Origin of the sequence: Pantoea sp. SOD02 (genome assembly GCF_024707505.1) — a bacterium.
Lineage (GTDB): Bacteria > Pseudomonadota > Gammaproteobacteria > Enterobacterales > Enterobacteriaceae > Pantoea > Pantoea symbiotica.
Map to the genome: position 1 here is coordinate 230,687 of NZ_CP102604.1, position 57,671 is coordinate 288,357.

Consider the following 57,671-nt stretch of genomic DNA (forward strand, 5'->3'; position numbering starts at 1 on the left):
TGGGCAGCGTCGGTGCGATGCCGTTTATCTTCGCCGAGCAGCCACATCTTTCAGTTACTGATGCGTTCTTTGAATCCTTCTCTGGCCTCACAACCACCGGAGCCACCACGCTGGTGGGACTGGATACGCTGCCGAAAGCGATTCTGTTCTATCGTCAGATGCTGCAGTGGCTCGGCGGGATGGGAATCATTGTGCTGGCGGTGGCGATTCTGCCGATTCTGGGCGTGGGTGGCATGCAGCTCTATCGCGCTGAAATGCCGGGTCCGCTGAAAGATAACAAGATGCGCCCGCGTATTGCGGAAACAGCGAAAACGCTGTGGCTGATCTATGTGTTGCTCACCGTCGCATGCGCGGTGGCGCTGTGGCTGGCGGGCATGCCGATGTTTGATGCTATCGGCCATAGCTTCTCGACTATCGCGATTGGCGGGTTTTCAACCCATGATGCCAGCATCGGCTACTTTAATAGCCCAACCATCAATACCATCGTCGCGGTATTTCTGCTGATATCGGGCTGTAACTATGGCCTGCACTTCTCTTTATTAAGTGGTCGCAACCTGAAAGTGTACTGGCGCGATCCCGAATTCCGCATGTTTATTGGTGTACAACTGACCTTAGTGCTGATCTGTACCATCGTGCTGTGGTTCCACAATGTGTACGCCAGCGGCTGGCAAACGTTGAATCAGGCGTTTTTCCAGGTGGTTTCGATGGCGACCACGGCCGGTTTCACCACCGACAGCATTGCACGCTGGCCGCTGTTCCTGCCGGTGCTGCTGCTGTGTTCGGCCTTTATCGGCGGCATGGCGGGTTCTACGGGCGGCGGATTGAAGGTGATCCGCATTCTGCTGCTTTTCAAACAGGGTTCGCGTGAGCTGAAGCGTTTGGTGCACCCGAATGCGGTTTACACCATCAAACTGGGTAACCGCGCGTTGCCGGAACGTATCCTCGAAGCGGTGTGGGGTTTCTTCTCAGCTTATGCGCTGGTGTTCCTGCTCAGTATGCTGGCCATCATCGCCACCGGCGTGGATGACTTCTCTGCTTTTGCTGCCGTGGCCGCGACTCTGAATAACCTCGGGCCCGGTTTGGGTGTCGTGGCAGACAACTTCACTTCAATGAATGATGTCGCGAAATGGATTTTGATTTTGACCATGCTGTTTGGACGCCTTGAAGTGTTCACGCTGCTGGTGCTGTTCACACCGACCTTCTGGCGCGAATAATAAAATAGGATTGAGTAATGAAAGCGTTGATTCTGTATTCCAGCCGCGATGGGCAAACCCGTGACATTGCCGCGCGCATTGCGCAGACGTTAGTGCCGCATCAACTGTGTGACGTGATCGATCTACTGGAGGCAAACCAGATTGATTGGTTGCAGTACGATCGCGTGCTGATTGGTGCTTCGATCCGCTACGGTCATTTCAATCCGGCTTTGCTTAAGTTTGTTACGCAGCATAAAGCTCAGTTGCAGCAGCGCGTAAGCGGCTTCTTTAGTGTCAACCTGACGGCGCGCAAAGCCGATAAGTGCACGCCAGAGACCAATGCCTATACGCGCAAGTTCCTGGAGCAGTCACCGTGGCAACCCGATTGCTGTGTGGTTTTCGCCGGGGCGTTGCGTTATCCGCGTTATCGCTGGTTTGATCGCGTCATGATTCAATTCATTATGCGTATGACCGGCGGCGAAACCGATGCATCGAAAGAAGTTGAATACACTGATTGGAATAAAGTGGCGCTTTTTGCCCAGGATTTTGCGCAGTTACCAGGCAAATCGTTGTGAAATACAGCGTTGTGGCGAAATTTAGGTCGAACAGTAATTTATTTGCAATAAACCCTTGTCACCTCCGAATAACTCCCTATAATGCGCCACCACTGAGACGGCAAAGCGGCAACGCAGACGGCTCAGCAGGGAGTGAAGAAATTCATCCCGCCGGATGAAAACGCTGAAAAAAGTGTTTGACTCCGAAGGAGAGTAGCGTAGTATACGCCACCTCGCGACAGACGGTTCAGCCGCTGCTCGCAACGCTCTTTAACAATTTATCAGACAATCTGTGTGGGCACTCGCAGGATTGATATCAGCGTCTCCGGACGTAAAAAATATCAAAGCCTCACGAGTGAACACATAATGAAATTCATTATGACGTTTTACAGATGAGCATCGCTGAACTTGTTTCAGCAAATCAAACTTAAATTGAAGAGTTTGATCATGGCTCAGATTGAACGCTGGCGGCAGGCCTAACACATGCAAGTCGAACGGTAGCACAGAGAGCTTGCTCTCGGGTGACGAGTGGCGGACGGGTGAGTAATGTCTGGGAAACTGCCCGATGGAGGGGGATAACTACTGGAAACGGTAGCTAATACCGCATAACGTCGCAAGACCAAAGTGGGGGACCTTCGGGCCTCACACCATCGGATGTGCCCAGATGGGATTAGCTAGTAGGTGGGGTAATGGCTCACCTAGGCGACGATCCCTAGCTGGTCTGAGAGGATGACCAGCCACACTGGAACTGAGACACGGTCCAGACTCCTACGGGAGGCAGCAGTGGGGAATATTGCACAATGGGCGCAAGCCTGATGCAGCCATGCCGCGTGTATGAAGAAGGCCTTCGGGTTGTAAAGTACTTTCAGCGGGGAGGAAGGCGGTGGAGTTAATAACTTCACCGATTGACGTTACCCGCAGAAGAAGCACCGGCTAACTCCGTGCCAGCAGCCGCGGTAATACGGAGGGTGCAAGCGTTAATCGGAATTACTGGGCGTAAAGCGCACGCAGGCGGTCTGTCAAGTCGGATGTGAAATCCCCGGGCTTAACCTGGGAACTGCATTCGAAACTGGCAGGCTAGAGTCTTGTAGAGGGGGGTAGAATTCCAGGTGTAGCGGTGAAATGCGTAGAGATCTGGAGGAATACCGGTGGCGAAGGCGGCCCCCTGGACAAAGACTGACGCTCAGGTGCGAAAGCGTGGGGAGCAAACAGGATTAGATACCCTGGTAGTCCACGCCGTAAACGATGTCGACTTGGAGGTTGTTCCCTTGAGGAGTGGCTTCCGGAGCTAACGCGTTAAGTCGACCGCCTGGGGAGTACGGCCGCAAGGTTAAAACTCAAATGAATTGACGGGGGCCCGCACAAGCGGTGGAGCATGTGGTTTAATTCGATGCAACGCGAAGAACCTTACCTACTCTTGACATCCAGAGAACTTAGCAGAGATGCTTTGGTGCCTTCGGGAACTCTGAGACAGGTGCTGCATGGCTGTCGTCAGCTCGTGTTGTGAAATGTTGGGTTAAGTCCCGCAACGAGCGCAACCCTTATCCTTTGTTGCCAGCGGTTCGGCCGGGAACTCAAAGGAGACTGCCAGTGATAAACTGGAGGAAGGTGGGGATGACGTCAAGTCATCATGGCCCTTACGAGTAGGGCTACACACGTGCTACAATGGCGCATACAAAGAGAAGCGACCTCGCGAGAGCAAGCGGACCTCATAAAGTGCGTCGTAGTCCGGATCGGAGTCTGCAACTCGACTCCGTGAAGTCGGAATCGCTAGTAATCGTAGATCAGAATGCTACGGTGAATACGTTCCCGGGCCTTGTACACACCGCCCGTCACACCATGGGAGTGGGTTGCAAAAGAAGTAGGTAGCTTAACCTTCGGGAGGGCGCTTACCACTTTGTGATTCATGACTGGGGTGAAGTCGTAACAAGGTAACCGTAGGGGAACCTGCGGTTGGATCACCTCCTTACCTGAAGATACCTTCCCGCGCAGTGCTCACACAGATTGTCTGATAAAAAGTAATGAGCAAGACGGCTGCGAAGTCGTGACACTACTCGTGTCCCCTTCGTCTAGCGGTTAGGACTCCGCCCTTTCACGGCGGCAACAGGGGTTCGAATCCCCTAGGGGACGCCACTTGCTTGGTGACAGGTGAAAGGTGTCTCCACGAAGTATCTCAGACTGAGCTTACGAGCTTTGTGTGAGATATTGCTCTTTAACAATCCGGAACAAGCTGAAAATTGAAACGACGTGTTGGTTCATTTCTCCGTAATAGGAAATGAATAACAACGCGTTCGAGTCTCTCAAATGCTTGCAGTCTGCAGCGTTGCAAAACGCCTGTGGGTTGTGAGGTTAAGCGACTAAGCGTACACGGTGGATGCCCTGGCAGTCAGAGGCGATGAAGGACGTGCTAATCTGCGTAAAGCGTCGGTAAGGTGATATGAACCGCTACAGCCGACGATGTCCGAATGGGGAAACCCGGTGCACTCAGTGCATCATCGCAACATGAATACATAGTGTTGCGAGGCGAACCTGGGGAACTGAAACATCTAAGTACCCAGAGGAAAAGAAATCAACCGAGATTCCCCCAGTAGCGGCGAGCGAACGGGGAACAGCCCAGAACCTGAATCAGTTTGTGCGTTAGTGGAAGCGTCTGGAAAGTCGCGCGATACCGGGTGATAGCCCCGTACACGAAAGTGCACATACTGTGAGTTCGAAGAGTAGGGCGGGACACGTGGTATCCTGTCTGAATATGGGGGGACCATCCTCCAAGGCTAAATACTCCTGACTGACCGATAGTGAACCAGTACCGTGAGGGAAAGGCGAAAAGAACCCCGGCGAGGGGAGTGAAACAGAACCTGAAACCGTGTACGTACAAGCAGTGGGAGCCTTGATTTATCAGGGTGACTGCGTACCTTTTGTATAATGGGTCAGCGACTTATATTCTGTAGCAAGGTTAACCGTATAGGGGAGCCGCAGGGAAACCGAGTCTTAACTGGGCGTTAAGTTGCAGGGTATAGACCCGAAACCCGGTGATCTAGCCATGGGCAGGTTGAAGGTTGGGTAACACTAACTGGAGGACCGAACCGACTAATGTTGAAAAATTAGCGGATGACTTGTGGCTGGGGGTGAAAGGCCAATCAAACCGGGAGATAGCTGGTTCTCCCCGAAAGCTATTTAGGTAGCGCCTCGTGAACTCATCTTCGGGGGTAGAGCACTGTTTCGGCTAGGGGGCCATCCCGGCTTACCAACCCGATGCAAACTGCGAATACCGAAGAATGTTATCACGGGAGACACACGGCGGGTGCTAACGTCCGTCGTGAAGAGGGAAACAACCCAGACCGCCAGCTAAGGTCCCAAAGTCATGGTTAAGTGGGAAACGATGTGGGAAGGCACAGACAGCCAGGATGTTGGCTTAGAAGCAGCCATCATTTAAAGAAAGCGTAATAGCTCACTGGTCGAGTCGGCCTGCGCGGAAGATGTAACGGGGCTAAACCATGCACCGAAGCTGCGGCAGCGACACTATGTGTTGTTGGGTAGGGGAGCGTTCTGTAAGCCGTTGAAGGTGTCCTGTGAGGGGTGCTGGAGGTATCAGAAGTGCGAATGCTGACATAAGTAACGATAAAGCGGGTGAAAAGCCCGCTCGCCGGAAGACCAAGGGTTCCTGTTCAACGTTAATCGGAGCAGGGTGAGTCGACCCCTAAGGCGAGGCTGAAAAGCGTAGTCGATGGGAAGCAGGTTAATATTCCTGCACTTGGTGTTACTGCGAAGGGGGGACGGAGAAGGCTAGGTTATCCGGGCGACGGTTGTCCCGGTTTAAGCGTGTAGGCTGATATCTTTGGTAAATCCGGGATATCTTAAGGCTGAGGCGTGACGACGAGCCACTACGGTGGTGAAGTAACTGATGCCCTGCTTCCAGGAAAAGCCTCTAAGCTCCAGGTAACACGAAATCGTACCCCAAACCGACACAGGTGGTCAGGTAGAGAATACCAAGGCGCTTGAGAGAACTCGGGTGAAGGAACTAGGCAAAATGGTGCCGTAACTTCGGGAGAAGGCACGCTGGCGCGTAGGTAGAGGGACTTGCTCCCCGAGCCGAAGCCAGTCGAAGATACCAGCTGGCTGCAACTGTTTATTAAAAACACAGCACTGTGCAAACACGAAAGTGGACGTATACGGTGTGACGCCTGCCCGGTGCCGGAAGGTTAATTGATGGGGTTATCCGCAAGGAGAAGCTCTTGATCGAAGCCCCGGTAAACGGCGGCCGTAACTATAACGGTCCTAAGGTAGCGAAATTCCTTGTCGGGTAAGTTCCGACCTGCACGAATGGCGTAATGATGGCCAGGCTGTCTCCACCCGAGACTCAGTGAAATTGAAATCGCTGTGAAGATGCAGTGTACCCGCGGCAAGACGGAAAGACCCCGTGAACCTTTACTATAGCTTGACACTGAACATTGAGCCTTGATGTGTAGGATAGGTGGGAGGCTTTGAAGCGTGGACGCCAGTCTGCGTGGAGCCAACCTTGAAATACCACCCTTTAATGTTTGATGTTCTAACGTAGGCCCGTGATCCGGGCTGCGGACAGTGTCTGGTGGGTAGTTTGACTGGGGCGGTCTCCTCCCAAAGAGTAACGGAGGAGCACGAAGGTTGGCTAATCCTGGTCGGACATCAGGAGGTTAGTGCAATGGCATAAGCCAGCTTGACTGCGAGAGTGACGGCTCGAGCAGGTGCGAAAGCAGGTCATAGTGATCCGGTGGTTCTGAATGGAAGGGCCATCGCTCAACGGATAAAAGGTACTCCGGGGATAACAGGCTGATACCGCCCAAGAGTTCATATCGACGGCGGTGTTTGGCACCTCGATGTCGGCTCATCACATCCTGGGGCTGAAGTAGGTCCCAAGGGTACGGCTGTTCGCCGTTTAAAGTGGTACGCGAGCTGGGTTTAGAACGTCGTGAGACAGTTCGGTCCCTATCTGCCGTGGGCGCTGGAGAATTGAGGGGGGTTGCTCCTAGTACGAGAGGACCGGAGTGAACGCACCACTGGTGTTCGGGTTGTCATGCCAATGGCATTGCCCGGTAGCTAAGTGCGGAAAAGATAAGTGCTGAAAGCATCTAAGCACGAAACTTGCCCCGAGATGAGTTCTCCCTGACTCCTTGAGAGTCCTGAAGGGACGTTGAAGACTACGACGTTGATAGGCCGGATGTGTAAGCGCAGCGATGCGTTGAGCTAACCGGTACTAATGACCCGTGAGGCTTAACCTTACAACGCCAGAGGCGTTTTGGTCTGAGAGACCGGATATTTTCAGCTTGTTTTACGGATTAAAGATTTAGCGGAAGCGAATGTTATTCGTTTTTGCAGCAGAATTTGCCTGGCGGCTTTAGCGCGGTGGTCCCACCTGACCCCATGCCGAACTCAGAAGTGAAACGCCGTAGCGCCGATGGTAGTGTGGGGTCTCCCCATGCGAGAGTAGGGAACTGCCAGGCATCAAATAAGTGAAGAAGCCCCGAACGAGAGTTCGGGGCTTTTTTACGTCGATACATTAGTAATATCCCATCAGAAATACGAAAACATCAAACTAGCAACCTGCCGATCAGGTAAACTACGGCCAGATTAATCAGTAAAGGCCGTGAAATGTCCAGCCCCAATACATCCCTAGAAGCTTTCAACACCCTTGGTCTTGCGATCAATGCCCAAACGCTGACCATCGCTGAAACTCCTGACGCTATTACCCTTGCCTGGAAAAACAGTCAGCAATTAAATCTGCCCTTTATTATATTAGGCGAAGGGAGCAACGTACTCTTTCTGGAAGATTTCAGCGGCTCTGTGGTCGTTAATGCGATTAAAGGCATAACTATCGAAGAGCATGACGAAGCATGGCATTTACATGTTGGTGCTGGCGAAAATTGGCATGCTTTAGTTGAACAGACGCTGAAGAAGGGCATTACAGGATTGGAAAACCTGGCGCTAATTCCCGGCATGGCAGGTTCAGCACCGATTCAAAATATCGGTGCATATGGTGTCGAATTTAAAGATATCTGTCATTACGTTGAAGCTTTACATCTTCCAACGCAAAAGATTATTCGTTTGTATCGGGAAGAGTGTCAGTTTGGCTACCGCGATAGCGTTTTTAAACATGCAATGAAGAATGACTATGTCATAGTTGCAGTGGGATTACGTCTGGCAAAACAGTGGAAACCTGTTCTAACTTATGGCGATCTTACTAAATTAAACCCAGCAACAGTTTGTGCGTGGGATGTATTCAATGCTATTTGCCACATGCGTCAAAGCAAACTGCCCGACCCCAAAATTACAGGCAATGTGGGGAGTTTCTTCAAAAATCCGCTCATCACAGCTGAGCATGCAACTGCACTAATTAAGCAGTGGCCATCTATTCCTCATTATCCTCAGGCCAGCGGTGAAATGAAATTAGCAGCTGGCTGGTTGATCGATCAATGTGGTCTTAAAGGCTTTCGTGTTGGCGGTGCCGCAGTTCACCGCCAACAGGCTTTGGTACTGATTAATGAAGATCATGCCACTCCACAGGATATTGTCGATTTGGCGCATCAGGTCAGAAATAGAGTCGGTCAAAAATTTGATGTTTGGCTGGAGCCAGAAGTACGCTTTATCGGTGCTCGAGGCGAGCGTAACGCCGTTGAGGTAATTTCATGAAAGATAATAGCGTGCCGTTAAAGCTGGTGGCATTAGTGGCTGATGGTGAATTTCACTCTGGTGAGCAACTGGGCGAAGCACTTGGCATGAGCCGTGCAGCGATCAATAAACATATACAGACTCTGAAAAGCTGGGGCCTGGATGTATATACGGTAACGGGTAAAGGATATAGCTTACCGGAACCCATTCAGTTACTTGATGAAGAAGTCATTCTATCTCACCTGCATCAACCTAATCTGGCGGTGATTCCTGTAATCGATTCTACCAACCAGTATTTGCTGGATCGGATGGATCAATTACCGTCTGGTTACGCATGCATTGCCGAATATCAGCAAGCAGGGCGCGGACGTCGCGGACGTAAGTGGTTTTCTCCGTTTGGTTCCAACCTGTATATGTCCATGTATTGGCGCCTGGAGCAGGGGCCAGCCGCGGCGATGGGACTGAGTCTGGTGATTGGTATCATCATGGCAGAAGTAATTCAGTCATTGGGTGCGCCGGATGTACGGGTGAAATGGCCAAATGACCTCTATCTTAACGATCGTAAACTTGCCGGTATTTTAGTTGAGTTAACCGGTAAAACCGGCGATGCCGCTCAGATCGTTATAGGTGCTGGCGTCAATTTGCTGATGCGTTCAGAAGGTACGGCGGAAATTAATCAGGGTTGGATTAATCTTCAGGAAGCTGGAGTTGATATTGATCGGAACGAGTTGGCTGCGAAGTTGATCAATAGCCTGCGTGAAGCGTTACCCATTTTTGAGCGCGATGGTTTGGCGCCTTTTGTCTCTCGTTGGGAAGTCCTTGATAACTTCATTAATCGCCCAGTAAAGCTTCTTATAGGGGATCGTGAAGTATATGGCATTGCGCGAGGTATTGATAAGCAGGGCGGTTTATTACTGGAGCAGGATGGAGTCATTAAATCCTGGGTCGGGGGCGAGATTTCACTGCGTCCAGACAATTAATGCATACCAACTAACAAATTAAAATGCCCACAATCTTTTATGGGCATTTTATTAAAAAGGCTATTTTCTCAAGCGTACACTTTGCACAGCATGATCAGCCGACTTAGTCATAATAAGGCTAGCCCGTTCACGTGTAGGCAGGATATTTTCCTTTAAATTAAGCCAGTTAATCTCTTGCCATAGCCCGCGCGCAATATCGAGTGCATCTTCTTCTGGTAATTGCGAATAGTGATGGAAATAAGAGTCCGGATCGCTAAACGCGCCCTCACGGAATTTCAAAAATCGATTTACATACCAGCTCTCGAGTAAGGACTCTGGTGCATCGACGTAAATTGAAAAATCCACGAAATCAGACACAAATACATGATGAGGATCGTGAGGATAGTCCATACCGCTTTGCAGCACATTCAATCCTTCAAGAATAAGAATATCAGGCTGTTGTACGACCTTATCGCCATCCGGAATGACATCGTAAATCAGGTGAGAATAAACCGGCGCTGTTACCTGGTTAGCACCCGATTTTAAATCAGATACGAAGTTAACCAGGCGATGCATATCGTAAGATTGCGGGAACCCTTTTTTCTTCATCAAACCGCGTTCTTTGAGCACGGCATTAGGATGCAAAAAACCATCAGTAGTGATCAGTTCAACTTTGCGGTGTTCTGGCCAGCGGCTAAGCAGCGCCTGAAGCACACGAGCGGTTGTGCTTTTTCCTACCGCAACGCTGCCAGCAATACTGATGATATAAGGGATTTTCTGCCCATTAGTGCCAAGGAATTGCTCAAGCACTGCCTGACGACGCAGATTAGAACTGATATAGAAATTAAGCAGACGCGATAGCGGCAGATAAATCTCGGCCACTTCTTCTAATGAAAGGTCTTCATTGATACCACGCAGACGCTCAATTTCACCTTCAGCCAACGTCATTGGTACTGAATCGCGCAGTGCTGCCCATTGCTGGCGATTAAACTGCAAATAGGGCGTAGTAAGAGGTGTCGTTTTTTTACTCATAAGCATGCATCTGAGTGCAAATTCTGATTCATCAACACCTTGCTGCATTAGGCATACAACGATGTATCAAACTCAATTGCACGTCACAGGGGTAATTAACGAGAACAATGGGCAGGAGGGTAACACCAGTGTGACTTTAAAAAGAAGTAAAATGATAAACAGGAGCACGCTTTCGCAAGCGTACCCGCATTTTTCTTGTCGGTCAGTAGCTTGTCACTACATTTTCTGCTGGGCGGGCGCGCAGACGTTTATAGTAAATCGCGCCGGGATGAGGATGCCCATCCGCGCATAACGCATAGTCGGGCAATTCCCCTAAATAGTGGTAGCCATGTGCCCGGTAGAAATTTTCTGCCACAGAACCCGCAATGACATCCAAATAAAGTAGCCCACGTTGATAGCTTTCTGCCTTATGCTCAAGCGTCTGTATTAATCTGCGCCCGATTCCTTCTCGTTGAGTGCTGGAATGCACGAGCAGTTGTAAAACCTCCGCGCGATTTTGTCCATCTGGACGCTGACAAATGTTGAGCTGCACGCTTCCCACTACAACCGAGTCGCTCATCGCGATCCATAACAACAGCTCATGGCGTGCCATTTGGTTGCGCAAGCTATGAAAATAACGCTCGGCATCCTGAGGCTGTTGCATCTTTTGCGAATGTTGAAATGCCGAAGTCATATTGTTTTTTACCGCGTCTATCATCAGGGCAGCCAAAGCCTGGCGATAACGGGGTAATGTTTCTGCAGTAATCTGAACAATATTCATACGACACCCTCCATTTAATGACCTGATTTAATAGATAAGCAAAATGCGGGCCAGCAGAAAAATGGTTGTGGAGGATGTTTTCACAAAAATTTTCTAAAATTTGCACAGTAGAAAGGCAGTGCGCTTCAAATATGTGCATTGGAAATGATGTTGATAAAGAGAAAACCAATCGACGGAGTGATGTAAAAATGCACATGTTTTGGATGATTTTACTGCATGAGATAGCTAATTTGAGATGATTTGCACAAATAGTAAGCGATAGAACAATTTTGACGATTTTTTTGTTGCATCCTTCTTCGGGTCTTCCTAGAATGCGCTCCACTTGATGCCGGCTTAGCTCAGTTGGTAGAGCAACTGACTTGTAATCAGTAGGTCACCAGTTCGATTCCGGTAGCCGGCACCATCAAGTAGGTGGGATTCCCGAGCGGCCAAAGGGAGCAGACTGTAAATCTGCCGTCACAGACTTCGAAGGTTCGAATCCTTCTCCCACCACCATCTCAACCTCCTGGTTGGGCATCAGATAAAGTCTTTGTCTGATGGGTGAGTTATTCATCTCTCACCTTCGAATTTCAGATTGTGCGTTAGCGCAATCAAAGTTGGTCAGAAACTCTGACCGGCTCGAATAATAGAAGGTCTTCTTTTATTATTCATAAGCTACAGAAAGAACAGGTAGCCGAGTTCCAGGATGCGGGCATCGTATAATGGCTATTACCTCAGCCTTCCAAGCTGATGATGCGGGTTCGATTCCCGCTGCCCGCTCCAGATGTGCTGATATGGCTCAGTTGGTAGAGCGCACCCTTGGTAAGGGTGAGGTCCCCAGTTCGACTCTGGGTATCAGCACCACTTCCTTTATCTCTCTCCTGATTCTCTCTCTGTAAACCAAACAGTCAGGCAATGCCTGGTTGATATGACGATATCTTCGATATATCCGTGTCTTAGAGGGACTAGCGATGGCTAAAGAGCAATTTCAGCGTAACAAACTGCACGTAAACGTGGGCACCATCGGTCACGTCGACCATGGTAAAACTACCCTGACGGCAGCAATTACTACCGTGCTGGCTAAAACCTACGGCGGTAAAGCAAGCAAATTCGACGAGATCGATAAAGCGCCAGAAGAGAAAGCACGTGGTATCACCATCAACACTTCTCACGTTGAATATGAAACCCCGAATCGCCACTATGCGCACGTTGACTGCCCAGGCCACGCCGACTATGTGAAAAACATGATCACCGGTGCTGCACAGATGGACGGCGCGATCCTGGTTGTTGCTGCGACTGATGGCCCAATGCCACAGACCCGTGAGCACATCCTGCTGGGTCGTCAGGTTGGCGTTCCTTACATCATCGTGTTCCTGAACAAGTGCGACATGGTTGATGATGAAGAGCTGCTGGAACTGGTTGAGATGGAAGTACGTGACCTGCTGTCAGCATATGACTTCCCAGGCGACGACACTCCAATCGTACGTGGTTCTGCTCTGAAAGCGCTGGAAGGCGACGCTGAGTGGGAAGCTAAGATCATTGAACTGGCTGGTCATCTGGATACCTATATCCCAGAGCCAGTACGTGCAATCGACAAGCCGTTCCTGCTGCCAATCGAAGACGTATTCTCAATCTCTGGCCGTGGTACTGTTGTTACCGGTCGTGTTGAGCGCGGTATCGTTAAAGTGGGCGACGAAGTTGAAGTTGTTGGCCTGAAAGATACTGTGAAATCAACCTGTACTGGCGTTGAAATGTTCCGCAAACTGCTGGACCAGGGTCAGGCAGGCGAGAACTGTGGTGTTCTGCTGCGTGGTATCAAGCGTGAAGACATCGAGCGTGGCCAGGTTCTGGCTAAGCCGGGTTCAATCAAGCCACATACCCAGTTCACTTCAGAAGTTTACGTTCTGTCTAAAGATGAAGGCGGCCGTCATACTCCGTTCTTCAAAGGCTACCGTCCTCAGTTCTACTTCCGTACTACTGACGTGACCGGTGACGTTCAACTGCCAGAAGGCGTTGAGATGGTAATGCCAGGCGACAACGTAAAAATGACCGTTACTTTGATCAAGCCAATCGCTATGGATCAGGGTCTGCGTTTCGCAATCCGTGAAGGCGGCCGTACTGTTGGTGCGGGTGTTGTTGCTGATATTATCGCTTAATTGCGATAACATTTGACGCAATGCACAAGGAAAGGGCATCATTTGATGCCCTTTTTGCACGCTGTTACATAGAACCTGGCTCATCAGTGATTTTCAATCATAATCATTGTTGAGACAGGCTCTGTTTCACGGCGTTGGATACCGAGTTACGCTCAAAAGCTCATTCGGTTTGGATGCCTCGCTCTGCGGGGCAGAATAGTTTCTGAATTATTGTGGCAGGTTGGTTTATGAGTGCGAATACCGAAGCTCAAGGAAGCGGGCGCGGCCTTGAAGCGATGAAATGGGTAGTTGTGATCGCATTGCTCCTGGTAGCAATTGTCGGCAACTATATTTATCGCGATGTAACACTGCCGCTGCGCGCGCTGGCTGTAGTAGTGCTGATTGCTGCAGCAGGCGGCATCGCATTGCTGACAATCAAAGGCAAAGCGACTGTTGCATTTGCCCGTGAAGCAAGAACCGAAATGCGCAAGGTCATTTGGCCAACTCGCCAGGAAACATTGCACACCACGTTAATCGTTGCCGCGGTAACTGCCGTGATGTCACTGATTTTGTGGGGGCTGGATGGTATTCTGGTCCGTCTGGTATCGTTTATCACTGGCCTGAGGTTCTGAGATGTCTGAAGCTCCAAAAAAACGCTGGTACGTCGTTCAGGCGTTCTCCGGTTTTGAAGCTCGCGTAGCTAAGTCGCTGCACGAGCATATCAAACTGCACAACATGGAAGAGCTTTTTGGCGAAGTCATGGTGCCGACTGAAGAAGTCGTCGAAATCCGTGGTGGCCAACGTCGCAAAAGCGAACGTAAATTCTTCCCTGGCTACGTATTGGTTCAGATGGTAATGAATGACGCCAGCTGGCACTTAGTACGCAGTGTACCGCGTGTGATGGGCTTTATCGGCGGAACTTCCGATCGTCCTGCGCCAATCAGTGATAAAGAAGTTGATGCGATTATGAACCGCCTGCAGCAGGTTGGTGATAAGCCGCGTCCAAAAACGCTGTTCGAGCCAGGCGAGATGGTACGCGTCAGCGACGGCCCATTTGCCGACTTCAACGGTGTGGTCGAAGAAGTGGATTACGAGAAGAGCCGCTTGAAAGTTTCCGTTTCCATCTTTGGTCGTGCAACGCCAGTGGAACTCGACTTCGCTCAGGTGGAAAAAGCTTAACCCTTTTGTCCACTTTTTAGCTCTTGCGGAAGGCGCGAAATTTACCTATAATTTCGCGCCTTTTGTTTTTATGCGCTGCTACTAGCGTGTAAATCGTTATCACGGGGAGCCTGTTTTTCAGGCGTTAAAACCCAATTGAGGAAATATCATGGCCAAGAAAGTACAAGCCTACGTCAAGCTGCAGGTTGCAGCTGGTATGGCTAACCCAAGCCCACCTGTTGGTCCAGCTCTGGGTCAGCAGGGTGTTAACATCATGGAATTCTGCAAAGCATTCAACGCTAAGACAGAATCTCTGGAGAAAGGTCTGCCTACTCCAGTTGTTATCACCGTATACAGCGACCGTTCTTTCACTTTCGTTACCAAAACGCCTCCGGCTGCCGTTCTGCTTAAAAAAGCAGCAGGCATCAAGTCTGGCTCTGGTAAGCCGAACAAAGATAAAGTCGGTAAAGTGACTCGTGCTCAGGTACGTGAAATCGCAGAAACTAAAGCTGCGGACATGACTGGTTCTGACGTAGAAGCGATGACTCGCTCTATCGAAGGTACTGCTCGTTCCATGGGCCTGGTAGTAGAGGATTAAGAAATGGCTAAGCTGACCAAGCGCATGAGCGTAATTCGCGACAAAGTTGACGCGACCAAGCAGTACGACATCACCGAAGCTGTTGCTCTGTTGAAAGAACTGGCTACTGCTAAGTTTGTAGAAAGCGTAGACGTTGCTGTTAACCTCGGCATCGATGCTCGTAAATCTGATCAGAACGTGCGCGGCGCGACCGTTCTGCCACACGGTACTGGTCGTTCAGTACGTGTTGCCGTCTTCACCCAAGGTGCAAACGCTGAAGCTGCTAAAGCAGCTGGCGCAGAGCTGGTTGGTATGGAAGATCTGGCTGAGCAGATCAAAAAAGGCGAAATGAACTTTGACGTTGTTATCGCTTCTCCTGATGCGATGCGCGTTGTTGGCCAGCTGGGCCAGGTTCTGGGCCCACGCGGTCTGATGCCAAACCCGAAAGTTGGTACTGTAACCCCTAACGTTGCTGAAGCAGTTAAAAATGCTAAAGCAGGTCAGGTTCGTTATCGTAACGACAAAAACGGCATCATCCACACCACCATCGGTAAAGTGGATTTTGACACTGACAAATTGAAAGAAAACCTGGAATCTCTGCTGGTTGCGCTGAAAAAAGCTAAACCATCACAGGCGAAAGGCGTGTACATCAAGAAAGTCAGCATCTCTACCACCATGGGCGCCGGCGTTGCCGTTGACCAGGCTGGTCTGAGCGCATCAGCAAACTAATTGCTGCTTGTAACGGGCGAAAAATTCATCTAGAATCTTACGCCCGTTGTTCTGGTTGTTTACGCAATTCAGAACCCAGATTCAAAGCGAGTGAGTGACTAAGTCTAAAGGCTCAGTTGTTCAGTCGCTTAGGTTGGAGCCAGGCCTTATCCTGGCCTCCGTCCGAGACCGCAGGAGCAGAATATTTTTGGATATCTTGCTTAATACCCTGCGTAGACGGTGACAGAACCAAAAAGAATTTTTTCTTCGCTGGATTCTGCTCACCGTGTAATAGCGCTTATCGCCTTAGGGTGAATGAGTGAAGTGAGTTCCGGGAAATTATTCCCGGCCAATCCAGGAGCAAAGCTAATGGCATTAAATCTTCAAGGCAAACAAGCGATTGTTGCTGAAGTTAGCGAAGTAGCCAAAGGCGCGCTTTCAGCGGTTGTTGCGGATTCCCGCGGCGTAACCGTTGATAAAATGACCGAACTGCGTAAAGCAGGTCGTGAAGCTGGCGTTTACATGCGTGTTGTTCGTAACACCCTGCTGCGCCGCGTCGTTGAAGGTACTCCTTTCGAGTGCCTGAAAGACACGTTTGTTGGTCCGACCCTGATTGCATACTCTTTGGAACACCCGGGCGCTGCTGCTCGTCTGTTCAAAGATTTCGCTAAAGCGAATGCAAAATTTGAGGTCAAAGCTGCAGCCTTTGAAGGTGAGCTGATCACGGCGGCCAATATTGACCGTCTGGCAACTCTGCCGACTTACGAAGAAGCACTGGCACGTCTGATGTCGACCATGAAAGAAGCCGCTGCTGGCAAACTGGTCCGTACTCTGGCTGCTGTGCGCGATGCAAAAGAAGCGGCTTAAGGCCTAATTCTTTTCCTTCGTGCTTGCTAACGTATAAACTTTTTCTGATTTTTAGGAACAATCGATATGTCTATCACTAAAGACCAAATTCTGGAAGCTGTTGCCGCTATGTCCGTAATGGAAGTAGTTGAGCTGGTTTCTGCTATGGAAGAAAAATTCGGCGTTTCTGCTGCTGCTGCTGTAGCTGTTGCTGCTGGCCCAGCTGAAGCTGTTGAAGAGAAAACTGAATTCGACGTAATTCTGAAAGCTGTTGGCGCTAACAAAGTCGCAGTAATCAAAGCAGTACGTACTGCAACTGGCCTGGGCTTGAAAGAAGCTAAAGACCTGGTTGAAGCTACTGGTACTATCAAAGAAGCCATCAGCAAAGATGACGCAGCCGCTCTTGAAGCTGCTCTGAAAGAAGCTGGCGCTGAAGTTGAAGTTAAGTAAGACAACCTTTGGGTTGCAGCCTGAGTAACATTAGGCTGATGGCTGGTGACTGTTTAGGTCACCAGCCTTTTTGCGCTACAGGGGAATGATGGCGTTTCGCACTGTTTGTCCATCATTCCTCTTCAATATCTTTTTCTATCGACGCCTTAATATATCGCTCTCCTGCGAAGGTTCCCTGCCTGAGCAACGGCGATGAAATGATTTAAGAGTGATAGAAAGATGTATTGCATGGGGTGCTACGCATCGCATGAAAAACAAAAAATAGTGTTGCATGAACTGTCCTTTTCAGGACGGACAGCGTGGTTCGACATGTCAGCTAGCTGAGGAACCCCATGGTTTACTCCTATACCGAGAAAAAACGTATTCGTAAGGATTTTGGTAAACGTCCACAAGTTTTGGACATACCTTATCTCCTTTCTATCCAGCTTGACTCGTTCCAGAAGTTTATCGAGCAAGATCCAGAAGGCCAGTACGGTCTGGAAGCAGCCTTCCGCTCCGTATTCCCAATCTCAAGCTACAGCGGCAACTCTGAGTTGCAGTATGTTAGCTACCGTTTGGGTGAGCCTGTCTTTGACGTAACTGAATGTCAGATCCGTGGCGTGACCTATTCGGCACCGCTGCGCGTGAAACTGCGTCTGGTGATCTACGAGCGCGAAGCGCCGGAAGGCACCGTAAAAGACATTAAAGAACAAGAAGTCTACATGGGTGAGATTCCACTCATGACGGACAACGGTACCTTTGTTATCAATGGTACTGAGCGTGTTATCGTTTCTCAGCTGCACCGTAGTCCTGGCGTGTTCTTCGACAGTGATAAGGGTAAAACGCACTCTTCCGGTAAAGTGCTGTATAACGCACGTATCATCCCTTACCGCGGTTCATGGCTCGACTTCGAGTTTGACCCGAAAGACAACCTCTTCGTCCGTATTGACCGTCGTCGTAAGCTGCCGGCCAGTATCATTCTGCGCGCGTTAAACTTCACCTCAGAACAAATCCTCGATCTGTTCTTTGACAAAGTCGTTTATGAAATCCGCGATAACAAACTGCAGATGGAACTGGTGCCTGAGCGCCTGCGTGGTGAAACCGCCTCCTTCGATATCGAAGCAAACGGCACGGTCTACGTTGAGAAAGGTCGTCGCATCACTGCGCGCCACATCCGTCAGCTGGAAAAAGACAACATTCAGCACATCGAAGTGCCAGTTGAATACATTGCTGGCAAAGTGGTCGCTAAAGACTACGTCGATCTGAACACCGGCGAGCTGATCGTTCCAGCGAACATGGAATTGTCACTGGATCTGCTGGCGAAGCTGAGCCAGTCAGGCCACAAGCGCATTGAAACGCTGTTCACCAACGACCTGGATCACGGTGCGTATATCTCCGAGACTCTGCGTGTTGACCCAACCAACGATCGCTTAAGCGCGCTGGTTGAGATCTACCGCATGATGCGTCCTGGTGAGCCACCAACGCGTGAAGCCGCTGAAAACCTGTTTGAGAACCTGTTCTTCTCTGAAGATCGTTATGATCTTTCTGCGGTTGGTCGCATGAAGTTCAACCGTTCTCTGCTGCGTGATGAGATCGAAGGTTCAGGTATCCTGAGCAAAGACGACATCATCGAAGTGATGAAAAAGCTTATCGGTATCCGTAACGGTATCGGTGAAGTGGATGATATCGATCACCTCGGCAACCGTCGTATTCGTTCTGTTGGCGAAATGGCAGAAAACCAGTTCCGTGTTGGTCTGGTTCGTGTTGAGCGTGCAGTTAAAGAGCGTCTGTCTCTGGGCGACCTCGATACGCTGATGCCTCAGGACATGATCAACGCTAAGCCGATTTCGGCGGCGGTGAAAGAGTTCTTCGGTTCAAGCCAGCTGTCCCAGTTTATGGATCAGAACAACCCGTTGTCTGAGATTACGCACAAACGTCGTATCTCTGCTCTGGGCCCAGGCGGTCTGACCCGTGAGCGCGCCGGCTTCGAAGTGCGTGACGTACACCCAACCCACTACGGTCGTGTATGTCCTATCGAAACCCCGGAAGGCCCGAACATCGGTCTGATCAACTCACTCTCTGTTTACGCGCAGACCAATGAATACGGTTTCCTTGAAACCCCGTATCGTCGCGTTGTTGACGGAAAAGTGAGTGATGAAATTCATTACCTCTCTGCAATTGAAGAGGGTAACTACGTTATCGCTCAGGCGAACACCAACCTCGCAGAAGATGGCAGCTTTGTTGACGATCTCGTCACCTGCCGTAGCAAGGGTGAGTCAAGCCTGTTCAGCCGCGATCAGGTTGACTACATGGACGTTTCCACCCAACAGGTGGTTTCTGTCGGTGCGTCACTGATTCCGTTCCTGGAGCACGATGATGCTAACCGCGCCTTGATGGGTGCGAACATGCAACGTCAGGCGGTTCCAACTCTGCGCGCTGATAAGCCGCTGGTTGGTACCGGTATGGAACGTGCAGTAGCGGTTGACTCCGGTGTAACTGCCGTCGCGAAACGTGGTGGTACCGTTCAGTACGTTGATGCTTCTCGTATCGTTATTAAAGTTAACGAAGAAGAGATGTATCCGGGCGAAGCGGGTATCGACATCTACAACCTGACTAAGTACACCCGTTCTAACCAGAACACCTGCATCAATCAGATGCCGTGTGTAAACCTGGGTGAACCGATTGAGCGTGGCGACGTGCTGGCTGACGGCCCGTCTACCGATCTCGGTGAACTGGCGCTGGGTCAGAACATGCGCGTGGCGTTCATGCCATGGAACGGTTACAACTTCGAAGACTCCATCCTCGTATCCGAGCGTGTGGTTCAGGAAGACCGTTTCACCACTATTCACATCCAGGAACTGGCATGTGTGTCTCGCGACACCAAGCTGGGGCCAGAAGAGATCACCGCTGATATCCCGAACGTGGGTGAAGCAGCGCTTTCTAAACTGGATGAATCCGGCATCGTGTATATCGGTGCAGAAGTGACCGGTGGCGACATTCTGGTTGGTAAAGTGACGCCGAAAGGTGAAACCCAGCTGACGCCAGAAGAGAAACTGCTGCGTGCGATCTTCGGTGAAAAAGCCTCTGACGTGAAAGATTCGTCACTGCGCGTTCCAAACGGCGTATCCGGTACGGTTATCGATGTGCAGGTCTTCACCCGCGATGGCGTGGAAAAAGACAAGCGCGCGCTGGAAATCGAAGAGATGCAGCTGAAGCAGGTTAAGAAAGACCTGTCTGAAGAACTGCAGATCTTCGAAGCGGGCCTGTTCGGCCGTATCCAGGCAGTACTGATCTCGGGTGGTGTTGAAGCTGAGAAGCTGGACAAACTGCCACGTGAGCGCTGGTTGGAGCTGGGCCTGACTGACGAAGAGAAGCAGAATTCTCTGGAGCAGCTGGCTGAGCAGTACGACGAGCTGAAGCACGAGTTTGAGAAGAAACTTGAAGCTAAGCGTCGTAAGATCACCCAAGGCGATGATCTGGCACCAGGCGTGCTGAAAATCGTTAAGGTGTATCTGGCCGTTAAACGTCAGATCCAGCCTGGTGACAAGATGGCCGGTCGTCACGGTAACAAGGGTGTTATCTCTAAGATCAACCCTATCGAAGACATGCCTTACGATGAGAACGGTACGCCGGTCGACATCGTACTGAACCCGCTGGGCGTACCATCGCGTATGAACATCGGTCAGATCCTGGAAACTCACCTCGGTATGGCGGCGAAAGGCATTGGTGAAAAAATCAATGCGATGCTGAAGAAGCAGGAAGAAGTCTCCAAACTGCGTGAGTTCATCCAGCGTGCTTACGATCTGGGCACTGATGTGCGTCAGAAAGTTGACCTGAACACCTTTACAGACGACGAAGTGCTGCGTCTGGCAGAAAACCTGAAGAAGGGTATGCCAATCGCAACTCCGGTGTTTGACGGTGCGAAAGAGAGCGAAATCAAAGAGCTGTTGCAGCTCGGCGGCTTGCCTTCTTCCGGTCAGATCACCCTGTTCGACGGCCGTACCGGTGAGCAGTTTGAGCGTCAGGTAACCGTAGGTTACATGTACATGCTGAAACTGAACCACCTGGTCGACGACAAGATGCACGCACGTTCTACCGGTTCTTACAGCTTGGTTACTCAGCAGCCGCTGGGTGGTAAAGCGCAGTTCGGTGGACAGCGCTTCGGTGAGATGGAAGTGTGGGCACTGGAAGCATACGGTGCCGCGTATACCCTGCAGGAAATGCTTACCGTTAAATCTGATGACGTTAACGGCCGTACGAAGATGTATAAAAACATCGTCGACGGTAACCATCAGATGGAACCGGGCATGCCGGAATCCTTCAACGTACTGTTGAAAGAGATTCGCTCGCTGGGTATCAACATCGAGCTGGAAGACGAGTAAGTACTCGCAAGTACTGGTTACGGGACGTGCACTTCGGGTGCGCGTCCCTGAGAGTTCCACTCCGACGGGAGCTAATCCGTGAAAGACTTACTTAAGTTTCTGAAAGCGCAAACTAAGACCGAAGAGTTTGATGCGATCAAAATTGCTCTGGCCTCGCCAGACATGATCCGTTCATGGTCTTTTGGTGAAGTTAAAAAGCCGGAAACCATTAACTACCGTACCTTCAAGCCTGAGCGTGACGGTCTTTTCTGTGCCCGTATTTTCGGACCGGTAAAAGATTACGAATGCCTGTGCGGTAAGTACAAGCGTTTAAAACATCGCGGCGTGATCTGTGAGAAGTGTGGCGTTGAAGTTACACAGACCAAAGTACGTCGTGAGCGCATGGGCCACATTGAGCTGGCTTCTCCAACCGCGCACATTTGGTTCCTGAAATCACTGCCTTCGCGTATCGGCTTGCTGCTGGATATGCCACTGCGTGATATCGAGCGCGTGCTGTACTTCGAATCTTATGTGGTTATCGAAGGCGGCATGACCAACCTGGAAAAACGTCAGATTCTGACGGAAGAGCAGTACCTTGACGCGCTGGAAGAGTTCGGTGACGAATTCGACGCGAAGATGGGTGCGGAAGCTATTCAGGCGCTGCTGAAAAATATGGATCTGGAGCAAGAGTGCGAGCAGCTGCGTGAAGAGCTGAACGAAACCAACTCCGAGACCAAACGTAAAAAGCTGACCAAGCGTATCAAGCTGCTGGAAGCGTTCGTTCAGTCTGGTAACAAGCCAGAGTGGATGATCCTGACCGTTCTGCCGGTTCTGCCGCCAGATCTGCGTCCGCTGGTACCGCTGGATGGTGGTCGTTTCGCTACGTCGGATCTGAACGATCTGTATCGTCGCGTGATCAACCGTAACAACCGTCTGAAACGCCTGCTGGATCTGGCTGCGCCAGATATCATCGTACGTAACGAAAAACGTATGCTGCAGGAAGCGGTTGATGCACTGCTGGATAACGGCCGTCGCGGTCGCGCCATCACTGGCTCGAACAAGCGTCCGCTGAAATCTCTGGCAGACATGATCAAAGGTAAGCAGGGTCGTTTCCGTCAGAACCTGTTGGGTAAACGTGTTGACTACTCTGGCCGTTCAGTTATCACCGTTGGTCCATACCTGCGTCTGCATCAGTGCGGTCTGCCGAAGAAAATGGCTCTTGAGCTGTTCAAACCGTTCATTTACGGCAAGCTGGAACTGCGTGGCCTGGCCACCACCATCAAAGCCGCTAAGAAAATGGTTGAGCGCGAAGAAGCTGTCGTTTGGGATATCCTGGACGAAGTGATCCGCGAACACCCGGTACTGCTGAACCGTGCACCAACTCTGCACCGTTTGGGTATCCAGGCGTTTGAACCGGTTCTGATCGAAGGTAAAGCGATCCAGCTGCACCCGCTGGTTTGTGCGGCATATAACGCCGACTTCGATGGTGACCAGATGGCTGTTCACGTACCGCTGACGCTGGAAGCCCAGCTGGAAGCGCGTGCGCTGATGATGTCGACCAACAACATTCTGTCACCAGCGAACGGCGAGCCAATCATCGTTCCTTCACAGGACGTTGTACTGGGTCTGTACTACATGACCCGCGACAAAGTGAACGCCAAAGGCGAAGGCATGGTGCTGACTGGCCCGAAAGAAGCTGAGCGTGTTTACCGCGCTGGCCTGGCCGAGCTGCATGCACGCGTTAAAGTGCGTATCACCGAATATACAAAGAACGAGCAGGAAGAGTTCGTTGCGAAAACCAGCATTATCGACACCACCATTGGTCGTGCGATTCTGTGGATGATCGTTCCGAAGGGCCTGCCTTACTCCATCGTCAACCAGGCGCTGGGTAAGAAAGCAATTTCCAAGATGCTGAACACCTGTTACCGCATCCTGGGCCTGAAGCCGACCGTTATCTTTGCTGACCAAACCATGTACACCGGTTTTGCTTACGCAGCCCGTTCAGGTGCCTCTGTAGGTATCGACGACATGGTCATCCCAGCCAAGAAAGCGGAAATCGTAGCGGAAGCGGAAGCGGAAGTTGCTGAGATTCAGGAACAGTTCCAGTCTGGTCTGGTAACTGCTGGCGAACGTTACAACAAAGTTATCGATATTTGGGCCGCCGCTAACGAACGCGTTTCCAAAGCGATGATGGATAACCTGCAAACTGAAACCGTGATCAACCGTCATGGCGAAGAAGAACAGCAGGTTTCGTTCAACAGCATCTACATGATGGCCGACTCCGGTGCGCGTGGTTCTGCTGCACAGATTCGTCAGCTGGCCGGTATGCGTGGTCTGATGGCTAAGCCAGACGGCTCAATCATCGAAACGCCGATCACCGCGAACTTCCGTGAAGGTCTGAACGTACTCCAGTACTTCATCTCCACGCACGGTGCGCGTAAAGGTCTTGCGGATACCGCACTGAAAACAGCTAACTCCGGTTATCTGACGCGTCGTCTGGTAGACGTAGCGCAGGATCTGGTTGTTACCGAAGATGACTGCGGCACGTTCGAAGGCATCATGATGACTCCGGTTATCGAAGGTGGCGACGTTAAAGAGCCGCTTCGTGAGCGTGTACTGGGTCGTGTAACGGCTGAAGACGTTCTGAAGCCGGGCACTGCAGACATCCTGATCCCGCGTAACACCCTGATCGATGAGCACTGGTGTGATGTGATCGAACTGAACTCAGTCGATGCGATCAAAGTGCGCTCGGTTGTTGGCTGTGAAACCGACTTCGGTGTGTGTGCACACTGCTACGGTCGCGATCTGGCACGTGGTCACATCATCAATAAAGGTGAGGCCATCGGTGTTATCGCAGCACAATCCATCGGTGAGCCGGGTACTCAGCTGACGATGCGTACGTTCCACATCGGTGGTGCGGCATCTCGTGCGGCTGCTGAATCCAGCATCCAGGTGAAGAACAAAGGTACTATCAAGCTGACCAACGCGAAGTCTGTAACCAACTCCTCAGGGAAACTGGTTATCGTTTCACGTAACGTCGAGCTGAAGATGATCGACGAGTTCGGTCGTACCAAAGAGAGCTATAAAGTGCCTTACGGTGCGGTTATGGCTAAAGGTGATGGCGAGCAGGTTGCAGCGGGCGAGACCGTAGCAAACTGGGATCCGCATACCATGCCGGTAATCACCGAAGTGGGCGGTTTCATTCGCTTCACTGACATGATCGACGGTCAGACCATTACGCGTCAGACTGACGACTTAACCGGTCTGTCATCGCTGGTGGTTCTGGATTCTGCAGAACGTACTGCGGGTGGTAAAGATCTGCGTCCTGCGCTGAAAATTGTTGATGCCAACGGAAATGATGTTCTGATTCCAGGTACCGACATGCCAGCACAGTACTTCCTGCCGGGCAAAGCGATTGTTCAGCTGGAAGATGGCGTTAAGATCAGTGCCGGTGACACTCTGTCGCGTGTTCCGCAAGAATCTGGCGGTACCAAGGATATTACCGGTGGTCTGCCGCGCGTTGCTGACTTGTTCGAAGCGCGTCGTCCGAAAGAGCCAGCAATCCTGGCGGAGATCAGCGGTATCATCTCCTTCGGTAAAGAGACCAAAGGTAAGCGTCGTCTGGTAATCACGCCGGTTGATGGTAGCGATCCGTACGAAGAGATGATTCCAAAATGGCGTCAGCTTAACGTATTCGAAGGTGAGCGCGTAGAACGTGGTGACGTCGTATCTGACGGCCCAGAGTCTCCGCACGATATCCTGCGTCTGCGTGGCGTCCATGCTGTGACCCGTTACATCACTAACGAAGTGCAGGAAGTTTACCGTCTGCAAGGCGTTAAGATTAACGATAAACACATCGAAGTCATCGTTCGTCAGATGCTGCGTAAAGCAACCATCTCGAGCGTGGGAAGCACCGACTTCCTGGAAGGTGAGCAGGCTGAATACTCTCGCATCAAGATCTCTAACCGTGAACTTGAAGCGAATGGCAAAATCGGCGCAACATTCATGCGCGATCTGCTGGGTATCACCAAAGCGTCACTGGCAACCGAATCGTTCATCTCTGCAGCATCGTTCCAGGAGACCACGCGTGTCCTGACCGAAGCAGCAGTTGCAGGTAAGCGCGATGAACTGCGCGGCCTGAAAGAGAACGTAATCGTGGGTCGTCTGATCCCAGCCGGTACCGGTTATGCTTATCACCAGGATCGTATGCGTCGCCGCTCTGCGGGCGAAGCACCGGTTGCACCGCAGGTTACTGCGGATGAAGCCTCTGCTAGCCTGGCTGAATTGCTGAACGCTGGTCTGGGCGGAAGCGACGACGAGTAATTCGTCTGCTAAAGCTGACCAATAAAAAACCCTGCCTCGGCAGGGTTTTTTTTCGTCTTAATTTTGTCAGAACTTGCGGCAGACATCTTCGCGTGTCAGTCCGATATCACGCAGCTGATTGTCACTCAGTTTTGACAGGATGCGATGAGTTTCACGCCGTGCTTTCCAGTGTTTAACCATACGTACTGCGCCACGGAAGATATCCAGTAAAGTGACATCAAAAGGTTTAGCCGCGCGGTTTTGATCGAATTCCATAATCCTTGCCCTCAGTAGGTTGCCTGAGATGCATTGTCCAATTCTTGCGCATTATGATACAGACGCAAAAATCACTTATCTTTAACATACAGATTGCGCTGTGATGGATCTGAATGGTAATAATGAGGGCTATCTGTACTGGTTTGTCATGATCTAAGGCTGAGTGAGGCATACGATGACGCGCTACCAACATTTGGCATGTTTGCTTTCAGATCGTATTGAGCAAGGGCTTTACCGCAGCGGCGAGCGCTTGCCGTCGGTGCGCACGCTGAGTCTGGAACACGGCGTGAGTATCAGCACTGTTCAGCAGGCGTATCATCTGCTGGAAGAGAAACAGCTGATCGTGCCGCAGCCACGATCCGGGTATTTCGTTGCAACGCGCAAAGCGACGCCGCCGATGCCCGCGATAACCCGACCGGCACAGCGTCCGGTGGAAATCACGCAATGGGAATCGGTGCTGGAGTTGCTTAGCAGCCGGACAAACAGCGATGTGTTGCAACTCGGCAGCGGTATTCCCGATCTCACTCAGCCCACGTTGAAACCGCTGTGGAAAATTCAGAGCCGGATGGCGCAGAGGCAGGATATTGACCAGCTCAACTATGACAGTTTGCTGGGCGTCGCGGCATTGCGCGAACAGGTTGCGCGCCTGACGATCGACAGCGGTTGTCAGCTCACGGCAGAAGATATCGTGATTACCACTGGATGCCATGAAGCGCTGTCGATTTCGATTCGTGCGATATGCCAGGCCGGTGACATCATTGCCGTGGAATCGCCCACTTTCCACGGCACTATGCAAACGTTGCGCGGCTTCGGCATACGTGCCATCGAGATTCCTACCGATTCGGTCACCGGCATCAGCCTGGAAGCGCTGGAACTGGCATTCGAGCAGTGGCCGATCAAAGCGGTGGTGGTAGTGCCAAACTGCAATAATCCGCTGGGCTTTATCATGCCGGAATCTCGCAAACGTGCGCTGGTAACGCTGGCGCAGCGTTTCGATGCCGCGATTATTGAAGACGATGTGTATGGTGAGCTGGCGTGGGAGTATCCGCGTCCGGTTACTATCAAATCGCTGGACAACGATGGCCGCGTGTTGCTGTGCAGTTCGTTCTCCAAGACGCTGGCGCCGGGACTGCGTGTCGGTTGGGTGGCGCCGGGGCGCTATCGCGATCGCGTGCTGCATATGAAATACATCAGCACCGGATCGACGGCAACACAGCCGCAGCATGCGGTCGCCGAGTTTATTCGCCTTGGTCATTATTTGCCGCACTTGCGGCGCATGCGTCAGGTGTATCAACGCAACTACGAAACTTTCAGCTGTTGGGTGCGGCACTACTTCCCGTGCGGAATTTGTGTGTCGCGTCCGCAGGGCAGCTTCCTGATGTGGATTGAGTTGCCAGAGGCGTTTGACGCAGTCAGGCTCAACACCGAATTGCGGGAGCTGAACATGCAGGTTGCGGTGGGCTCGCTGTTTTCGGCCTCGGGCAAGTATCGCAACTGCTTGCGCCTGAATTATGGTTTGCCAATGAATGAGCATACGGAGCAGGCGATAGCCCAACTCGGTGCAGCGGTAGAACGTGCCATGCTGGCTTGCAGTGTAGAAACCGTGCATACCTCCTCCCTGACCATGTAAAGAAAGGCAGGGCTGGGAGAGGTTAAGACCAGCCCTGGCCCGCTGCAAGCGACAGCGGGCAGGCACACTTTAACTTTATCAGGAAAGGACGCTAGCCATCACATCACGCTGCTGCGCGGCAGATTCCAGCGTTTCATCCTTACTTACCACGCATTACATTGCTTTTGCAGGTTCGATTCCATTTTCCACCAGTGACAGCAACTGCTGCGTTGCTGCGCGCCAATCTGCGGCCTGGGTAATCGCACTTACCACCGCGATACTGCCCACGCCGGTAGCCATCACTTCAGGCACTCGCGCCAGTGAAATACCGCCAATCGCCACGGTTGGCACATCTTGTAAACGCGTCAGATGGCGTTTCAATTCCACCACGCCCTGCGGCGCAGAAGGCATGTCTTTGGTTTGCGTAGGATAGATGTGGCCAAGCGCAATATAAGAGGGGCGCAGCGCCAGAGCCCGATCCAGCTCGGCATCATCATGCGTCGATAAACCCAGGCGCAATCCCGCCTCACGGATGGCCGCCAGATCGGCGACATCGAGGTCTTCCTGGCCAAGGTGCACGCCATAAGCGTGATATTTAATGGCTAATCGCCAGTAATCATTGATAAACAGCCGAGCGCGATACTGTTTGCCAAGCGCAATCGCCTCGCGCACGGCATCTTCCACCTCATGATCTTCACAATCTTTGATGCGCAGCTGAATGGTGCGCACACCGGCTTCCAGCAAGCGCGCGATCCATTCCACGCTATCAACAACCGGATACAGCCCCAGTTTTGGGGCCGTGGCAGGAAAGGCGTCGGTCATACATTTTCCTCTTTAAGGGTATCGGCAGCGTGATAAAGCTCGCCGCCACGATTGCGGAAGGCATCCGACATTTGCGCCATACCAATCTCTATCGGCTGAGCTTCAGCCTGTTGGCGTGCGGCAAACTCGCGCACTTCCTGAGTAATTTTCATTGAGCAGAATTTTGGGCCGCACATCGAACAGAAGTGCGCGACTTTGCCTGATTCCTGCGGCAGAGTTTCATCGTGATAGGCGCGTGCGGTATGCGGATCAAGCGCCAGATTGAACTGATCTTCCCAGCGAAATTCAAAACGCGCTTTCGACATCGCATTGTCGCGGATCTGCGCACCCGGATGACCTTTCGCCAGATCCGCTGCATGCGCGGCGATCTTGTAGGTGATCAGCCCTTGCTTCACGTCCTCTTTATTCGGCAAACCAAGGTGTTCTTTAGGTGTCACGTAGCACAGCATGGCGCAGCCGAACCAGCCAATCATGGCCGCGCCGATGCCAGAAGTGAAATGGTCGTAGCCGGGCGCGATATCGGTGGTGAGCGGGCCAAGCGTGTAAAACGGGGCTTCGTGACAATGCTCAAGCTGTTCGGTCATATTGCGACGAATCATCTGCATCGGCACATGGCCCGGACCTTCAATCATCACCTGCACATCATATTCCCAGGCGATTTTAGTCAGTTCGCCCAGCGTATGCAGTTCAGCAAATTGTGCCTCATCGTTGGCATCCTGAATCGAGCCGGGACGCAGGCCGTCGCCGAGCGACAGCGCCACATCGTAGGCGGCACAAATTTCACAAATCTCGCGGAAGTGCAGATAGAGGAAACTTTCGGTGTGATGCGACAGGCACCATTTCGCCATAATCGAGCCGCCGCGCGACACAATGCCGGTCAGGCGTTTGGCTGTCATTGGCACATAGCGCAGCAATACGCCAGCGTGAATGGTGAAGTAGTCGACACCTTGTTCCGCCTGCTCCAGCAGCGTGTCACGGAAAATCTCCCAGTTAAGATCTTCTGCAATACCGTTCACTTTCTCCAGCGCCTGATAAATCGGCACTGTACCAATCGGCACCGGGCTGTTTCGCAAAATCCACTCACGCGTTTCATGAATGTAGCGGCCGGTTGAGAGATCCATCACGGTGTCTGCGCCCCAGCGCGTCGACCACACCAGCTTCTCCACTTCTTCTTCAATCGATGAACTCACCGCCGAGTTACCAATATTGGCATTTACCTTCACCAGGAAGTTGCGGCCAATGATCATCGGTTCTGATTCGGGATGGTTGATGTTAGAAGGGATGATGGCGCGGCCGCTGGCGACTTCCTGGCGGACAAATTCAGCGGTGATATTTTCCGGCAGATTAGCGCCAAAGCTGTGGCCCGGATGCTGCTGTAGCAGCACTTCACCGTGAATACGCTCGCGGCCCATGTTTTCACGCAGCGCAATAAACTCCATCTCCGGCGTGATGATGCCCTGACGTGCATAGTGCAGCTGGGTAACCCGGCGACCCGCTTTGGCGCGGCGCGGTTGTGGCAGATGTTCAAAACGCAGGTGATCCAAGCCTTCATCCGCCAGACGTTGCTGCGTGTAGCTGGAACTTAGCTGGTGGATCGTTTCACTGTCGCCACGATCTTCGATCCAGTTGGCGCGTAGTCTTGCAAGTCCCTGATGCACATCAATAGTGGCTTGAGGATCGCCATAAGCACCGGCGGTGTCGTATACCGGAACCGCTTCATTCGGCTCATATTGCGGATGTTCTTTGCTGCCGCCGATGTGCGTCGGGCTGAGCTGTATCTCACGCATTGGCACACGAATATCCTCGCGGCTGCCAGTGATCCAGATACGTTTGGAGTTGGGGAAAGCAGTTCCCTGCAGGGAATCGATAAATTCTTGCGCCTGAGCGCGTTGTTCACGACGAGAAGTTTTAGCAGACATAGCAAGTTTCCGGTAAAGGTTGGAAGTTGCTTGTCCAGAGTTCGGAAGGAGTAACAGCGACGATGCTGGGCGCCAGCTTGCAACGCGCTGATGATGTCTACTCTTGTTCCCTTCGCAGGTACTAACCTGATCAGGTTCCGCGGATCCCGAATTAACGGTCTCAGCCCCAGAGGGCACTCCGACAAGGTTGTGTTTTGTGGTTTAAGCTACTTTGCTTGCCATTTTGCACCTGGGCAGTGCTCGTGGCCGTCACGTACTACGTGTACGCTCCGGTCCCTGCGCGCTGTCCGAGCGTGAACTGGCTGCGCACGCTACGCTTAAACCGCAAAATTTGGCTCTTCATGTTTTGAAGAGGCAATAAAAAAGCCCATTCAGCATAAGAGGGCTTTTCTTGAATAACAAGTTTTTTACATCTTCGGGATGTTAAGCCGGGCGGGCGATGACGCTGTCGTTGGCAACCGGCGGACGCGCCAGTTGGTGATCCCAGGCGAGCTGCACCAGCTTATCTTCCAGCGTAAAGCGCGATTCCAGCACTTCACCGACTTCGGAAAGCGCGGTTTGAAAATCCACGCAATTATCATCGTTAATCGCTTGCTGCAGATGGGTGTCGTAAAGCTGCATGATGCGATCGGTATTCGCCTCGAGTGCCGGATAAATCTGCGCGGCCACGATTAATGGGCTATCACCCTGCATCTCACTAATGATGTGTTCATACACGCTGAAATGGCCGGTAGACAGGTAATCCACCAGGTTGTGACAAAATGCATCCAGCGCCTGTTCATCCAGCGCGGTTAACGCATCTTTTTGTGGCTTCATGCCAATAAGCTCGTAGTAAGTGACGAGCAGCTGTCGACGGGCGCGCAGCCATGAATCCACCAATTCATTTCTGCCACCTACACGCTCTGTCAGGTTCTCTAACTGGTTAAGCATATGGGGCTCCAGGTAGGTTATAGTTGTTTATTACACACTTAATATTAGGATTTCAGCGTGCGATTTGACGCTAAGGACAACGATTAAGATGCAACGTGAGATCTCAAGCTTAGACGCTGGTTGGTGGGTTGTCAGCCATGAGCAAAAACTTTGGATGCCGCAGGGTGAATTGCCGCATGGCTTAGCCACCGATTTTGGCCTGAACGGCAGCAACGGCATTTTGATTGGCGAGTGGCAGGGCGAGAATGTCTGGCTGGTACGCGAGCCGCGCCCGGACAGCATGGGCTCCGTGCGCCAACTGATTGATGAGGATGTCGGCCTGTTCCAAATCGCCGGACGTGGCGTGCAGCTGGCGGAGTTTTACCGCTCGCATCGCTGGTGCGGCTATTGCGGCCATGAGATGCACATCAGCAAACGCGAATTTGCCTGCTTGTGCAATCACTGCCGCGAGCGCTATTACCCGCAAATTGCGCCGTGCATCATCGTGGCCATTCGCCGTGGCGATGAGATTCTGCTCGCCAATCATGCGCGCCACCGTAACAACATCTACACCGTGCTGGCCGGCTTCGTCGAAGTGGGCGAAACCTTAGAACAAGCGGTAGCGCGGGAAGTGATGGAGGAGAGTAACGTGCGGGTGAAAAACGTGCGCTACGTAACCTCGCAGCCGTGGCCGTTCCCGCACTCTCTGATGATGGCGTATATGGCGGAATATGATGGCGGCGATCTGCAACACGACGGTAAAGAGCTGCTGGATGCCGGTTGGTATCGATATGACGATCTGCCGCTGTTGCCGCCGCCCGGCACGGTGGCGCGTCGCCTGATTGAAGATACCGTTGCCCTGTGTCGCGCCAGCACGGCGTGAAAATGCTACACTGCCGGCCTTAGCATGAGAGAGCCCATTATGAGTGAACTGAAGAACGATCGTTATCTGCGCGCCCTGTTACGTCAGCCGGTAGATGTCACGCCGGTATGGATGATGCGACAAGCCGGGCGCTATTTGCCGGAGTACAAAGCCACGCGCGCTGAAGCCGGTGATTTTATGTCGCTGTGTAAGAATGCTGAGCTGGCGTGTGAAGTCACGCTGCAACCGCTGCGTCGCTATGCGCTGGATGCGGCAATCCTCTTCAGCGATATTCTCACCATTCCGGATGCGATGGGACTTGGGCTCTACTTTGAGACCGGCGAAGGCCCACGTTTCTCCAATCCGATCACCTGCCGTGCGGATGTCGACAAACTGCCGGTGCCGGATCCAGAGCAAGAACTCGGTTATGTGATGAACGCGGTGCGTACCATTCGTCACAGCCTGAAAGGCGAAGTGCCGCTGATCGGTTTCTCCGGCAGCCCGTGGACGCTGGCAACCTACATGGTTGAAGGCGGCAGCAGCAAAGCCTTCACTAAAATCAAAAAGATGATGTACGCCGAGCCGCAAACCCTGCACAAGCTGTTGGATAAGCTGGCCGATAGCGTAATTCTTTATCTCAATGCGCAGATCAAAGCTGGCGCGCAGTCGATCATGGTGTTCGATACATGGGGCGGCGTGCTGACCGGGCGCGACTATCGCGAATTCTCGCTCTATTACATGCACAAAATCGTCGATAGCGTGCTGCACGAGAATGAAGGTCGTCGCGTTCCTATTACGCTGTTCACCAAAGGTGGCGGCCAATGGCTGGAAGCGATAGCGGCGACCGGCTGCGATGCGCTGGGACTCGACTGGACCACCGATATCGCCGATGCGCGTCGTCGCGTGGGTGACAAAGTGGCGCTGCAGGGCAACATGGATCCTTCCATGCTGTATGCGCCGCCAGCGCGCATCGAGCAGGAAGTGGCCGGGATTCTCGAAGGTTTTGGCGCGGGCGAAGGCCACGTGTTTAACCTGGGCCACGGCATCCATCCAGATGTGCCACCTGAGCATGCCGGTGCGTTTGTTGAAGCGGTGCATCGTCTGTCACGTCCTTATCATCAGGGCTGATGGTGGATTTAGCCGCACTACGCCAGGAACAGTTGCAACGCGCTGCTGATGTGGTGCGGCAGGATGATTTCGACGTACTGCCGCCGCGCTTTATTGGTGGTGCCGACGTAGGTTTTGAACAGGGCGGTGAGATTACACGCGCTGCTCTGGTCATCCTCGAATATCCATCCTTAACGCTGGTGGAACATCGCATTGCACGCGTGGCCACTACCATGCCGTATATTCCGGGCTTCTTATCTTTCCGCGAAATGCCGGCACTGCTGGAAGCCTGGCAGCAGCTCTCCCACATGCCCGATCTGCTGTTTGTCGATGGTCACGGTATTTCCCATCCTCGTCGGCTTGGCGTAGCGGCGCACTTCGGTTCGCTGGTGGATGTGCCTACGATTGGCGTGGCGAAGAAGCGCCTATGCGGACGTTTTGCTGAGCTGGACGCTGAGCCAGGCAGCCGTCAGCCGCTGCTCGACAAAGGTGAACAGATTGGCTGGGTATGGCGCAGTAAAGCGCGCTGTAATCCGCTGTTTATCTCCACCGGCCATCGCGTCAGCATGGATAGCGCCTTGCATTGGGTGGAAGCCTGTACTGCAGGCTATCGTTTGCCGGAACCGACGCGTTGGGCAGATGCTGTCGCCTCTGGACGCCCGGCCTTTCTGCGCTGGCAAAATACGCCTTAACGCTGTTTGTGCCCGGCTTTTGCGGTACACTGCCGCCAGCTAACCTATTGAGAGTAAGTTTGATGTTACAGAATCCCGTCCATTTGCGTCTGGCGAAGCTTGAAAGCTGGCAGCATATGACTTTCATGGCCTGCCTGTGCGAGCGTATGTTCCCCAACTATTGGGCTTTCTGTCAGCAGACCGAATTCGCCGATCCGCAACTCTATCGCCGCATCCTCGATCTGATCTGGGAAAGCCTGACGGTCAAAGATGCCAAAATCAATTTCGACGGTCAGCTGGAGAAATTTGAAGCGGCGATCCCTAATGGTGACGATTTCGAGGTTTACGGTGTACATCCGGCGATTGATGCCTGCGTGGCATTAAGTGAACTGCTGCATGCACAGCTCAGCGGTGAAACGCTGGAGCACGCTGTTGAAGTCAGCCGTACATCGATCACCACCGTGGCGATTCTGGAAATGACGCAGGCCGGTCGCGAAATGACCGACGAAGAGCTGCGTGAAAACCAGGCGGTAATCGATGAATGGGACCTGCAGTGGGAGATTTTCCGCCTGCTGTCTGAGTGCGAAGAGCGCGACCTGGAATTGATTAAAGGCCTGCGTGCAGACCTACGCGAAGCGGGAATCAGTAACATCGGTATACTTTTTCAGCAATAAGGCAAGAAAACGTGACTTCAGGCCCGAATTACCGCGCCTGGAGGCTTCACATCGGCCCCCTGTCTGGTCTACATTTGGGGGGCTGAAAATTGTGGCTATCGGTGCGTACCGGCTGAACAAGGCCTGAGAAGGGCTTTTCCCTCGCACTCGTTGCTTAGCAAGCGATAAATACACTTTAAGGATAACTTATGAACAAGACTCAACTGATTGATGTGATCGCAGAGAAAGCTGACCTGTCTAAAACCCAGGCTAAGACTGCGCTGGAATCTACCCTGGCTGCGATCACTGAGTCTCTGAAAGAAGGTGATGCTGTACAACTGGTTGGTTTTGGTACTTTTAAAGTGAACCACCGCGCTGAGCGTACCGGTCGCAACCCGCAGACTGGCAAAGAGATCAAAATTGCAGCGGCTAACGTGCCAGCGTTCGTTTCAGGCAAAGCTCTGAAAGACGCTGTTAAGTAAGTTTCCGCATTGCGGTTTAGCTTTAAAAGAGGGGGCGTTAGCGCCCCTTTTTGTTGCCGGGACCTGCCATGCTGAATTCAATTCCTCAGCGCGTTTGCGCCCTATTATTTGGTGCGCTGCTTACGGGCTGTAGCTCCACTCCTGATCTTCCTGCCTTTACGGCGAGCGGCTACCTGGCCGACCGCGGCACCGTGCGCATCTGGCGCAAGAATAGCGACCATCAAGTGGTTCACCTGCGTACGGTCTTCACGCCGTTTAATGGCGATGCGATGGAAACCACTGATTACAACTGGCAGCAGCAGAAGCTGATTAGCGTCGAACGACGTGTTGCCGGTGCACAGCCGGACGATGTCACCTTACGCTTCGATCATCAGGGCAATCTCAATTTCATGCAGCGCCAACTGGCGGGACGACGTGAAGCGGTTAGCGCAGATAGCGTTGAGCTGTATCGCTTCGATGCGCAGCGCATGTTGGATCAGAGCAATGCGTTGCTTGCAGGCCGCGTATTGCTGCGTCAGGGCCGTTGGCTGGGCGGCAATCAGGTACGAGAGTGCGATGACAAGCTGGTGAATGCGGCCTTTGATCGCGACACGCTGTATACGCTAAGTCGCCAGCAGCAGAGCCAGTCTGCGCCGTTGATGGTGTCGTGGCTGGAAGCGCCGGAAGGTGTGCAACTGCTACGTGCTACGCCAGATGACGAATGCAGCTGGCAGCCAAAAGAGAGCGATTTCTAGCAGGCGGATAAGAGAAGGGGCACATGCTGTGCCCCTTTGCGTACTTACTTGCGGTTAATGGCGCGGTAACCGATATCGCGGCGGCAGAAGCTGCCATCCCACGAGATATGCTGCGCCAACGCATAAGCGTTCTTCTGCGCTGCGGCTACATCGTCGCCCAGCGCGGTCACGCACAGTACGCGACCGCCGTTGGTCACCACCAGATCGTCCTTCATGGTGGTGCCGGCGTGGAACACTTTGCCATCCGGCACTTCTTCCAGTGGCAGACCGTGAATCTGATCGCCCGTGTTGTAATCGCCCGGATAACCACCCGCCGCTAACACCACGCCCAGCGAAGGACGTGGATCCCACTGCGAGGTTTGCTGATCCAGTTTGCCATCGGTCGCCGCCAGACATAGCTCAACCAGATCCGATTGCAGACGCAGCATGATCGGCTGCGTTTCCGGATCGCCGAAGCGGCAGTTAAATTCGATCACTTTAGGCTGACCGGCTTTATCGATCATCAAACCGGCATACAGAAAACCGGTATAGATGTTGCCTTCAGCTTTCATACCGTTAACGGTTGGCCAGATGATCTGATCCATCACGCGCTGGTGGATCTCATCGGTCACCACTGGCGCCGGAGAATACGCGCCCATGCCGCCGGTGTTTGGACCGGTATCGCCATCGCCGACGCGCTTGTGATCCTGGCTGGTGGCCATTGGCAGCACATTGTTGCCGTCGACCATCACGATAAAGCTGGCTTCTTCGCCATCAAGGAACTCTTCAATCACGATGCGGTGACCGGCATCGCCGAACGCATTGCCAGCCAGCATGTCTTGTACTGCAGCTTCTGCTTCAGCCAGTTCCATCGCCACGATCACGCCTTTACCGGCGGCCAGACCGTCAGCTTTAATGACGATCGGTGCGCCTTTCTCGCGCAGATAGGCCAGCGCAGGCTCCACTTCGGTGAAGTTCTGGTATTCGGCGGTTGGGATCTGCTGACGTGCCAGGAAATCTTTGGTGAACGCCTTTGAACCTTCCAGCTGGGCGGCGGCTTGCGTTGGGCCAAAGATCTTCAGACCTGCAGTACGGAACGCATCAACCACGCCAATCACCAGCGGCGCTTCCGGGCCAACGATGGTCAGATCGATTTTTTCCTGCTGAGCAAAAGCCAGCAGCGCGGGAACGTCGGTGGCGCTGATTGCCACGTTTTGCAGAGCCGGCTCGAGCGCGGTGCCCGCATTGCCCGGCGCGACAAATACTGTTTCAGCCAGTGGCGATTGTGCCGCTTTCCATGCCAGCGCGTGCTCACGTCCGCCATTACCAATCACTAAAATTTTCATCTGTACTGCTCCCAACAATTAATGGCGGAAATGACGCATGTCGGTAAAGATCATCGCGATGCCGTGCTCATCAGCTGCAGCAATCACTTCATCATCACGGATTGAACCGCCTGGCTGAATCACGCAGCTGATGCCGACAGCCGCTGCGGCGTCGATACCGTCGCGGAACGGGAAGAATGCATCAGACGCCATCGCGGAGCCTTTCACTTCCAGACCTTCATCACCCGCTTTGATGCCGGCAATTTTGGCCGAGTAAACGCGGCTCATCTGGCCGGCGCCAATGCCGATGGTCATATTGTCACGTGCGTAGACGATGGCGTTGGATTTAACGAACTTCGCCACTTTCCAGCAGAACAGCGCATCACGCAGTTCCTGCTCAGTTGGCTGGCGCTTGCTGACAACGCGCAGCTGGCTGGCATCGACCATGCCCAGATCGCGATCCTGAACCAGCACGCCGCCGTTAACACGTTTGAAATCCAGCGCCGCAACGCGACCTTTCCACTGACCACACACCAGAACGCGTACGTTCTGCTTAGCGGCGGTCACTTTTAGTGCTGCTTCGCTGGCGGATGGCGCGATGATCACTTCAACAAACTGACGGCTGATGATCGCCTGTGCGGTGGCTTCGTCCAGCTCGCGGTTGAAAGCGATGATGCCGCCGAAAGCAGAAGTCGGGTCAGTTTTGTAGGCGCGCTCGTAAGCGTCAAGAATCGAACCGCCAACCGCCACGCCGCATGGGTTAGCGTGTTTAACGATCACGCAAGCGGCTTCGTCGAACTCTTTCACGCACTCGAGTGCGGCATCGGTATCGGCGATGTTGTTGTAAGAGAGCGCTTTGCCCTGAACTTGCTGCGCGGTGGCAACAGAAGCTTCAGCAACATTCTCTTCTATATAGAAGGCAGCATCCTGATGGCTGTTCTCGCCGTAACGCATATCCTGCTTCTTAATGAAGTTGAGGTTAAGCGTGCGCGGGAAGCGACCGGCTGGTTCTTTGCTGTCGCTGTGATAAGCCGGCACCAGGCTACCGAAGTAGTTGGCGATCATACTGTCATAAGCGGCAGTGTGTTCGAAGGCTTTGATGGCCAGATCAAAACGCGTTTCCAGCGTGAGCGAGTTTTCGTTGGCATCCAACTCGGCAATGATCGCCTCGTAATCGCTGCTCTTCACCACGATCGCCACGTCTTTATGGTTCTTCGCCGCTGAGCGAACCATGGTTGGGCCGCCGATATCGATGTTCTCTACCGCGTCAGCTAATGAGCAATCAGGTTTGGCAACGGTTTGTGCGAAGGGATACAGGTTAACGACCACCATGTCGATTGGGTTGATGGCGTGTTCAGCCATGATCGCATCATCCTGACCACGACGACCCAAAATGCCGCCATGCACTTTCGGGTGCAGCGTTTTGACGCGTCCATCCATCATTTCCGGGAAACCGGTGTAGTCAGAAACTTCGGTGACGGGCAGGCCCGCATCTGCCAGCAGACGTGCGGTACCGCCTGTGGAGAGCAGCTCAACACCACGACTGGAGAGTGCCTGAGCAAATTCGAGGATACCGGCTTTGTCAGAAACACTGAGTAGAGCGCGGCGTACAGGACGACGTTGTTGCATGGTGGTTTTATCCCTTGGCTTTGTTTCGCGTAAAAAAGAGCGTTACATCAAGCTTAGTGTCTCTCTTCTATATAGAAGGAAACGCTTGCCTCATGTAACGCCCCAAAAGGGGCATCCTTGACGTCGCCGGGCATTGTAGCGAAAACGTTTGCGTGATGCTCGCCTAAATTCATTTGTGCGGCAGAGTGTGGATAACACTGTGTGTAACTGCGTATAAGGCAGGGTTTTGCTGTGGAATGCAGCGAACGGTTGTTTTTATTGAATTTAGCGGTTGCGTGCTGAGAACAACTCCCTATAATGCGCATCCATCAACACGGCACAACGGTTTACGAAATGCGGTGTTGGTGAGGAAGATTCGATAAGAACTTCCGCCGGATGAAAACGCTGAAAAAAGTGTTTGACTCCGAAGGAGAGTAGCGTAGTATACGCCACCTCGCGACAGACGGTTCAGCCGCTGCTCGCAACGCTCTTTAACAATTTATCAGACAATCTGTGTGGGCACTCGCAGGATTGATATCAGCGTCTCCGGACGTAAAAAATATCAAAGCCTCACGAGTGAACACATAATGAAATTCATTATGACGTTTTACAGATGAGCATCGCTGAACTTGTTTCAGCAAATCAAACTTAAATTGAAGAGTTTGATCATGGCTCAGATTGAACGCTGGCGGCAGGCCTAACACATGCAAGTCGAACGGTAGCACAGAGAGCTTGCTCTCGGGTGACGAGTGGCGGACGGGTGAGTAATGTCTGGGAAACTGCCCGATGGAGGGGGATAACTACTGGAAACGGTAGCTAATACCGCATAACGTCGCAAGACCAAAGTGGGGGACCTTCGGGCCTCACACCATCGGATGTGCCCAGATGGGATTAGCTAGTAGGTGGGGTAATGGCTCACCTAGGCGACGATCCCTAGCTGGTCTGAGAGGATGACCAGCCACACTGGAACTGAGACACGGTCCAGACTCCTACGGGAGGCAGCAGTGGGGAATATTGCACAATGGGCGCAAGCCTGATGCAGCCATGCCGCGTGTATGAAGAAGGCCTTCGGGTTGTAAAGTACTTTCAGCGGGGAGGAAGGCGGTGGAGTTAATAACTTCACCGATTGACGTTACCCGCAGAAGAAGCACCGGCTAACTCCGTGCCAGCAGCCGCGGTAATACGGAGGGTGCAAGCGTTAATCGGAATTACTGGGCGTAAAGCGCACGCAGGCGGTCTGTCAAGTCGGATGTGAAATCCCCGGGCTTAACCTGGGAACTGCATTCGAAACTGGCAGGCTAGAGTCTTGTAGAGGGGGGTAGAATTCCAGGTGTAGCGGTGAAATGCGTAGAGATCTGGAGGAATACCGGTGGCGAAGGCGGCCCCCTGGACAAAGACTGACGCTCAGGTGCGAAAGCGTGGGGAGCAAACAGGATTAGATACCCTGGTAGTCCACGCCGTAAACGATGTCGACTTGGAGGTTGTTCCCTTGAGGAGTGGCTTCCGGAGCTAACGCGTTAAGTCGACCGCCTGGGGAGTACGGCCGCAAGGTTAAAACTCAAATGAATTGACGGGGGCCCGCACAAGCGGTGGAGCATGTGGTTTAATTCGATGCAACGCGAAGAACCTTACCTACTCTTGACATCCAGAGAACTTAGCAGAGATGCTTTGGTGCCTTCGGGAACTCTGAGACAGGTGCTGCATGGCTGTCGTCAGCTCGTGTTGTGAAATGTTGGGTTAAGTCCCGCAACGAGCGCAACCCTTATCCTTTGTTGCCAGCGGTTCGGCCGGGAACTCAAAGGAGACTGCCAGTGATAAACTGGAGGAAGGTGGGGATGACGTCAAGTCATCATGGCCCTTACGAGTAGGGCTACACACGTGCTACAATGGCGCATACAAAGAGAAGCGACCTCGCGAGAGCAAGCGGACCTCATAAAGTGCGTCGTAGTCCGGATCGGAGTCTGCAACTCGACTCCGTGAAGTCGGAATCGCTAGTAATCGTAGATCAGAATGCTACGGTGAATACGTTCCCGGGCCTTGTACACACCGCCCGTCACACCATGGGAGTGGGTTGCAAAAGAAGTAGGTAGCTTAACCTTCGGGAGGGCGCTTACCACTTTGTGATTCATGACTGGGGTGAAGTCGTAACAAGGTAACCGTAGGGGAACCTGCGGTTGGATCACCTCCTTACCTGAAGATACCTTCCCGCGCAGTGCTCACACAGATTGTCTGATAAAAAGTAATGAGCAAGACGGCTGCGAAGTCGTGACACTACTCGTGTCCCCTTCGTCTAGCGGTTAGGACTCCGCCCTTTCACGGCGGCAACAGGGGTTCGAATCCCCTAGGGGACGCCACTTGCTTGGTGACAGGTGAAAGGTGTCTCCACGAAGTATCTCAGACTGAGCTTACGAGCTTTGTGTGAGATATTGCTCTTTAACAATCCGGAACAAGCTGAAAATTGAAACGACGTGTTGGTTCATTTCTCCGTAATAGGAAATGAATAACAACGCGTTCGAGTCTCTCAAATGCTTGCAGTCTGCAGCGTTGCAAAACGCCTGTGGGTTGTGAGGTTAAGCGACTAAGCGTACACGGTGGATGCCCTGGCAGTCAGAGGCGATGAAGGACGTGCTAATCTGCGTAAAGCGTCGGTAAGGTGATATGAACCGCTACAGCCGACGATGTCCGAATGGGGAAACCCGGTGCACTCAGTGCATCATCGCAACATGAATACATAGTGTTGCGAGGCGAACCTGGGGAACTGAAACATCTAAGTACCCAGAGGAAAAGAAATCAACCGAGATTCCCCCAGTAGCGGCGAGCGAACGGGGAACAGCCCAGAACCTGAATCAGTTTGTGCGTTAGTGGAAGCGTCTGGAAAGTCGCGCGATACCGGGTGATAGCCCCGTACACGAAAGTGCACATACTGTGAGTTCGAAGAGTAGGGCGGGACACGTGGTATCCTGTCTGAATATGGGGGGACCATCCTCCAAGGCTAAATACTCCTGACTGACCGATAGTGAACCAGTACCGTGAGGGAAAGGCGAAAAGAACCCCGGCGAGGGGAGTGAAACAGAACCTGAAACCGTGTACGTACAAGCAGTGGGAGCCTTGATTTATCAGGGTGACTGCGTACCTTTTGTATAATGGGTCAGCGACTTATATTCTGTAGCAAGGTTAACCGTATAGGGGAGCCGCAGGGAAACCGAGTCTTAACTGGGCGTTAAGTTGCAGGGTATAGACCCGAAACCCGGTGATCTAGCCATGGGCAGGTTGAAGGTTGGGTAACACTAACTGGAGGACCGAACCGACTAATGTTGAAAAATTAGCGGATGACTTGTGGCTGGGGGTGAAAGGCCAATCAAACCGGGAGATAGCTGGTTCTCCCCGAAAGCTATTTAGGTAGCGCCTCGTGAACTCATCTTCGGGGGTAGAGCACTGTTTCGGCTAGGGGGCCATCCCGGCTTACCAACCCGATGCAAACTGCGAATACCGAAGAATGTTATCACGGGAGACACACGGCGGGTGCTAACGTCCGTCGTGAAGAGGGAAACAACCCAGACCGCCAGCTAAGGTCCCAAAGTCATGGTTAAGTGGGAAACGATGTGGGAAGGCACAGACAGCCAGGATGTTGGCTTAGAAGCAGCCATCATTTAAAGAAAGCGTAATAGCTCACTGGTCGAGTCGGCCTGCGCGGAAGATGTAACGGGGCTAAACCATGCACCGAAGCTGCGGCAGCGACACTATGTGTTGTTGGGTAGGGGAGCGTTCTGTAAGCCGTTGAAGGTGTCCTGTGAGGGGTGCTGGAGGTATCAGAAGTGCGAATGCTGACATAAGTAACGATAAAGCGGGTGAAAAGCCCGCTCGCCGGAAGACCAAGGGTTCCTGTTCAACGTTAATCGGAGCAGGGTGAGTCGACCCCTAAGGCGAGGCTGAAAAGCGTAGTCGATGGGAAGCAGGTTAATATTCCTGCACTTGGTGTTACTGCGAAGGGGGGACGGAGAAGGCTAGGTTATCCGGGCGACGGTTGTCCCGGTTTAAGCGTGTAGGCTGACATCTTTGGTAAATCCGGGGTGTCTTAAGGCTGAGGCGTGATGACGAGCCACTACGGTGGTGAAGTAACTGATGCCCTGCTTCCAGGAAAAGCCTCTAAGCTCCAGGTAACACGAAATCGTACCCCAAACCGACACAGGTGGTCAGGTAGAGAATACCAAGGCGCTTGAGAGAACTCGGGTGAAGGAACTAGGCAAAATGGTGCCGTAACTTCGGGAGAAGGCACGCTGGCGCGTAGGTAGAGGGACTTGCTCCCCGAGCCGAAGCCAGTCGAAGATACCAGCTGGCTGCAACTGTTTATTAAAAACACAGCACTGTGCAAACACGAAAGTGGACGTATACGGTGTGACGCCTGCCCGGTGCCGGAAGGTTAATTGATGGGGTTATCCGCAAGGAGAAGCTCTTGATCGAAGCCCCGGTAAACGGCGGCCGTAACTATAACGGTCCTAAGGTAGCGAAATTCCTTGTCGGGTAAGTTCCGACCTGCACGAATGGCGTAATGATGGCCAGGCTGTCTCCACCCGAGACTCAGTGAAATTGAAATCGCTGTGAAGATGCAGTGTACCCGCGGCAAGACGGAAAGACCCCGTGAACCTTTACTATAGCTTGACACTGAACATTGAGCCTTGATGTGTAGGATAGGTGGGAGGCTTTGAAGCGTGGACGCCAGTCTGCGTGGAGCCAACCTTGAAATACCACCCTTTAATGTTTGATGTTCTAACGTAGGCCCGTGATCCGGGCTGCGGACAGTGTCTGGTGGGTAGTTTGACTGGGGCGGTCTCCTCCCAAAGAGTAACGGAGGAGCACGAAGGTTGGCTAATCCTGGTCGGACATCAGGAGGTTAGTGCAATGGCATAAGCCAGCTTGACTGCGAGAGTGACGGCTCGAGCAGGTGCGAAAGCAGGTCATAGTGATCCGGTGGTTCTGAATGGAAGGGCCATCGCTCAACGGATAAAAGGTACTCCGGGGATAACAGGCTGATACCGCCCAAGAGTTCATATCGACGGCGGTGTTTGGCACCTCGATGTCGGCTCATCACATCCTGGGGCTGAAGTAGGTCCCAAGGGTACGGCTGTTCGCCGTTTAAAGTGGTACGCGAGCTGGGTTTAGAACGTCGTGAGACAGTTCGGTCCCTATCTGCCGTGGGCGCTGGAGAATTGAGGGGGGTTGCTCCTAGTACGAGAGGACCGGAGTGAACGCACCACTGGTGTTCGGGTTGTCATGCCAATGGCATTGCCCGGTAGCTAAGTGCGGAAAAGATAAGTGCTGAAAGCATCTAAGCACGAAACTTGCCCCGAGATGAGTTCTCCCTGACTCCTTGAGAGTCCTGAAGGGACGTTGAAGACTACGACGTTGATAGGCCGGATGTGTAAGCGCAGCGATGCGTTGAGCTAACCGGTACTAATGACCCGTGAGGCTTAACCTTACAACGCCAGAGGCGTTTTGGTCTGAGAGACCGGATTTTCAGCTTGTTTTACGGATTAAAGAATCAGCGGAAGCGAATGTTATTCGTTTTTGCACAAAGAATTTGCCTGGCGGCTTTAGCGCGGTGGTCCCACCTGACCCCATGCCGAACTCAGAAGTGAAACGCCGTAGCGCCGATGGTAGTGTGGGGTCTCCCCATGCGAGAGTAGGGAACTGCCAGGCATCAAATAGTGAAGAAGCCCCGAACGGAAGTTCGGGGCTTTTTTACGTCTGAAATTTAGAAACTGCTTAATGTTTAGTACCATCCTGAAGCTAAAATTCGCACATGACATACTCATCTCCCTAACGATTTTCCCAAATCCCACCTAAAGCTGAAACATTTTCATAAACCGCATGAAGACTCGACATTTTCGACATAACACGCTAATGTCGGGCATCTGGATGTCTAAACGTTTATACGGTTATTAGTAAGAGGTGAGCAGGTTATGCCAATCAGGATTCCCGACGAATTACCGGCAGTGAATTTTTTGCGTGATGAAAACGTCTTTGTCATGACGTCGTCGCGCGCCAGTGTTCAGGAGATCCGTCCGCTAAAAGTGCTGATTCTTAACCTGATGCCAAAGAAGATTGAGACAGAAAACCAGTTCCTGCGCCTGCTCTCAAACTCACCGTTGCAGATTGATGTGCAGCTGCTGCGCATTGATAGCCGCGAGTCGCGCAACACGCCGACAGAGCATCTGAACAACTTCTACTGCAACTTTGAAGACATCCAAAACGATAATTTCGATGGACTGATTGTGACCGGCGCGCCGCTGGGATTGGTCGATTTCAATGATGTTGCTTACTGGCCACAGATTCAGCGCGTACTGCACTGGGCGAATGAGCACGTCACCTCCACGCTCTTTGTCTGTTGGGCGGTTCAGGCGGCACTCAACATTCTGTATGGCATTCCTAAGCAGACGCGGCAGAACAAATTGTCCGGGGTTTATGAGCACCAAATCCTGCATCCACACGCGTTACTGACGCGTGGCTTTGACGACAACTTCCTGGCCCCGCATTCACGCTATGCCGATTTCCCAAGCCAACTGATCCGTGATTACACCGATCTCGAGCTGTTTGCCGAATCAGAATCCACCGGCGCGTATTTGATGGCGAGCAAAGACAAGCGCCTGGCGTTTGTCACCGGCCATCCTGAGTACGATGCTTTAACGCTTTCAGGTGAATATCATCGCGATTACGATGCAGGCCTGCAGCCGGAAGTGCCGTTCAACTACTTCCCGCACGACAACCCAGAACTGCCACCGCGCGCTACATGGCGCAGTCACGGCAACCTGCTGTTCTCAAACTGGCTGAACTACTACGTTTATCAGATCACGCCGTTCGATCTGCGTCGGATGAACCCAACGCTCGAATAACTCCAACATCTCGTTTGATCCTGCCGCTCTAGCCGAAAGCTATCGCGGCTTTTTTTTGTCTTCTACTCAGAGGTGGAAGTTATTGCCTTTAATTCGAGAGATTAAATTACATAGATATCAATATGATAAATCACTATAAACTTAAAAATGGAAATAGTTTTTGAAAATAAAATAAAAATCATTATGCTCTGATCTTGCAGGTTATAAAACACCCTACATCCGGATCCGATCGTTAAACGATGGATCAACCCAGGAGGCAGCCCGCATGACAGACTCGGTTATCAGTAATACGCTAACCTTCAGCCAGCCCTTTACCCACGCGGAAAAGCAGCTGCTTACCCCAGAAGCGATCGACTTTGTACACGCATTGGTGGTGCGTTTCGCACCAGAGCGCGAACGCCTGCTGAAAGCACGCCAGCAACGGCAGAAGCGTTACGACCAAGGTGAGTTACCTTGCTTTGATTCGGAAACTACTTCCATTCGTGAAAATGCGTGGCAGGTTCGTCCTATTCCGCAACTGTTACAAGATCGCCGCGTGGAGATCACCGGGCCGCCGGATCGCAAAATGGTGATCAACGCGCTCAACGCCAACGTCAACATCTTCATGGCCGACTTTGAAGATTCACTGGCACCCACCTGGCAGAAGCTGGTCGATGGACAATTAACCTTGCGCGATGCGGTTAATGGCACGCTGAGCTTCACCAGTGAAAACGGCAAGATCTACCAGCTGCGCGCCAATCCGGCGCTGCTGATGTGTCGGGTGCGCGGTCTGCATCTGAATGAAAAGCATGTGGAGTGGCGTGATCGGGCTATTCCCGGCGGATTGTTCGACTTTGCGCTCTACTTTTTCCACAACGTTGAAGCGCTGCTGGAGAAGGGCCACGCGCCGTGGTTCTACTTACCGAAAACCGAGCATGCCGCTGAAGTGGCGTGGTGGCGTGAGATCTTCCGCTTCAGTGAAGATCGCTTCGATCTGCCGCGCGGCACCATCAAAGCCACGGTACTAATCGAAACGCTGCCGGCGGTGTTCCAGATGGATGAGATCCTGTGGGAACTGCGCGATCACGTGGTGGGCCTGAACTGTGGCCGTTGGGATTACATCTTCAGCTACATCAAAACACTGGGCCAGCATCCCGATCGCATCCTGCCGGATCGCCAGCAGATCAGCATGGATCAGCCGTTCCTCGATGCCTATTCACGCCTGCTGATCAGAACCTGTCATCGCCGTGGCGCGCTGGCAATGGGTGGTATGTCGGCGCTGATTCCGAGCAAAGACGCGGAGCGCAATTTATGGGTTACGCAAAAGGTGCAAGAAGATAAAGCGCGCGAAGCGGGCAACGGTCACGACGGAACCTGGGTGGCGCATCCCGGCCTGGCAGACATTGCGATGGAGGAGTTTGACCGTCGACTGGGCGATCAACCTAATCAACTGCACATCACGCGTGAGCAGGATGCGCCAATCACCGCCGAGCGTCTGTTGGCACCGTGTCGCGGCAAGCGAACCGAAGCGGGTATGCGCGCCAATATTCGCGTAGCGCTGCAATATCTGGAAGCCTGGATCAGCGGCAACGGCTGCGTTCCGATTGATGGATTGATGGAAGACGCCGCCACCGCTGAAATCGCTCGTACCTCCATTTGGCAATGGATTCATCACAAGCAAATTCTCAGCGATGGTCAGCCGGTTACGGTGGCGCTGTTTGAACGGCTGCTGGCGGAAGAGCTGGCTGCCTTGCAGCAAACCGTTGGCGCAGAGCGTTTCCAGCATGGACGCTTCGACGATGCCGCCGCACTAATGGCGCAAATCACCACCGATGACGAACTGGTTTCCTTCCTCACTCTGCCGGGCTACCGCCTGCTGCCTTGAACCTGGAGATATGACGATGAATCGTACGCAACAGATCAAACAACTGGAATCGAGCTGGAATGATGCGCGCTGGCAGGGAATCACTCGTCCGTACAGTGCGGAGGATGTGGTCAACTTGCGCGGTTCGGTCAATCCCGCCTGTACACTGGCGGAGCGCGGTGCCACTAAACTCTGGTCGCTGCTGAATGGCGAATCGAGCAAAGGCTACATTAACAGCCTTGGCGCATTGACCGGCGGACAAGCAGTGCAGCAGGCGAAAGCCGGTATAGAAGCGATTTACCTCTCCGGCTGGCAAGTGGCTGCAGATGCCAACCTAGCCGGGCAGATGTATCCCGACCAATCGCTGTATCCGGTGAATTCAGTGCCGAATGTGGTAGAGCGGATTAACCAGAGCTTCCAGCGTGCCGATCAGATTCAATGGGCCAGCGGCGTATCGCCAGAAGACAATGATTTTATTGATTACTTCCTGCCGATTGTCGCCGATGCGGAGGCGGGCTTTGGCGGCGTACTCAATGCGTTTGAGCTGATGAAATCGATGATTCAGGCCGGTGCAGGCGCGGTTCATTTTGAAGATCAGCTGGCGGCGGTGAAGAAGTGCGGCCACATGGGCGGCAAGGTATTAGTCCCGACGCAGGAAGCGATTCAGAAACTGGTGGCGGCGCGCCTGGCCGCAGACGTAATGAACGTGCCGACGGTATTGCTGGCGCGCACCGATGCGGATGCCGCCGATCTGATCACCTCAGACTGCGACCCGCGCGACGCTGCATTTATCACCGGCGAGCGTACCTCGGAAGGCTTCTTCCGCACGCATGCCGGGATTGAACAGGCGATCAGTCGCGGGCTGGCGTATGCGCCTTATGCCGACGTGTTGTGGTGCGAAACCTCAACGCCGGATCTGGAGATGGCGCAGCGTTTTGCCGACGCGATCCACGCGCAGTATCCCGGCAAGCTGCTGGCCTACAACTGTTCGCCATCGTTCAACTGGAAGAAGAACCTCGACGATCGCACCATCGCGCGTTTCCAGCAGGCGCTGAGCGAAATGGGCTATCGCTTCCAGTTCATCACGCTGGCCGGGATTCACAGCATGTGGTTCAACATGTTCGACCTGGCGCACGCTTATGCGCAGGGCGAAGGCATGCGTCATTACGTGGAAAAAGTGCAGCAGCCAGAGTTTGCGGCGCGCGATAAGGGCTACACCTTCTCGTCGCATCAACAGGAAGTCGGCACCGGCTATTTCGATCGCGTTACCAACGTCATTCAGGGCGGACAATCCTCAGTGACCGCGTTGACCGGTTCCACCGAAGCCGCGCAATTCTAAAGCCGTCGTAGGGTCGCCATTCATGGCGACCATTTCCCCGGAGCGTCACCTATGACACCGAGAGAATCGCTGATCGCCCACACCATCCTGCAAGGTTTTGACGCGCAGTATGGCCGCTTTCTGGATATTACCGCTGGCGCACAACAGCGCTTCGAGCAGGCTGACTGGCACGCGGTGCAGCAGGCCATGAAAGCGCGTATCCACCTTTACGATCACCACGTTGGCCTCGTCACCAACCAGCTGCGCATTCTCAATGACACGTCGGATTGGGACGACGCGTTCTGGCTGCGGGTGAAAAGCCATTACGAAACCTTGCTGCCCGGCTATCCGCGCCATGAAATCGCCGAAAGCTTCTTCAACTCGGTCTATTGCCTTTTGCAGGGCCACAGCCATCTGTCGCCCGAGCGCCTGTTTATCTTGCCGTCACAGCCGTATGCGCCTGCACCGGTTGCCCAGCGCCCGTTGTCGCGTCTTTATCGCCCGCAACACAATTGGCAGGAAACATTGCGTCAGGTGCTGAATGACATTCCGCTGCGCTTAACGTGGCAGGATCAAACGCGCGATATCGGCTGGATTGTACGCCATCTGCACGAGCAGTTCGGTGCCGCACAACTGGCGACGGCGACGCTGGATGTCGCCAGCGAACTGTTTTACCGCAACAAAACCGCGTGGATCGTGGCGCGCCTGCAGCTAAGCAATGGCATGGTGCCCTGTTTGCTGCCGATTCAGCGTGATGATGCCGGCCGTTTGTGGATCGATACCTGTCTCACCGATAGCGATGATGCCAGCATCGTGTTTGGCTTCGCCCGCGCCTATTTTATGGTGTACGCGCCGGTGCCAGCCGCGCTGGTGGCGTGGCTGCAACCGATACTGCCGGGCAAAACCGTGGCTGAACGCTACATGGCGATTGGCTGTCAGAAGCACGGCAAAACCGAATGCTACCGCGAATATCTGCACTATCTGGCGCACAGCGAGGAAGATTTCACCGTCGCGCCCGGCATTCGCGGCATGGTGATGATGGTGTTCACGCTGCCGGGTTTTGATCGCGTATTTAAGGTGATCAAAGATCGCTTCGCACCGCAAAAAGAGGTCACCGATGCGCAGGTGCGCGACTGCTATCGCATGGTTAAAGAGCATGATCGCGTTGGTCGCATGGCAGATACCCAGGAGTTTGAGCACTTTGCGTTACCGCGCGCGCGTATTCCGGCTGAACTGATGGCAGAGTTTGAGCGCGACATCCCGGAAAAAATCGAGGTGCGCGACGACGTGGTGATCATCCGCCACTTGTGGCTGGAACGTCGCATGGAGCCGCTTAATTTGTGGCTGGCTCAGGCTTCGCCGGAACAGCGGCAGCACGCGATTGGCGAATACGGTGATGCGATTCGTCAGCTGGCGGCGGCGAACATTTTCCCCGGCGACATGCTGTACAAAAACTTTGGCATGACGCGTCACGGCCGCGTGGTGTTTTACGATTACGACGAAATCCGCCCGATGACCGAGTTGGTGTTCCGCGATGTACCGCAGGCGCGTTATGAGGAAGATGAGCTGCAGGCCGAGCCGTGGTACAGCGTCGGGCCGGATGATGTGTTCCCGGAAACTTTCCGCTATGCGCTGTGCAGCGAACCGTCGACCGGCAAGCTGCTACAGGCGCTGCATCCGCAACTGTTTGATCCCAACTGGTGGCGCGCGCTGCAAACGCGCATCCGCGAAGGACATATTGAAGAGGTGATTGCGTGGCGCGCCAGCCAGCGTTTCAGCGCGCGCTATGCTTCGGTGGCCGCTTAGCGGCCAGAGTAGGTTTGTGTCACTTGCTTGGCGGCGCGGATTACCAGCGCACCGAGCTCGGTGATGCGGTCGTCGGTCATGCGCGCAATCGGGCCGGAGATCGAGATGGCGGCGAAGGGTTCGCCATGTTCGTCATAAATCGGTGCCGCAACGCAGCGCAGACCCAACGCGTGCTCTTCATCATCATGCGAAAAGCCCATCTTACGAATCAGCGCCAGATTCTCCTTCAGGCTATGTGGCGACATCAGCGTTTTCGGCGTGTAGTGATGCAATCCTTTTTGATGCAGCAGCGCGGTAACTTGCTCATCGCTGAGATGCGCCAGAAACGCTTTACCGGCGCCGGATGCATGCATCGGCAGCTTGCCGCCAATCGGCGCGGACATGCGCATCAGCTGCGTACACTGCACCTGATCGATGATCACCGCCTGATAATCGCTGAGATCCAGCACCGCCAGATTCACCGTCTCACCGGCATCTTCCATCAGCTTGCGCAGCAGCGGATGCACAATCGCCAGCAGATTTCGGCTCTGCAGGAAGCTGCTGCCCACCACAAAAGCGTGCGAACCAATGGTCCATAAACCCAAGTCGCCCACCTGATGCACAAAACCTTGCTGCTGCATGGTGGAGAGCAGGCGATGAGTAGTGGAGTTGGGTAAACCGGCCTGTTGCGCCAGTTCGGTTAGCGCCACGCTGCCGTGGGATTCGGCAATCAGCTCTAGCAGGCGCAGGCCGCGCGTCAGAGATTGTACTTGCCCGCCGACAGGCGCGCTGGTGGGTGTCGTTGTAGCACGAGGTTTCTTGCCGCGTTTAACGGGCGCAGGGGTTGCCATAACGTCTCCAATTCGCATCAATGCTGGAAACCATTTTCGTTTTTAACTGCATTAATGCAAACGCTGACTTTCTGGTCAGACCTGTGATGGGTAAAAGCTGAAAATGTCTCATCTGAGCTGACTTTTGATCACCTGCAAGTTGTGCCAGTATGTCTGGCTGGCATATTAGCCAACGCAATGACGTGGACGGGGCGAGAGTGAGCAACAAAACAGAAATGCTGCAGCAGCAGCTGGCACAACGCATTATAATTCTGGACGGTGGCATGGGCACCATGATCCAGAGTTATAAACTGAGTGAGCAGGATTTCCGTGGCAGCCGCTTTGCCGACTGGCCATCTGATTTGAAGGGCAACAACGATCTGTTGGTGCTGACCAAACCGGACGTCATCCGCGAAATCCACAATGCCTACCTCGCTGCCGGCGCGGATATTCTGGAAACCAACACCTTCAACTCCACCACCATTGCGATGGCCGATTACGCGATGGAAGCGCTGTCGGCGGAGATCAACTTCGAAGCCGCCAAGCTGGCGCGCGCCAGCGCCGATGAGTGGACGGCGAAAACGCCGCATCGTCCGCGCTACGTAGCGGGCGTATTGGGTCCGACTAACCGCACCTGTTCGATCTCGCCGGACGTTAACGATCCCGCTTATCGAAACGTAACCTTCAATCAGCTGGTGGAAGCTTACCGTGAATCCACACATGCGCTGATTGCCGGTGGCTCCGACCTGATCATGATCGAAACGGTGTTCGATACCCTGAATGCCAAAGCGGCGATCTACGCGGTGCAGGCCGAGATGGAAGCGATGGGCGTCAAGCTGCCGCTGATGATCTCCGGCACTATCACTGATGCTTCCGGTCGTACGCTCTCCGGCCAAACCACTGAAGGCTTCTATAACTCGCTGCGTCACGCCGAACCGCTGTCGTTCGGCCTCAACTGTGCGCTGGGCCCGGATGAACTGCGCCAGTATGTGGCGGAGCTGTCGCGTATTGCTGAAGGCTACGTCACCGCGCATCCGAACGCCGGCTTGCCCAACGCCTTTGGTGAATACGATCTCGATGCGGCGATTATGGCCGAGCAAATTGGCGAATGGGCGCGCGCCGGTTTCCTCAATATTATCGGCGGCTGCTGCGGCACCACGCCGGAACACATCGCGGCGATGGCGGCCGCAGTAGACGGCGTTGCGCCGCGCCAGCTGCCAGAGATTCCGGTTGCCTGTCGCTTAGCCGGTCTTGAACCGCTGAATATTCAGGCCGATTCGCTATTCGTCAACGTCGGCGAACGTACCAACGTTACTGGCTCGGCCAAGTTCAAGCGCCTGATTAAAGAAGAGAAATACAACGAAGCGCTGGATGTGGCGCGTCAACAGGTTGAGAGCGGTGCGCAAATCATCGATATCAACATGGATGAAGGGATGCTGGATGCGGAAGCAGCGATGGTGCGCTTCCTCAATCTAATCGCTGGTGAACCCGATATCGCACGCGTGCCGATTATGATCGACTCTTCGAAATGGGAAGTGATCGAGAAAGGCCTGCAGTGCATTCAGGGCAAAGGCATCGTCAACTCCATCTCGATGAAAGAGGGCGTTGAACCGTTCATCGAGCATGCGCGCAAAGTACGTCGTTATGGCGCCGCTATGGTGGTGATGGCGTTTGATGAAGTGGGCCAGGCGGATACGCGCGCACGCAAAATCGAAATCTGTCGTCGCGCCTACAAGATCCTGACTGAAGAGGTCGGTTTCCCGCCTGAAGACATCATTTTCGATCCGAATATCTTTGCCGTAGCGACCGGCATCGAAGAACACAATAACTACGCGATGGATTTTATCGGCGCTTGTGAAGACATCAAACGCGAACTGCCGCACGCGATGATCTCCGGCGGCGTCTCCAACGTGTCGTTCTCGTTCCGTGGCAACGAACCGGTGCGCGAAGCCATTCACGCGGTGTTCCTCTATTACGCTATCCGCAACGGCATGGACATGGGCATCGTCAACGCCGGTCAGCTGGCGATTTACGACGATCTGCCTGCCGAACTGCGCGACGCGGTGGAAGACGTGGTGCTGAACCGCCGTGACGATGGCACCGAGCGCTTGCTGGAGCTGGCGGAGAAGTATCGCGGCAGCAAAAGCGATGGCGAGCAGGAGAAACAACAAGCCGAATGGCGCAGCTGGGACGTGGTAAAGCGTCTGGAATATTCGCTGGTCAAAGGCATCACCGAATTCATCGAGCTGGATACTGAAGAGGCGCGTCAGGGCTATGAACGTCCGATTCAGGTAATCGAAGGGCCGCTGATGTCCGGCATGAACGTGGTCGGCGATCTGTTCGGCGAGGGCAAAATGTTCCTGCCGCAGGTAGTGAAATCGGCGCGCGTGATGAAGCAAGCGGTGGCGTATCTCGAACCCTATATCGAGGCGAGTAAAGAAGCCGGACGCAGCAACGGCAAGATCGTGCTGGCGACGGTAAAAGGCGACGTGCATGACATCGGCAAAAACATCGTCGGCGTGGTGCTGCAGTGTAACAACTACGAAATTATCGACCTCGGCGTCATGGTGCCGAGCGACAAAATCCTCAAAACCGCGATTGCCGAGAACGCCGATATAATTGGGCTTTCTGGCCTGATCACGCCGTCGCTGGATGAAATGGTCAACGTGGCGAAAGAGATGGAGCGTCAGGGATTCACCATCCCGCTGCTGATTGGCGGCGCGACCACCTCGAAAGCACATACCGCCGTGAAGATCGAACAGAACTACAGCGGCCCAACTGTCTACGTACAGAACGCCTCGCGCACCGTGGGCGTGGTGTCATCGCTGCTGTCGGATACGTTGAAAGAGGATTTCGTGGCGCGCACGCGCAAAGAGTACGACACGGTGCGTATTCAGCACGGGCGTAAAAAACCGCGCACCCCGCCGGTGAGCCTGCAAACCGCGCGCGATAATGATTACGCCATCGACTGGGAAAGTTACACGCCGCCGGTGGCGCACCGACTTGGCGTGAGCCCGGTCGAAGCCAGCATTGAAACGCTGCGCAATTACATCGACTGGACGCCGTTCTTTATGACTTGGTCATTGGCCGGCAAATATCCGCGCATTCTGGAAGATGAAGTGGTGGGCGAAGAGGCTAAGCGCCTGTTTGCCGATGCCAACGCCATGCTCGATATGCTGAGTGAGACTGGCACGCTCAATCCACGCGGCGTGGTGGGGATTTTCCCGGCTAACCGTGTCGGCGATGACATTGAAATCTACAGCAATGAGAACCGCAATCAGGTGCTGTGCGTCAGTCATCACTTGCGTCAGCAGACCGAAAAAACCGACTTCGCCAACTACTGTTTAGCCGACTTCGTGGCACCAAAATCCAGCGGCAAAGCCGATTATCTCGGTGCGTTTGCGGTTACCGCCGGGATTGAGGAAGATGCGCTGGCCGAGGCGTACGACAAGCAGCACGATGATTACAACAAAATCATGGTGAAAGCGGTGTCGGATCGTCTGGCCGAAGCCTTTGCCGAGTACCTGCACGAGCGTGTGCGTAAGGTGATTTGGGGCTTTGCCGCCCATGAAAACCTCAGCAACGAAGAGTTGATTCGCGAGAATTATCAGGGCATTCGTCCTGCGCCGGGTTATCCGGCTTGTCCGGAACACACCGAAAAAGCGCCGATCTGGCAATTGCTGGATGTGGAAAAGCACACCGGCATGAAGCTCACCGAATCTTTCGCCATGTGGCCAGGTGCAGCGGTTTCCGGCTGGTACTTCAGCCATCCCGACAGCAAATACTTCGCCGTGGCGCAGATTCAGCGTGATCAGGTAGAAGATTACGCGGCGCGTAAAGGCATGAGCATGAGTGACGTCGAGCGCTGGCTGGCGCCAAACCTGGGCTACGACGCGGATTAACGCATCACGTAGGGTCGCCATTCATGGCGACCTTCTTACATGTCCGCACAAATGAAAAAGGTCGGCATAAATGCCGACCCTACGGTTAATTTATATGAATCAATTAATTAAACCGCGCATCCCGATCTGACGTCAGGTCATACAGCTGATATTTACGACCCAGCATCTGCCCGCCGTCACGCGTCAACGGCACCCAGTTCACCTGCGCGCGGCCACGGGTTGGCGTCACGGTAAACAGGTCCATTGGCACTGAGATATAGAAGCCTTTGGTGAAGGTGCCTTCGCCATACTGTTCAGCGGAGACGTTGGTTTTAGTGGCATAGAAGCCAACCATCACGCCGCTGTCAAAGCGCTTCGACACATCCAGCGTCACGCCTTTATCCTTCGCCAGATACTGCCCGACGCTGGCCTTCACCAAGACATCCTGCATAAACCATGGACGCCAATACGCCGTCAGATTTCCGGTTGGCGCTTTGTAATCGGTGAACTGCATCATGTTGTCCCAATCACGCTGCTTCACGTAGTTGGCATCAACACCGAATGCCCAGTTGCTATCAATCGGACGATACAGCACTTCGCCGCCGACGCCGCCGTACATGGTTTCCAGATAACCGCCGTAAACCTGGCCGTAGAAACCGTTACCCAGCGCATGCATGTAGTTGGCTTGCAGATCGTTAACGTAAACGTTGTTCTCAACATAATCACGAATGTGCGTGCGCACGCGCGGCAGCGTGGAATCAGCCGGAGCGCCGTTGTAGTTGAACTTGTCGTAGTTATTGGCGATGTTGCCAAACAGGCTGCCGCCGACCAACAGGTGATCGGTAAGCCAGTAATCGGCATTGGCCATCACGCCAACCTGATACATGTAGAAGCTTTCTGGTCCACCAACCGACTGATTCAGCACCGGCGACAGGCTGTAGTTCAGACGATCTTTGCGGATAAAGAAACCTTGCTCGGTGGTGCCGGGATCAACCGGATCTTCACGCGTCTGCTGCAGCGGCTGTTCATGGCCCAGCGGATAACCCGTCAGCTCGTTGTGCAGGCTGGCAACGTTGGTGCGCGTGCTGACCTGCGGCATATTAAAGCGCGACTCGGTGACGTCGATGGTATCGATGCCGGCCGGCAGGTTGTTCATAATGATGCGATTGGCGCGATCAACACCTTCGCGCGTGTCGCGATATTTGGTCTGCTCGCCTGAGACATACAGCGTACTGCCTTTGGTCTGAATATGTGGGCCGTTCAGTCCCGCGTTGTATTTCAGATCAGTCAGCTGGTTCGCCACCACCGTTGGCTGCAACAGGTCGCCCTGCGGCTGCGGGTTGTAGGCTGGCTTCTCGCTATCGATGTGCGATTGATGCAGATCGTTGAAGTTGGTGCGCAGAGTAAAGCCGAACATAAAGGTGTTGCCGCGCTCGTAGCTGGCGTTGATATCCGCCCAGTCGGTGATGCGATAAATCGCACCGACGTTAACCTTGCTGCGCTGCTCCAGGCGACCGGCGAAATCATCCTGATAATCGTTGCCTTCGTATTCCAGCTTGAGGCGCAGCGGCTGCCACGGCGTTTGGTATTCCACGCCGCCAAACAGTGCTGCCGGGCCGTGGAACATCTGTGAACCGTTGATGGTGCCGGTTTCGCCGCCGCCGCTGCGGCTGCAGTAGCTGTCGCTGTAGGAGCAGAATGGATTTTTGAGGGTGCCGCTGTTGCCGAGATAACCCCAGCCAATACCGAGACTGAAATCGAATGGTCCCCACGCCTTGCTCGCCACCAGATATTCACTGTCGAACAAGCCAGTGCCGCCTAAATCGCGCGAGCCAACCGCCACTTCCGGCAGCCAATAGCTCTCTTGCCACAAACGCAGCTTCACATCGAAGGCTTTATCTTTATAGCTTTGGTTGCCGCTGAAACCTTCCACCGCGCTGTAACGGCGGGTACGCACATCGGTATAGCGCACGGTGGTTTCCAGCCACGGGAACAGCTGCAGTGAGGCGGAATAGTAGCGATATTGATCGTTATCGCGGAAGTTGACGCTAAATTCGCCCTCTTTCGCCATACGCGCGGTCGGCGTCTGCATCAGGCCAACGCCACCAAAATCCGATTGCGAAGGACCGACCGGTTCAGGCCAGGTTTCCGCATGCACCTGGCAAGCGGCGGAAACAGAAGCAGCCAACAGGCTGAGAAGTAATTGTTTTTTCATCAGTCTGGTATCCGGTGAGTCAGAACGGAAAGCATGCGTTCATTCAAATCGCTTTGGCCCCATGGCAAGCTCCATGAGGTGAAACCGAGCCAGATGATGCTGCCGGGTTCCACTTCGATGTGGCGATGATTCCAGTACGCGACCGGCACTTGCTGGGTGCTGCCGGACGGCGCAATCACCGTGGCATAGCTACGTTCCGCGCCGGAAAGACGATCGTGGCCGTCGAGGTAATCACGCACTTCACGGCCCGGCTGCCAGCTCTCTTTACCCGGATTGCTCAACGCGCCCAGCACCAGCACCTGCGAACGTCGCGTCAGC

Annotated in this window: 36 protein-coding genes, 6 tRNA genes, 6 rRNA genes and 1 riboswitch (2 of these 49 running past the window's edge); of the genes, 37 read left to right on the forward strand and 11 right to left on the reverse strand. The window is 53.4% G+C overall.

What is annotated here, in order from left to right:
* The 8 genes from trkH to birA all read left to right on the forward strand — a co-directional run.
* Positions 1–1,214 carry the 3' portion of a Trk system potassium transporter TrkH gene (gene trkH, locus NR302_RS01035; RefSeq protein ID WP_154194509.1) on the forward strand. Its footprint begins 238 nt before the window's first position, so the window shows 1,214 of its 1,452 coding nt (coding positions 239–1,452); its start codon lies beyond the left edge, outside the window; the stop codon is at positions 1,212–1,214.
* A 17-nt stretch (positions 1,215–1,231) separates the two neighbouring features.
* Positions 1,232–1,768, forward strand: a complete 537-nt coding sequence (hemG, locus tag NR302_RS01040) for a menaquinone-dependent protoporphyrinogen IX dehydrogenase (RefSeq protein ID WP_258144326.1) — start codon at positions 1,232–1,234, stop codon at positions 1,766–1,768.
* Positions 1,769–2,176: 408 nt separating this feature from the next.
* A 16S ribosomal RNA gene (locus NR302_RS01045) occupies positions 2,177–3,716 on the forward strand.
* An 89-nt stretch (positions 3,717–3,805) separates the two neighbouring features.
* Positions 3,806–3,880 (forward strand) — tRNA-Glu (locus tag NR302_RS01050).
* 214 nt (positions 3,881–4,094) lie between these two features.
* Positions 4,095–7,002, forward strand: a 23S ribosomal RNA gene (locus NR302_RS01055).
* Positions 7,003–7,108: 106 nt separating this feature from the next.
* Positions 7,109–7,224 (forward strand): 5S ribosomal RNA (gene rrf, locus NR302_RS01060).
* The 16S, 23S and 5S rRNA genes sit together here with 1 tRNA gene alongside, the layout of an rRNA operon.
* A gap of 148 nt (positions 7,225–7,372) precedes the next feature.
* Positions 7,373–8,410: a UDP-N-acetylmuramate dehydrogenase gene (murB, locus tag NR302_RS01065; protein ID WP_258144327.1), complete on the forward strand. Its 1,038-nt coding sequence runs from the start codon at positions 7,373–7,375 to the stop codon at positions 8,408–8,410.
* Positions 8,407–9,369: a bifunctional biotin--[acetyl-CoA-carboxylase] ligase/biotin operon repressor BirA gene (gene birA, locus NR302_RS01070; protein ID WP_008106989.1), complete on the forward strand. Its 963-nt coding sequence runs from the start codon at positions 8,407–8,409 to the stop codon at positions 9,367–9,369. The genes murB and birA overlap by 4 nt, the downstream gene beginning before the upstream one ends.
* Positions 9,370–9,429: 60 nt before the next feature.
* Here the strand turns inward: birA and coaA are convergent, their stop codons facing one another.
* Both coaA and NR302_RS01080 read right to left on the reverse strand, forming a co-directional pair.
* Complete coding sequence (gene coaA, locus NR302_RS01075) at positions 9,430–10,380, reverse strand: type I pantothenate kinase (protein ID WP_036649080.1); 951 nt, start codon at positions 10,378–10,380, stop codon at positions 9,430–9,432.
* A 202-nt stretch (positions 10,381–10,582) separates the two neighbouring features.
* Positions 10,583–11,140: a GNAT family N-acetyltransferase gene (locus NR302_RS01080; protein ID WP_258144328.1), complete on the reverse strand. Its 558-nt coding sequence runs from the start codon at positions 11,138–11,140 to the stop codon at positions 10,583–10,585.
* Between the two features lie 327 nt (positions 11,141–11,467).
* Between NR302_RS01080 and NR302_RS01085 the strand changes: the two genes are divergently transcribed.
* The 13 genes from NR302_RS01085 (at position 11,468) to rpoC (ending at position 25,656) form a co-directional block, all read left to right on the forward strand.
* A tRNA-Thr gene (locus NR302_RS01085) sits at positions 11,468–11,543 on the forward strand.
* A 7-nt stretch (positions 11,544–11,550) separates the two neighbouring features.
* Positions 11,551–11,635, forward strand: a tRNA-Tyr gene (locus NR302_RS01090).
* Between the two features lie 192 nt (positions 11,636–11,827).
* Positions 11,828–11,902 (forward strand) — tRNA-Gly (locus NR302_RS01095).
* A 5-nt stretch (positions 11,903–11,907) separates the two neighbouring features.
* Positions 11,908–11,983: transfer RNA gene (locus NR302_RS01100), tRNA-Thr, on the forward strand.
* Between the two features lie 107 nt (positions 11,984–12,090).
* Positions 12,091–13,275 carry an elongation factor Tu gene (gene tuf, locus NR302_RS01105; RefSeq protein WP_258144329.1) on the forward strand — a complete coding sequence of 395 codons (1,185 nt, stop codon included), beginning with the start codon at positions 12,091–12,093 and terminating at the stop codon, positions 13,273–13,275.
* A 227-nt stretch (positions 13,276–13,502) separates the two neighbouring features.
* On the forward strand, positions 13,503–13,886 hold the full coding sequence (gene secE / locus NR302_RS01110; RefSeq protein ID WP_008108388.1) for a preprotein translocase subunit SecE: 384 nt from the start codon (positions 13,503–13,505) through the stop codon (positions 13,884–13,886).
* 1 nt (position 13,887) lies between these two features.
* Complete coding sequence (gene nusG / locus NR302_RS01115) at positions 13,888–14,433, forward strand: transcription termination/antitermination protein NusG (RefSeq protein WP_008108391.1); 546 nt, start codon at positions 13,888–13,890, stop codon at positions 14,431–14,433.
* A gap of 148 nt (positions 14,434–14,581) precedes the next feature.
* Positions 14,582–15,010 carry a 50S ribosomal protein L11 gene (gene rplK / locus NR302_RS01120; RefSeq protein ID WP_008108393.1) on the forward strand — a complete coding sequence of 143 codons (429 nt, stop codon included), beginning with the start codon at positions 14,582–14,584 and terminating at the stop codon, positions 15,008–15,010.
* Positions 15,011–15,013: 3 nt separating this feature from the next.
* The gene (rplA, locus tag NR302_RS01125; RefSeq protein WP_008108395.1) at positions 15,014–15,718 is read left to right on the forward strand and encodes a 50S ribosomal protein L1; all 705 of its coding nucleotides are present in this window, start codon (positions 15,014–15,016) and stop codon (positions 15,716–15,718) included.
* 348 nt (positions 15,719–16,066) lie between these two features.
* The gene (rplJ, locus tag NR302_RS01130) at positions 16,067–16,564 is read left to right on the forward strand and encodes a 50S ribosomal protein L10 (RefSeq protein WP_007886294.1); all 498 of its coding nucleotides are present in this window, start codon (positions 16,067–16,069) and stop codon (positions 16,562–16,564) included.
* Positions 16,565–16,630: 66 nt separating this feature from the next.
* Positions 16,631–16,993, forward strand: coding sequence for a 50S ribosomal protein L7/L12 (gene rplL / locus NR302_RS01135; protein ID WP_008108398.1), 363 nt, complete (start codon positions 16,631–16,633; stop codon positions 16,991–16,993).
* Positions 16,994–17,325: 332 nt separating this feature from the next.
* Complete coding sequence (gene rpoB / locus NR302_RS01140) at positions 17,326–21,354, forward strand: DNA-directed RNA polymerase subunit beta (protein ID WP_008108400.1); 4,029 nt, start codon at positions 17,326–17,328, stop codon at positions 21,352–21,354.
* Between the two features lie 78 nt (positions 21,355–21,432).
* Positions 21,433–25,656 (forward strand): DNA-directed RNA polymerase subunit beta', encoded by a 4,224-nt coding sequence (gene rpoC, locus NR302_RS01145; RefSeq protein WP_008108402.1) that lies wholly within the window; start codon positions 21,433–21,435, stop codon positions 25,654–25,656.
* Between the two features lie 66 nt (positions 25,657–25,722).
* Here rpoC and NR302_RS01150 read toward each other — a convergent pair whose 3' ends face one another.
* Positions 25,723–25,911: a DUF1127 domain-containing protein gene (locus NR302_RS01150; protein ID WP_008108404.1), complete on the reverse strand. Its 189-nt coding sequence runs from the start codon at positions 25,909–25,911 to the stop codon at positions 25,723–25,725.
* 175 nt (positions 25,912–26,086) lie between these two features.
* Between NR302_RS01150 and NR302_RS01155 the strand changes: the two genes are divergently transcribed.
* Entirely contained in the window at positions 26,087–27,541 is a 1,455-nt protein-coding gene (locus NR302_RS01155; protein WP_008108406.1) for a PLP-dependent aminotransferase family protein, read from the forward strand.
* Positions 27,542–27,694: 153 nt separating this feature from the next.
* On the opposite strand, the gene thiE is transcribed toward NR302_RS01155, so the two are convergent.
* From thiE to NR302_RS01170, 3 genes are all read right to left on the reverse strand, one after another.
* On the reverse strand, positions 27,695–28,342 hold the full coding sequence (gene thiE, locus NR302_RS01160; RefSeq protein WP_258144332.1) for a thiamine phosphate synthase: 648 nt from the start codon (positions 28,340–28,342) through the stop codon (positions 27,695–27,697).
* Positions 28,339–30,261 carry a phosphomethylpyrimidine synthase ThiC gene (gene thiC / locus NR302_RS01165; RefSeq protein ID WP_258144334.1) on the reverse strand — a complete coding sequence of 641 codons (1,923 nt, stop codon included), beginning with the start codon at positions 30,259–30,261 and terminating at the stop codon, positions 28,339–28,341. Before thiC ends, thiE begins: the two co-directional genes overlap by 4 nt.
* Before the next feature lie 90 nt (positions 30,262–30,351).
* Positions 30,352–30,452: riboswitch (TPP riboswitch) on the reverse strand.
* Between the two features lie 232 nt (positions 30,453–30,684).
* Positions 30,685–31,191, reverse strand: coding sequence for an Rsd/AlgQ family anti-sigma factor (locus tag NR302_RS01170; protein ID WP_008108413.1), 507 nt, complete (start codon positions 31,189–31,191; stop codon positions 30,685–30,687).
* Between the two features lie 88 nt (positions 31,192–31,279).
* On the opposite strand from NR302_RS01170, the gene nudC reads away from it, so the two are divergent.
* The 6 genes from nudC to NR302_RS01200 all read left to right on the forward strand — a co-directional run bounded on the left by nudC (position 31,280) and on the right by NR302_RS01200 (position 35,679).
* Positions 31,280–32,053: an NAD(+) diphosphatase gene (gene nudC / locus NR302_RS01175; RefSeq protein WP_008108416.1), complete on the forward strand. Its 774-nt coding sequence runs from the start codon at positions 31,280–31,282 to the stop codon at positions 32,051–32,053.
* Between the two features lie 39 nt (positions 32,054–32,092).
* Positions 32,093–33,160, forward strand: coding sequence for a uroporphyrinogen decarboxylase (hemE, locus tag NR302_RS01180; protein ID WP_258144335.1), 1,068 nt, complete (start codon positions 32,093–32,095; stop codon positions 33,158–33,160).
* Positions 33,161–33,162: 2 nt separating this feature from the next.
* Positions 33,163–33,831: a deoxyribonuclease V gene (gene nfi / locus NR302_RS01185; RefSeq protein ID WP_008108420.1), complete on the forward strand. Its 669-nt coding sequence runs from the start codon at positions 33,163–33,165 to the stop codon at positions 33,829–33,831.
* Positions 33,832–33,893: 62 nt separating this feature from the next.
* Entirely contained in the window at positions 33,894–34,484 is a 591-nt protein-coding gene (locus NR302_RS01190) for a YjaG family protein (RefSeq protein WP_258144336.1), read from the forward strand.
* 188 nt (positions 34,485–34,672) lie between these two features.
* On the forward strand, positions 34,673–34,945 hold the full coding sequence (gene hupA / locus NR302_RS01195) for a nucleoid-associated protein HU-alpha (RefSeq protein WP_007886275.1): 273 nt from the start codon (positions 34,673–34,675) through the stop codon (positions 34,943–34,945).
* A gap of 68 nt (positions 34,946–35,013) precedes the next feature.
* Positions 35,014–35,679 (forward strand): DUF1481 domain-containing protein, encoded by a 666-nt coding sequence (locus NR302_RS01200; RefSeq protein ID WP_258144337.1) that lies wholly within the window; start codon positions 35,014–35,016, stop codon positions 35,677–35,679.
* A gap of 44 nt (positions 35,680–35,723) precedes the next feature.
* On the opposite strand, the gene purD is transcribed toward NR302_RS01200, so the two are convergent.
* Together purD and purH are read right to left on the reverse strand one after the other, a co-directional pair.
* Positions 35,724–37,004 carry a phosphoribosylamine--glycine ligase gene (gene purD, locus NR302_RS01205; RefSeq protein ID WP_154157664.1) on the reverse strand — a complete coding sequence of 427 codons (1,281 nt, stop codon included), beginning with the start codon at positions 37,002–37,004 and terminating at the stop codon, positions 35,724–35,726.
* An 18-nt stretch (positions 37,005–37,022) separates the two neighbouring features.
* Positions 37,023–38,612 carry a bifunctional phosphoribosylaminoimidazolecarboxamide formyltransferase/IMP cyclohydrolase gene (purH, locus tag NR302_RS01210; RefSeq protein ID WP_258144339.1) on the reverse strand — a complete coding sequence of 530 codons (1,590 nt, stop codon included), beginning with the start codon at positions 38,610–38,612 and terminating at the stop codon, positions 37,023–37,025.
* A 629-nt stretch (positions 38,613–39,241) separates the two neighbouring features.
* Between purH and NR302_RS01215 the strand changes: the two genes are divergently transcribed.
* The 8 genes from NR302_RS01215 to aceK all read left to right on the forward strand — a co-directional run bounded on the left by NR302_RS01215 (position 39,242) and on the right by aceK (position 50,448).
* A 16S ribosomal RNA gene (locus NR302_RS01215) occupies positions 39,242–40,781 on the forward strand.
* Positions 40,782–40,870: 89 nt separating this feature from the next.
* Positions 40,871–40,945, forward strand: a tRNA-Glu gene (locus NR302_RS01220).
* A 214-nt stretch (positions 40,946–41,159) separates the two neighbouring features.
* Positions 41,160–44,067: ribosomal RNA gene (locus tag NR302_RS01225) — 23S ribosomal RNA — on the forward strand.
* A 105-nt stretch (positions 44,068–44,172) separates the two neighbouring features.
* A 5S ribosomal RNA gene (gene rrf, locus NR302_RS01230) occupies positions 44,173–44,288 on the forward strand.
* A 263-nt stretch (positions 44,289–44,551) separates the two neighbouring features.
* Positions 44,552–45,481 (forward strand): homoserine O-succinyltransferase, encoded by a 930-nt coding sequence (gene metA, locus NR302_RS01235; RefSeq protein ID WP_154154813.1) that lies wholly within the window; start codon positions 44,552–44,554, stop codon positions 45,479–45,481.
* A gap of 265 nt (positions 45,482–45,746) precedes the next feature.
* Complete coding sequence (gene aceB, locus NR302_RS01240; protein WP_258144340.1) at positions 45,747–47,345, forward strand: malate synthase A; 1,599 nt, start codon at positions 45,747–45,749, stop codon at positions 47,343–47,345.
* 16 nt (positions 47,346–47,361) lie between these two features.
* On the forward strand, positions 47,362–48,663 hold the full coding sequence (aceA, locus tag NR302_RS01245; RefSeq protein WP_008109833.1) for an isocitrate lyase: 1,302 nt from the start codon (positions 47,362–47,364) through the stop codon (positions 48,661–48,663).
* A gap of 51 nt (positions 48,664–48,714) precedes the next feature.
* Positions 48,715–50,448, forward strand: coding sequence for a bifunctional isocitrate dehydrogenase kinase/phosphatase (gene aceK / locus NR302_RS01250; RefSeq protein ID WP_258144341.1), 1,734 nt, complete (start codon positions 48,715–48,717; stop codon positions 50,446–50,448).
* Here the strand turns inward: aceK and iclR are convergent.
* Positions 50,445–51,278, reverse strand: coding sequence for a glyoxylate bypass operon transcriptional repressor IclR (gene iclR, locus NR302_RS01255; protein ID WP_008109838.1), 834 nt, complete (start codon positions 51,276–51,278; stop codon positions 50,445–50,447). The genes aceK and iclR overlap by 4 nt on opposite strands.
* Positions 51,279–51,475: 197 nt before the next feature.
* Between iclR and metH the strand changes: the two genes are divergently transcribed.
* Positions 51,476–55,159 (forward strand): methionine synthase, encoded by a 3,684-nt coding sequence (metH, locus tag NR302_RS01260; RefSeq protein ID WP_258144342.1) that lies wholly within the window; start codon positions 51,476–51,478, stop codon positions 55,157–55,159.
* A 103-nt stretch (positions 55,160–55,262) separates the two neighbouring features.
* On the opposite strand, the gene NR302_RS01265 is transcribed toward metH, so the two are convergent.
* On the reverse strand, positions 55,263–57,353 hold the full coding sequence (locus NR302_RS01265) for a YjbH domain-containing protein (RefSeq protein WP_154154801.1): 2,091 nt from the start codon (positions 57,351–57,353) through the stop codon (positions 55,263–55,265).
* A protein-coding gene (locus NR302_RS01270; RefSeq protein WP_258144343.1) for a capsule biosynthesis GfcC family protein crosses the window boundary here: on the reverse strand, positions 57,353–57,671 show its final stretch. It continues 419 nt past the right edge of the window; only the last 319 of its 738 coding nucleotides appear in the window; its start codon lies off the right edge, out of view — the gene reads right to left on this strand; its stop codon occupies positions 57,353–57,355. Before NR302_RS01270 ends, NR302_RS01265 begins: the two co-directional genes overlap by 1 nt.

Coding starts and splice junctions, on each gene's coding strand:
- hemG (WP_258144326.1), top strand. CDS start 1,232: ATGAAAGCGTTGATTCTGTATTCCAGCCGCGATGGGCAAACCCGTGAC.
- murB (WP_258144327.1), top strand. CDS start 7,373: ATGTCCAGCCCCAATACATCCCTAGAAGCTTTCAACACCCTTGGTCTT.
- birA (WP_008106989.1), top strand. CDS start 8,407: ATGAAAGATAATAGCGTGCCGTTAAAGCTGGTGGCATTAGTGGCTGAT.
- coaA (WP_036649080.1), bottom strand. CDS start 10,380: ATGAGTAAAAAAACGACACCTCTTACTACGCCCTATTTGCAGTTTAAT.
- NR302_RS01080 (WP_258144328.1), bottom strand. CDS start 11,140: ATGAATATTGTTCAGATTACTGCAGAAACATTACCCCGTTATCGCCAG.
- tuf (WP_258144329.1), top strand. CDS start 12,091: ATGGCTAAAGAGCAATTTCAGCGTAACAAACTGCACGTAAACGTGGGC.
- secE (WP_008108388.1), top strand. CDS start 13,503: ATGAGTGCGAATACCGAAGCTCAAGGAAGCGGGCGCGGCCTTGAAGCG.
- nusG (WP_008108391.1), top strand. CDS start 13,888: ATGTCTGAAGCTCCAAAAAAACGCTGGTACGTCGTTCAGGCGTTCTCC.
- rplK (WP_008108393.1), top strand. CDS start 14,582: ATGGCCAAGAAAGTACAAGCCTACGTCAAGCTGCAGGTTGCAGCTGGT.
- rplA (WP_008108395.1), top strand. CDS start 15,014: ATGGCTAAGCTGACCAAGCGCATGAGCGTAATTCGCGACAAAGTTGAC.
- rplJ (WP_007886294.1), top strand. CDS start 16,067: ATGGCATTAAATCTTCAAGGCAAACAAGCGATTGTTGCTGAAGTTAGC.
- rplL (WP_008108398.1), top strand. CDS start 16,631: ATGTCTATCACTAAAGACCAAATTCTGGAAGCTGTTGCCGCTATGTCC.
- rpoB (WP_008108400.1), top strand. CDS start 17,326: ATGGTTTACTCCTATACCGAGAAAAAACGTATTCGTAAGGATTTTGGT.
- NR302_RS01150 (WP_008108404.1), bottom strand. CDS start 25,911: ATGGAATTCGATCAAAACCGCGCGGCTAAACCTTTTGATGTCACTTTA.
- NR302_RS01155 (WP_008108406.1), top strand. CDS start 26,087: ATGACGCGCTACCAACATTTGGCATGTTTGCTTTCAGATCGTATTGAG.
- thiE (WP_258144332.1), bottom strand. CDS start 28,342: ATGACCGACGCCTTTCCTGCCACGGCCCCAAAACTGGGGCTGTATCCG.
- thiC (WP_258144334.1), bottom strand. CDS start 30,261: ATGTCTGCTAAAACTTCTCGTCGTGAACAACGCGCTCAGGCGCAAGAA.
- NR302_RS01170 (WP_008108413.1), bottom strand. CDS start 31,191: ATGCTTAACCAGTTAGAGAACCTGACAGAGCGTGTAGGTGGCAGAAAT.
- nudC (WP_008108416.1), top strand. CDS start 31,280: ATGCAACGTGAGATCTCAAGCTTAGACGCTGGTTGGTGGGTTGTCAGC.
- hemE (WP_258144335.1), top strand. CDS start 32,093: ATGAGTGAACTGAAGAACGATCGTTATCTGCGCGCCCTGTTACGTCAG.
- NR302_RS01190 (WP_258144336.1), top strand. CDS start 33,894: ATGTTACAGAATCCCGTCCATTTGCGTCTGGCGAAGCTTGAAAGCTGG.
- hupA (WP_007886275.1), top strand. CDS start 34,673: ATGAACAAGACTCAACTGATTGATGTGATCGCAGAGAAAGCTGACCTG.
- NR302_RS01200 (WP_258144337.1), top strand. CDS start 35,014: ATGCTGAATTCAATTCCTCAGCGCGTTTGCGCCCTATTATTTGGTGCG.
- purD (WP_154157664.1), bottom strand. CDS start 37,004: ATGAAAATTTTAGTGATTGGTAATGGCGGACGTGAGCACGCGCTGGCA.
- purH (WP_258144339.1), bottom strand. CDS start 38,612: ATGCAACAACGTCGTCCTGTACGCCGCGCTCTACTCAGTGTTTCTGAC.
- metA (WP_154154813.1), top strand. CDS start 44,552: ATGCCAATCAGGATTCCCGACGAATTACCGGCAGTGAATTTTTTGCGT.
- aceB (WP_258144340.1), top strand. CDS start 45,747: ATGACAGACTCGGTTATCAGTAATACGCTAACCTTCAGCCAGCCCTTT.
- aceA (WP_008109833.1), top strand. CDS start 47,362: ATGAATCGTACGCAACAGATCAAACAACTGGAATCGAGCTGGAATGAT.
- aceK (WP_258144341.1), top strand. CDS start 48,715: ATGACACCGAGAGAATCGCTGATCGCCCACACCATCCTGCAAGGTTTT.
- iclR (WP_008109838.1), bottom strand. CDS start 51,278: ATGGCAACCCCTGCGCCCGTTAAACGCGGCAAGAAACCTCGTGCTACA.
- NR302_RS01265 (WP_154154801.1), bottom strand. CDS start 57,353: ATGAAAAAACAATTACTTCTCAGCCTGTTGGCTGCTTCTGTTTCCGCC.